The 55,586-nt window shown below is 71.8% G+C and carries 53 protein-coding genes and 2 pseudogenes (2 of these 55 only partly in view); 33 read left to right on the top strand and 22 right to left on the bottom strand.

The genetic code is table 11. The annotated features are described in order from the left end of the window. The 5 genes from AC4IJH_RS14785 to AC4IJH_RS14765 all read left to right on the top strand — a co-directional run. Positions 1 to 549 carry the 3' portion of an MFS transporter gene (locus AC4IJH_RS14785; protein WP_490852126.1) on the top strand. It extends 990 nt beyond the left edge of the window, so the window shows 549 of its 1,539 coding nt (coding positions 991–1,539); its start codon lies off the left edge, out of view; the stop codon is at positions 547 to 549. Positions 550 to 786: 237 nt separating this feature from the next. Then, complete coding sequence (locus AC4IJH_RS14780) at positions 787 to 2,079, top strand: cytochrome P450 family protein (RefSeq protein ID WP_490852125.1); 1,293 nt, start codon at positions 787 to 789, stop codon at positions 2,077 to 2,079. A gap of 58 nt (positions 2,080 to 2,137) precedes the next feature. Next, positions 2,138 to 3,448 carry a cytochrome P450 gene (locus AC4IJH_RS14775; RefSeq protein WP_490852124.1) on the top strand — a complete coding sequence of 437 codons (1,311 nt, stop codon included), beginning with the start codon at positions 2,138 to 2,140 and terminating at the stop codon, positions 3,446 to 3,448. Positions 3,449 to 3,722: 274 nt separating this feature from the next. Then, complete coding sequence (locus AC4IJH_RS14770) at positions 3,723 to 4,646, top strand: LysR family transcriptional regulator (protein WP_490852123.1); 924 nt, start codon at positions 3,723 to 3,725, stop codon at positions 4,644 to 4,646. A 109-nt stretch (positions 4,647 to 4,755) separates the two neighbouring features. Then, positions 4,756 to 5,931 carry an NAD-dependent formate dehydrogenase gene (locus AC4IJH_RS14765; RefSeq protein ID WP_490852122.1) on the top strand — a complete coding sequence of 392 codons (1,176 nt, stop codon included), beginning with the start codon at positions 4,756 to 4,758 and terminating at the stop codon, positions 5,929 to 5,931. 227 nt (positions 5,932 to 6,158) lie between these two features. On the opposite strand, the gene AC4IJH_RS14760 is transcribed toward AC4IJH_RS14765, so the two are convergent. Beyond that, on the bottom strand, positions 6,159 to 6,521 hold the full coding sequence (locus tag AC4IJH_RS14760) for a helix-turn-helix transcriptional regulator (protein ID WP_490852121.1): 363 nt from the start codon (positions 6,519 to 6,521) through the stop codon (positions 6,159 to 6,161). Between the two features lie 202 nt (positions 6,522 to 6,723). On the opposite strand from AC4IJH_RS14760, the gene AC4IJH_RS14755 reads away from it, so the two are divergent. Beyond that, on the top strand, positions 6,724 to 7,386 hold the full coding sequence (locus AC4IJH_RS14755) for an anti-sigma factor antagonist (RefSeq protein ID WP_490852120.1): 663 nt from the start codon (positions 6,724 to 6,726) through the stop codon (positions 7,384 to 7,386). A 486-nt stretch (positions 7,387 to 7,872) separates the two neighbouring features. Here the strand turns inward: AC4IJH_RS14755 and AC4IJH_RS14750 are convergent, their stop codons facing one another. Next, positions 7,873 to 8,433: a GNAT family N-acetyltransferase gene (locus AC4IJH_RS14750; protein ID WP_490852119.1), complete on the bottom strand. Its 561-nt coding sequence runs from the start codon at positions 8,431 to 8,433 to the stop codon at positions 7,873 to 7,875. A 638-nt stretch (positions 8,434 to 9,071) separates the two neighbouring features. Here AC4IJH_RS14750 and AC4IJH_RS14745 point away from each other — a divergent pair. After that, complete coding sequence (locus AC4IJH_RS14745; RefSeq protein ID WP_490852118.1) at positions 9,072 to 9,200, top strand: hypothetical protein; 129 nt, start codon at positions 9,072 to 9,074, stop codon at positions 9,198 to 9,200. A gap of 632 nt (positions 9,201 to 9,832) precedes the next feature. Here AC4IJH_RS14745 and AC4IJH_RS14740 read toward each other — a convergent pair. Next, positions 9,833 to 10,093, bottom strand: coding sequence for a hypothetical protein (locus tag AC4IJH_RS14740; RefSeq protein WP_490852117.1), 261 nt, complete (start codon positions 10,091 to 10,093; stop codon positions 9,833 to 9,835). A 665-nt stretch (positions 10,094 to 10,758) separates the two neighbouring features. On the opposite strand from AC4IJH_RS14740, the gene AC4IJH_RS14735 reads away from it, so the two are divergent. Next, on the top strand, positions 10,759 to 11,502 hold the full coding sequence (locus tag AC4IJH_RS14735) for a Clp protease N-terminal domain-containing protein (protein WP_490852116.1): 744 nt from the start codon (positions 10,759 to 10,761) through the stop codon (positions 11,500 to 11,502). A gap of 220 nt (positions 11,503 to 11,722) precedes the next feature. Next, positions 11,723 to 12,120, top strand: a pseudogene (locus AC4IJH_RS14730) (nitroreductase/quinone reductase family protein). Positions 12,121 to 12,595: 475 nt separating this feature from the next. Here AC4IJH_RS14730 and AC4IJH_RS14725 read toward each other — a convergent pair. Further along, positions 12,596 to 12,970: a hypothetical protein gene (locus tag AC4IJH_RS14725; protein WP_490852115.1), complete on the bottom strand. Its 375-nt coding sequence runs from the start codon at positions 12,968 to 12,970 to the stop codon at positions 12,596 to 12,598. A gap of 217 nt (positions 12,971 to 13,187) precedes the next feature. On the opposite strand from AC4IJH_RS14725, the gene AC4IJH_RS14720 reads away from it, so the two are divergent. The 5 genes from AC4IJH_RS14720 to AC4IJH_RS14700 all read left to right on the top strand — a co-directional run bounded on the left by AC4IJH_RS14720 (position 13,188) and on the right by AC4IJH_RS14700 (position 16,902). After that, complete coding sequence (locus AC4IJH_RS14720; protein WP_490852114.1) at positions 13,188 to 13,937, top strand: hypothetical protein; 750 nt, start codon at positions 13,188 to 13,190, stop codon at positions 13,935 to 13,937. Positions 13,938 to 14,192: 255 nt separating this feature from the next. Further along, positions 14,193 to 14,537 carry a hypothetical protein gene (locus AC4IJH_RS14715; RefSeq protein ID WP_490852113.1) on the top strand — a complete coding sequence of 115 codons (345 nt, stop codon included), beginning with the start codon at positions 14,193 to 14,195 and terminating at the stop codon, positions 14,535 to 14,537. Further along, positions 14,537 to 14,860 carry a hypothetical protein gene (locus tag AC4IJH_RS14710; RefSeq protein ID WP_490852112.1) on the top strand — a complete coding sequence of 108 codons (324 nt, stop codon included), beginning with the start codon at positions 14,537 to 14,539 and terminating at the stop codon, positions 14,858 to 14,860. Before AC4IJH_RS14715 ends, AC4IJH_RS14710 begins: the two co-directional genes overlap by 1 nt. A gap of 487 nt (positions 14,861 to 15,347) precedes the next feature. Then, positions 15,348 to 15,989 carry a histidine phosphatase family protein gene (locus AC4IJH_RS14705; RefSeq protein WP_490852111.1) on the top strand — a complete coding sequence of 214 codons (642 nt, stop codon included), beginning with the start codon at positions 15,348 to 15,350 and terminating at the stop codon, positions 15,987 to 15,989. A 403-nt stretch (positions 15,990 to 16,392) separates the two neighbouring features. Next, on the top strand, positions 16,393 to 16,902 hold the full coding sequence (locus AC4IJH_RS14700; protein WP_490852110.1) for a hypothetical protein: 510 nt from the start codon (positions 16,393 to 16,395) through the stop codon (positions 16,900 to 16,902). 763 nt (positions 16,903 to 17,665) lie between these two features. On the opposite strand, the pseudogene AC4IJH_RS14695 reads toward AC4IJH_RS14700, so the two are convergent. Further along, positions 17,666 to 18,038, bottom strand: a pseudogene (locus AC4IJH_RS14695) (hypothetical protein). 241 nt (positions 18,039 to 18,279) lie between these two features. Further along, positions 18,280 to 18,885: a TetR/AcrR family transcriptional regulator gene (locus AC4IJH_RS14690; protein ID WP_490852109.1), complete on the bottom strand. Its 606-nt coding sequence runs from the start codon at positions 18,883 to 18,885 to the stop codon at positions 18,280 to 18,282. Positions 18,886 to 19,014: 129 nt separating this feature from the next. On the opposite strand from AC4IJH_RS14690, the gene AC4IJH_RS14685 reads away from it, so the two are divergent. Then, entirely contained in the window at positions 19,015 to 19,662 is a 648-nt protein-coding gene (locus tag AC4IJH_RS14685; protein ID WP_490852108.1) for a peroxiredoxin-like family protein, read from the top strand. 482 nt (positions 19,663 to 20,144) lie between these two features. Here AC4IJH_RS14685 and AC4IJH_RS14680 read toward each other — a convergent pair whose 3' ends face one another. Then, positions 20,145 to 20,597, bottom strand: coding sequence for a hypothetical protein (locus tag AC4IJH_RS14680; RefSeq protein WP_490852107.1), 453 nt, complete (start codon positions 20,595 to 20,597; stop codon positions 20,145 to 20,147). A 109-nt stretch (positions 20,598 to 20,706) separates the two neighbouring features. Between AC4IJH_RS14680 and AC4IJH_RS14675 the strand changes: the two genes are divergently transcribed. After that, positions 20,707 to 21,201, top strand: a complete 495-nt coding sequence (locus tag AC4IJH_RS14675; protein WP_490852106.1) for a 2'-5' RNA ligase family protein — start codon at positions 20,707 to 20,709, stop codon at positions 21,199 to 21,201. A gap of 293 nt (positions 21,202 to 21,494) precedes the next feature. After that, positions 21,495 to 22,379, top strand: coding sequence for a GNAT family N-acetyltransferase (locus AC4IJH_RS14670; RefSeq protein WP_490852105.1), 885 nt, complete (start codon positions 21,495 to 21,497; stop codon positions 22,377 to 22,379). Positions 22,380 to 22,850: 471 nt separating this feature from the next. Here the strand turns inward: AC4IJH_RS14670 and AC4IJH_RS14665 are convergent, their stop codons facing one another. Beyond that, complete coding sequence (locus AC4IJH_RS14665; RefSeq protein ID WP_490852104.1) at positions 22,851 to 24,611, bottom strand: ankyrin repeat domain-containing protein; 1,761 nt, start codon at positions 24,609 to 24,611, stop codon at positions 22,851 to 22,853. A 253-nt stretch (positions 24,612 to 24,864) separates the two neighbouring features. Between AC4IJH_RS14665 and AC4IJH_RS14660 the strand changes: the two genes are divergently transcribed. Next, complete coding sequence (locus AC4IJH_RS14660; protein ID WP_490852103.1) at positions 24,865 to 25,938, top strand: IS110 family RNA-guided transposase; 1,074 nt, start codon at positions 24,865 to 24,867, stop codon at positions 25,936 to 25,938. Positions 25,939 to 26,385: 447 nt separating this feature from the next. On the opposite strand, the gene AC4IJH_RS14655 is transcribed toward AC4IJH_RS14660, so the two are convergent. After that, entirely contained in the window at positions 26,386 to 27,675 is a 1,290-nt protein-coding gene (locus AC4IJH_RS14655) for a hypothetical protein (protein WP_490852102.1), read from the bottom strand. Between the two features lie 255 nt (positions 27,676 to 27,930). After that, positions 27,931 to 28,245, bottom strand: coding sequence for a hypothetical protein (locus AC4IJH_RS14650; RefSeq protein WP_490852101.1), 315 nt, complete (start codon positions 28,243 to 28,245; stop codon positions 27,931 to 27,933). 184 nt (positions 28,246 to 28,429) lie between these two features. On the opposite strand from AC4IJH_RS14650, the gene AC4IJH_RS14645 reads away from it, so the two are divergent. The 8 genes from AC4IJH_RS14645 (at position 28,430) to AC4IJH_RS14610 (ending at position 35,454) form a co-directional block, all read left to right on the top strand. Further along, entirely contained in the window at positions 28,430 to 29,044 is a 615-nt protein-coding gene (locus AC4IJH_RS14645) for a hypothetical protein (protein WP_490852100.1), read from the top strand. Further along, a complete protein-coding gene (locus AC4IJH_RS14640; RefSeq protein ID WP_490852099.1) occupies positions 29,044 to 30,231 on the top strand; it encodes a hypothetical protein in 1,188 nt (395 codons plus the stop codon). Before AC4IJH_RS14645 ends, AC4IJH_RS14640 begins: the two co-directional genes overlap by 1 nt. A 178-nt stretch (positions 30,232 to 30,409) precedes the next feature. Then, complete coding sequence (locus tag AC4IJH_RS14635; protein WP_490852098.1) at positions 30,410 to 31,549, top strand: serine hydrolase domain-containing protein; 1,140 nt, start codon at positions 30,410 to 30,412, stop codon at positions 31,547 to 31,549. 87 nt (positions 31,550 to 31,636) lie between these two features. Continuing rightward, positions 31,637 to 31,897, top strand: a complete 261-nt coding sequence (locus AC4IJH_RS14630) for a hypothetical protein (protein WP_490852097.1) — start codon at positions 31,637 to 31,639, stop codon at positions 31,895 to 31,897. A 1,059-nt stretch (positions 31,898 to 32,956) separates the two neighbouring features. Next, entirely contained in the window at positions 32,957 to 33,319 is a 363-nt protein-coding gene (locus AC4IJH_RS14625) for an ArsR/SmtB family transcription factor (protein WP_490852096.1), read from the top strand. Beyond that, positions 33,316 to 33,768 (top strand): SRPBCC family protein, encoded by a 453-nt coding sequence (locus AC4IJH_RS14620; RefSeq protein WP_490852095.1) that lies wholly within the window; start codon positions 33,316 to 33,318, stop codon positions 33,766 to 33,768. Before AC4IJH_RS14625 ends, AC4IJH_RS14620 begins: the two co-directional genes overlap by 4 nt. Positions 33,769 to 33,959: 191 nt before the next feature. Continuing rightward, positions 33,960 to 34,547, top strand: coding sequence for a GNAT family N-acetyltransferase (locus tag AC4IJH_RS14615; RefSeq protein ID WP_490852094.1), 588 nt, complete (start codon positions 33,960 to 33,962; stop codon positions 34,545 to 34,547). Between the two features lie 196 nt (positions 34,548 to 34,743). Continuing rightward, entirely contained in the window at positions 34,744 to 35,454 is a 711-nt protein-coding gene (locus tag AC4IJH_RS14610) for a hypothetical protein (RefSeq protein WP_490852093.1), read from the top strand. A gap of 257 nt (positions 35,455 to 35,711) precedes the next feature. On the opposite strand, the gene AC4IJH_RS14605 is transcribed toward AC4IJH_RS14610, so the two are convergent. Continuing rightward, on the bottom strand, positions 35,712 to 36,584 hold the full coding sequence (locus AC4IJH_RS14605; RefSeq protein WP_490852092.1) for a polysaccharide deacetylase family protein: 873 nt from the start codon (positions 36,582 to 36,584) through the stop codon (positions 35,712 to 35,714). A gap of 22 nt (positions 36,585 to 36,606) precedes the next feature. Beyond that, positions 36,607 to 37,560: a PAS domain-containing protein gene (locus tag AC4IJH_RS14600; RefSeq protein WP_490852091.1), complete on the bottom strand. Its 954-nt coding sequence runs from the start codon at positions 37,558 to 37,560 to the stop codon at positions 36,607 to 36,609. A gap of 199 nt (positions 37,561 to 37,759) precedes the next feature. Between AC4IJH_RS14600 and AC4IJH_RS14595 the strand changes: the two genes are divergently transcribed. The 4 genes from AC4IJH_RS14595 to AC4IJH_RS14580 all read left to right on the top strand — a co-directional run bounded on the left by AC4IJH_RS14595 (position 37,760) and on the right by AC4IJH_RS14580 (position 41,602). Then, positions 37,760 to 38,593 carry an ANTAR domain-containing response regulator gene (locus tag AC4IJH_RS14595; RefSeq protein WP_490852090.1) on the top strand — a complete coding sequence of 278 codons (834 nt, stop codon included), beginning with the start codon at positions 37,760 to 37,762 and terminating at the stop codon, positions 38,591 to 38,593. A 108-nt stretch (positions 38,594 to 38,701) separates the two neighbouring features. Beyond that, positions 38,702 to 39,922: an aminotransferase class I/II-fold pyridoxal phosphate-dependent enzyme gene (locus tag AC4IJH_RS14590; protein ID WP_490852089.1), complete on the top strand. Its 1,221-nt coding sequence runs from the start codon at positions 38,702 to 38,704 to the stop codon at positions 39,920 to 39,922. A 152-nt stretch (positions 39,923 to 40,074) separates the two neighbouring features. Beyond that, entirely contained in the window at positions 40,075 to 41,133 is a 1,059-nt protein-coding gene (locus AC4IJH_RS14585; RefSeq protein ID WP_490852088.1) for an MBL fold metallo-hydrolase, read from the top strand. Positions 41,134 to 41,404: 271 nt separating this feature from the next. Next, complete coding sequence (locus AC4IJH_RS14580; RefSeq protein ID WP_490852087.1) at positions 41,405 to 41,602, top strand: hypothetical protein; 198 nt, start codon at positions 41,405 to 41,407, stop codon at positions 41,600 to 41,602. Positions 41,603 to 41,610: 8 nt separating this feature from the next. On the opposite strand, the gene AC4IJH_RS14575 is transcribed toward AC4IJH_RS14580, so the two are convergent. From AC4IJH_RS14575 to AC4IJH_RS14565, 3 genes are all read right to left on the bottom strand, one after another. Beyond that, entirely contained in the window at positions 41,611 to 42,240 is a 630-nt protein-coding gene (locus AC4IJH_RS14575; protein ID WP_490852086.1) for a DedA family protein, read from the bottom strand. Then, positions 42,237 to 43,019 carry an MBL fold metallo-hydrolase gene (locus AC4IJH_RS14570; RefSeq protein WP_490852085.1) on the bottom strand — a complete coding sequence of 261 codons (783 nt, stop codon included), beginning with the start codon at positions 43,017 to 43,019 and terminating at the stop codon, positions 42,237 to 42,239. Before AC4IJH_RS14570 ends, AC4IJH_RS14575 begins: the two co-directional genes overlap by 4 nt. Before the next feature lie 487 nt (positions 43,020 to 43,506). Continuing rightward, complete coding sequence (locus AC4IJH_RS14565) at positions 43,507 to 44,280, bottom strand: alpha/beta fold hydrolase (RefSeq protein WP_490852084.1); 774 nt, start codon at positions 44,278 to 44,280, stop codon at positions 43,507 to 43,509. Positions 44,281 to 44,546: 266 nt separating this feature from the next. Between AC4IJH_RS14565 and AC4IJH_RS14560 the strand changes: the two genes are divergently transcribed. Both AC4IJH_RS14560 and AC4IJH_RS14555 read left to right on the top strand, forming a co-directional pair. Next, the gene (locus AC4IJH_RS14560; protein WP_490852083.1) at positions 44,547 to 46,673 is read left to right on the top strand and encodes a phage holin family protein; all 2,127 of its coding nucleotides are present in this window, start codon (positions 44,547 to 44,549) and stop codon (positions 46,671 to 46,673) included. An 85-nt stretch (positions 46,674 to 46,758) separates the two neighbouring features. Next, positions 46,759 to 48,165, top strand: a complete 1,407-nt coding sequence (locus AC4IJH_RS14555; protein WP_490852082.1) for an amino acid permease — start codon at positions 46,759 to 46,761, stop codon at positions 48,163 to 48,165. On the opposite strand, the gene AC4IJH_RS14550 is transcribed toward AC4IJH_RS14555, so the two are convergent. The 4 genes from AC4IJH_RS14550 to AC4IJH_RS14535 all read right to left on the bottom strand — a co-directional run bounded on the left by AC4IJH_RS14550 (position 48,093) and on the right by AC4IJH_RS14535 (position 51,613). After that, positions 48,093 to 48,875 (bottom strand): SDR family NAD(P)-dependent oxidoreductase, encoded by a 783-nt coding sequence (locus AC4IJH_RS14550; RefSeq protein WP_490852081.1) that lies wholly within the window; start codon positions 48,873 to 48,875, stop codon positions 48,093 to 48,095. The genes AC4IJH_RS14555 and AC4IJH_RS14550 overlap by 73 nt on opposite strands. Positions 48,876 to 48,980: 105 nt before the next feature. Then, the gene (locus AC4IJH_RS14545) at positions 48,981 to 49,562 is read right to left on the bottom strand and encodes a TetR/AcrR family transcriptional regulator (RefSeq protein WP_490852080.1); all 582 of its coding nucleotides are present in this window, start codon (positions 49,560 to 49,562) and stop codon (positions 48,981 to 48,983) included. Between the two features lie 32 nt (positions 49,563 to 49,594). Then, a complete protein-coding gene (locus tag AC4IJH_RS14540; RefSeq protein ID WP_490852079.1) occupies positions 49,595 to 50,506 on the bottom strand; it encodes a DUF72 domain-containing protein in 912 nt (303 codons plus the stop codon). Between the two features lie 42 nt (positions 50,507 to 50,548). After that, positions 50,549 to 51,613, bottom strand: coding sequence for a fatty acid desaturase family protein (locus AC4IJH_RS14535; protein ID WP_490852078.1), 1,065 nt, complete (start codon positions 51,611 to 51,613; stop codon positions 50,549 to 50,551). A gap of 242 nt (positions 51,614 to 51,855) precedes the next feature. On the opposite strand from AC4IJH_RS14535, the gene AC4IJH_RS14530 reads away from it, so the two are divergent. After that, entirely contained in the window at positions 51,856 to 52,224 is a 369-nt protein-coding gene (locus tag AC4IJH_RS14530; protein ID WP_490852077.1) for a nuclear transport factor 2 family protein, read from the top strand. Between the two features lie 12 nt (positions 52,225 to 52,236). Here AC4IJH_RS14530 and AC4IJH_RS14525 read toward each other — a convergent pair whose 3' ends face one another. From AC4IJH_RS14525 to AC4IJH_RS14515, 3 genes are all read right to left on the bottom strand, one after another. After that, positions 52,237 to 53,061, bottom strand: a complete 825-nt coding sequence (locus AC4IJH_RS14525; RefSeq protein WP_490852076.1) for a helix-turn-helix domain-containing protein — start codon at positions 53,059 to 53,061, stop codon at positions 52,237 to 52,239. Positions 53,062 to 53,160: 99 nt separating this feature from the next. Beyond that, the gene (locus AC4IJH_RS14520) at positions 53,161 to 54,270 is read right to left on the bottom strand and encodes an alpha/beta hydrolase (protein WP_490852075.1); all 1,110 of its coding nucleotides are present in this window, start codon (positions 54,268 to 54,270) and stop codon (positions 53,161 to 53,163) included. A 145-nt stretch (positions 54,271 to 54,415) separates the two neighbouring features. Then, positions 54,416 to 55,586: the 3' portion of a hydroxysqualene dehydroxylase gene (locus AC4IJH_RS14515; protein ID WP_490852074.1), read on the bottom strand. It continues 644 nt past the right edge of the window; the window shows 1,171 of its 1,815 coding nt (coding positions 645–1,815); the start codon falls outside the window, past its right edge; its stop codon occupies positions 54,416 to 54,418.

Below are 55,586 nucleotides of genomic sequence, written 5' to 3'. Positions count from 1 at the left end.
CCGCTCGACGCGGGCCTGGCGATGCTGCCCTGGTCCGCCGGAACCGTCCTCGGCACGGTCCTCGTCCAGCTGCTGGAGCGGACCGTGGCCATCGGCCGGTACGGCCGCCGGCTGGTCCAGGCCGGGGTCGTGGTCATGGCGCTGGGCGTCGGCGGGTACGTCCTCGCCCTGCACCTGGCCGGTACGCGGATGACGGCAGGGCACGGCGCCTGGGCGCTGGTGGCCATCGGCACGGGGATGGGGCTGGTGATGGGCCCGTACTTCCGGACGGTCCTGGAAGCGATGGAGCCCCACGAGACGGGTTCGGCCGCGGGTGTGCTCACCGCCGTGCAGCAGTTCGGCAGCGCGCTGGGGGTCGCGGTCCTGGGCACGGTGTTCTTCTCGGCGCGCGCGTGCGCGCAGGGCTGCGCACCGGGCGGAGGGACCTGGGGCGGGGCAGCGGCCACCGGGGCCATGGAGAGCACACTCTGGGCCGCTGCCGCGATGCTCGCGTTGACGTTCCTGGCCGGTTTTCTGCTCCCCGGGCCCGGTCGGCCGCAGCGGGGCTGATCGTACGGCCCGCCGGGGCGCCGGTGGCGCAAGGGCCGCGTGCCAAGTCGTCTTGATCTGCATGTTCTGCGTGGCGCCGACTGCCGTGGCCGCAGTGCTGATCTTGACATCGGGCACGCGGAACGTTCAGTGTCGGCAGCCGAACACCCCGTAATTGCAGGACTGTTGATGATAAATCCCTCAACTAACGCTTTAGCAGGATCTTTACGCAGTGAGGGTTACCGAGAAGGAGAAGCCATGGCTTCTGTCGCGTCGACCGACGAGGGCGGACGCTCACCGCTGCCGGATGCCACGGCACCGGACACCCCCATACCGGTGCCCGCCGCCGATCCGGGCACCCCTGGCCCGCCCTGCGCCTACGCCGCCCTGCGGGCCGAACGTCCGGTCGTCAAAGCGCAGTTGCCCAACGGCGAAACCGGCTGGCTGCTCAGCCGCTACGAGGACGTACGCGCCGCCTTCGCCGACCCCCGGCTCATCCGGCCGCTGCTCTCCGCCTGGCCGCCGCGCGAGGGGGAGGACGCGCCCCCGCCGTGCCTGCCCACGTTCCTGGAGATGACCGGCGCCCACCACGAGCGTGTGCGCCGTACCGTACTGCCGCTCTTCGGCCGCAAGCGCCTGGAGTTCATGATCCCCCGCATCCGCACGATCACCGGGGAACTCATCGACGCCATGGTGGCCGCGGGCCCCACCGCGGACCTCATCCCCTCCCTCGTCGAACCGCTCCCGCTCAGAGTGCTGTGCGAAACCGTCGGACTGCCCTACGAGGACCGCGAGCGCTACCTGCCGCACACCCTCACCCTGCTCAGCGCCGCCGGCCTGACCATGGAGGAAGTGCTCACGGCGCTCTATGCCCTCCAGGACTACGCGGACGAACTGATCACCCGCAAGGAAAAGGAAGGCGAGGCGCCGCGCGAGGGCGGTCACGGCGGCGCCGCCCGCGAACGGGACTACATCGGCGTACTGCTCGCCGAGAGCCGCCGTCCGGGCAGCGAGCTGACCCGCGACGACGTCGTCAGCTTCGTCGTCACCATGCTCATGGCGGGCTACAAGACCAATGTGCAGCACACCGCCAACGCCCTGCTGGTGCTGCTCACCCACCCCGACCAGCTGGGCGCGCTGCGCGACGCCCCCGAGCGCATGGACGCCGCGGTGGACGAACTGCTGCGGTACGTCCCCCTGATGAACGCCATCAACATCCTCGTCGCCGAAGAGGACCTCACGCTGCACGGGCAGCACATCCGGGCCGGCGATGCGGTCGTACCGGTGGTCGCCTCGGCCAACCGGGACCCCGCAGCGTTCACCGACCCCGACACCCTCGACCTCACGCGGACCCCCAACGCGCACGTCGCCTTCGGGCACGGTCCGCACGCGTGCACCGGAGCCCAGCTGACCCGGCTCCAACTGGGCGTTGCCCTGCGGGTGCTGCTGGAGCGGCTCCCCGGTCTCGAACTTGCCGAACCGGCCCAGACCCTGCCCTGGGACGAGACCACGCCGCTGCGCGCCCCCGCCCGGCTGCCGGTCCGCTGGTAACCGGCACCTCCTGCCGCCATCGCACGCTTCCCCTCCCGTACGAGAAAGGCCCGGCCCCGTGTCGTCAGGCTCCCCGTCCCCCGCGCCCTCCGAATCCGCCGCAGCTCCTGGCTCCTGCCCCTTCTCTGCGGCATCCGAAGCGCCCGAGTCCGCCGCGCCTACCACGCCCTCGGGCGGCCAACAGGCCCTGCCGCACTACCCCTTCAGCGACCGTGGCGACCGGCTCGCCCCTGAGCTGCTCGACCTGCAGAGCCGCTGCCCGGTGGCCAGGGTCAGCACCAATTCGGGCGGGGAGGCCTGGCTGGTCACCAGCTACCGACTGGCCCAGCACGTGCTGCGGGACCGCAAGTACGCCCGATCCGACCTCGGAATCCCCAACCGGCCCATTCAGGACGCCCCGATCCTGGCCCCCGAGCTGCTGGACGCCATGAACCACCTCCAGCGCGCCGGGCTGCGCGACGAGTTCCTCAAAGCGCTCAGCCGCAACCAGCCCGACCTCCCCGCCGACTGGGTCGCCCAGATCACCCGCGAAGGCCTGGACGCCATGGTCGCGGAGGGACAGCCGGGCGACCTGGAGCGGCACTTCGCCGAGTGGGTCGCCGCCCGGTGCGTCTTCCGGCTGCTCGGGCTGCCCATGGAGGACTTCCGCTGGCTGGCCGACCGCTCCGCCCTCGACCTGACCATGAAGACGCCCACCGACGAGGAGCTCGCCCACAACTGGGAAGAGCTGCGCCTCTACATGCACAAGCACACCACCGAACGTCCCGCCGAGCCCCGTGGCCTGCTGGACCGCCTCGCCGACCTCAATGACCTCAACGACCCCCAACAGGGCCTGGACGAGCGACAGTTCTCCAACATCGCGGCCATGCTCTTCGTCACCTCCTACGAGGACTTCGCCAGCTTCCTGGGCACCGCGGCCGTCCACCTCCTCATGCGCCCCGACGTGATGCACGAGGTCCATGCGCATCCGGAGCGGATGTCCCGGTGCGTCGAGGAACTGCTGCGCTGCAGTGTGGTGCTGGGCAACGCCATTCCGCGCTTCGTCACCGAGGACGCCACCCTGGGTGACGTCGCCGTCAAGGAGGGCGACCTGATCCTGCTCTCCCTGGACGCGGTCAACTACGACCCGGACGCCTTCAGCGAACCCGGCTCCTTCGACCTGACCCGCGCCCCCAACCCCCATCTGCGCTTCGGCTACGGGCGCCACCACTGCCCGGGCGCACACCTGGTACGCCGCCAGTCCGAGACCGCCTTCACCACCCTGCTGGAGCACCTGCCCGGCCTGCGGCTGGCCGTTCCGGCGCAGGAGATCGCGTGGTGCCCCAACCGGATGGCCATCATTCCGGAGCGCGTTCCCGTTCTGTGGTGAACCGCGGTGGCGCCGTCGCGGACAGAGATTCCGCCGCGCTCCCCGCCCCCGGTTCGCGTTCGCTGTAGTTGACCGCGCCCACAAGTACGGAGCGGGCCCCGGCACCCTCCCGGGGCCCGCTTCGCGCGCACGGCCAGGTGAATTCCCTTCGTATCTGCCACCTATCATGCGTATTTCCTGCCGTATCTGACGGGAATCCGATGTGGCACCCGTGGCCCCACGGGGCACCGGAGGCCCATCGGCCGCCACCCGGCACCAACACCTCGGGGGAGCAGTGCTGCGACAACTGGAATACCTGGTCGCGCTCGCCCGCGAGCGGCACTTCGCCCGTGCCGCCGCCGCGTGCTTCGTGTCCCAGCCCTCACTGTCCGCCGGGATACGCAAGCTGGAGGCCGAGCTCGGCGTCCCCCTCGTCCGGCGGGGCAGCCGCTATCAGGGCCTGACGCCCGAAGGCGAGCATGTCCTCGCCTGGGCGCACCGCATGCTCTCCGAGCGCGACGCACTGAGTCAGGAACTGGCCGCGCTGAGCGGCGAGTTGACCGGAACCCTGCGCCTCGGCGCCATCCCCACCGCGCTCACCGTCGCCTCACTGCTCACCACCCCGTTCTGCGCCCGCCACCCGGCCGCGAAGGCGAACCTGGAATCGCTGTCCTCGCGCGACATCACCCGCCGCCTCGCCGACCTGGACATCGACGCGGCGCTGACGTACATGGACGACGACACCCTGCGGGACGTCCGCCGCCTTCCACTGTACGAGGAGCGCTACGTGCTGCTCACCCCGGTCGACGGGCCGCACGCCACGGACGGCGAAGTGGGCTGGGCACAGGCCGCGGCGCTCCCCTTGTGCCTGCTCTCGCCGCGCATGCGCAACCGCCGCATCCTGGACGACAGTTTCGCCGCCGAGGGCGCCAGGGCGCAGCCCGCCGTCGAGTCCGACACCGTCGCAGGCCTCTACGCCCACCTGGCGTCCGGCCCATGGTCCAGCGTCGTCTCGCACGCCTGGCTGCACATGTTCGGCATCCCCGCCGGCAAGCGCGCCGTACGACTGACCGGCCCTGCCCGCGGCCCGCGCGTCGGCCTCGTGGCCGCCGCACGGCAACCCGAATCACCCATGGTGCGGGCCCTGTTGGCCGTCGCGCGCGAGGCGGGGGTACGTGAGGCCCTGGACGCGCTGCTCCGCCGCCACCTGGGCTCATAGCCGATGCCTCGCACCGTATAGAAGAGTTCGCTTTGACCCCTCGGGGGCCGGGCCCGCAGCGTGGAGCACATACCGCGCATCCCGCCTCATCAGAGCGAGGAGTCCCACCATGGCCAAGGTCCTGTGCGTGCTCTACGACGACCCCGGCGACGGCTACCCGGCCACCTACGCCCGCGACGAACTGCCCCGCATCGAGCGCTACCCCGACGGCCAGTCGGCGCCCACGCCCCTGGGCAGCGACGTCACCCCCGGACACCTGCTGGGCAGCGTCTCCGGCGAACTCGGCCTGCGCGCCTTCCTGGAGAGCCGCGGCCACACCCTGGTGGTCACCTCCGACAAGGACCGCGACGGCTCCGTCTTCGACCGCGAACTGCCCGACGCGGACGTCGTGATCTCCCAGCCGTTCTGGCCCGCGTACCTCACCGCGGACCGCATCGCCGCGGCCAAGAACCTCAAGCTCGCCATCACCGCGGGCATCGGCTCCGACCACGTCGACCTGGACGCCGCCATCGCCCACGGCGTGACCGTCGCCGAAGTCACGTACAGCAACAGCATCAGCGTCGCCGAACACGTCGTGATGATGACGCTCTCGCTGGTCCGCAACTACCTCCCCGCCCACCAGGTGGCCGTGTCCGGCGGCTGGAACATCGCCGACTGCGTGGCGCGCTCCTACGACCTGGAGGGCATGCACGTCGGCACGGTCGCCGCAGGGCGCATCGGCCTCGCCGTACTCCGCCGCCTGGCCCCCTTCGACGTACGGCTGCACTACACCGACCGGCACCGGCTCCCGGCTGCCCTGGAAGACGAACTCGGCCTGGTCTTCCACGAGTCGGCCGCCGACATGGTCCCGCACTGCGACGTCGTCACCATCAACGCGCCGCTGCACCCTGAGACCGAGCACCTCTTCGACGCCGGCCTGCTCGCCACCATGAAGCGCGGCGCCTACCTCATCAACACCGCCCGCGCGAGGATCGTCGACCAGGACGCCGTCCGGCACGCACTGGAAAGCGGCCAACTGGCCGGATACGCGGGAGATGTCTGGTACCCGCAGCCCGCCCCCGCCGACCACCCCTGGCGCACCATGCCGCACAACGGGATGACCCCGCACATCTCCGGATCCACCCTCTCCGCACAGGCCCGCTACGCCGCCGGCACCCGCGAAATCCTCGAGTCCTGGCTGAACGGGACCCCCATCCGCGACGAGTACCTGATCGTCTCCGGCGGCGCCCTGGCCGGAACCGGCGCCCACTCGTACGCGGTGGCCCGCACGGCCACCGACGGCTGAGACGCACCTACGTCACGACGGGGGCCGCACCGCTGCGTCGACGGCGCGGCCACCCGCTGCGGTGGCGCGCCGCCGCGATGGAGTGTCAGGTCGAGTGTCAGGTCACCCCCGGCGAGCTGCCGACGCACCTCGATTTGCCGCTCGGACGTCAACCACCGTCAGGACCCTCGACATCATCATGGCCACCACTTCCCGCCAAATCTCCCGCCTCTTGCGGAGAGTTGACGTCACCGGGACCGCTCGGACTCCGCTGCCGGGCTGCCGGTGGCTCCCGAGGGTTGGCTGCGCGCGGCCTCGTCCTGGATGAGCAGGGACAGCAAGGAGGCCACGGTCAGCCCGGCTTCGGCCGGGTGGCGCAGCACCTTGCTGGGGTCGATCCGGTAGGTGTTGCTGCGCCCGGCCCGGATGTGGGAGAGGTAACCGTCCTGCTCCAGATCAGAGATGATCTTCTGGACGGCGCGCTCGGTGAGCCGGCAGTGCGCGGCGATGTCACGGATGCGGGCGTTGTGGTCATCGGCGATAGTGGCCAGCACACGGGCATGGTTCGTCAGGAACGTCCATCCCGTATGCGGCTCCGGCACTCCTCCCATGTCCCAAGGGTACGGCCGGGAGTTCGTGTGTACAAAAACATGCACAGCCTTTCGTGTATTGGTTGACGTGTTTCTCATCTGGGGTGAGCCTGGAGTCAGGAAACGGGGGAGCGTCGGCCGGAGAGAGGCGGTCATGCCGGAACCTGCATACGTTGCGCCCTGGGGTGCCGTAGGCACCGCGAGCCGGGACCAGGGTGTCCCCATGCCGACAGCGCAGTCGCGCGAACGGCTGTCACTTGACGTCCGCTCCGACGGCGACCGGGCGATCGTGACGGTGTCCGGGGAACTCGACCTTGGTACCAGTCGGCAGTTCCAGCAGGCCCTGCGGAACGCCCTCGACCGCGCGGTCAGCGGTATCGACCTGGACCTGGGCGGTGTCGACTTCTGCGACTGCTCCGCCCTCAACATCCTGCTCAGTCTGCGCAGTTGGGCCCTGGAGCGTTCGATGACAGTTGACCTCAGCGCCACCAGCGACGCGGTCGAGCGACTGCTGAGGCTGAGCGGCATGCGCCCCCTGTTCGCCTGCCCGGGCCCGGACGAGGCGCCCACCGACGACGTCACGCAGGAACTGCGCGACGAACTCGTCCAACTACGACGGGCCATGAGGACCCGCCCGGTCATCGACCTCGCCCGCGGCATCCTGATGGCGTCATTCGCCCTGAGCGCCGAAGGAGCCTGGAGGGCACTGGTGGCGACCTCACAGAACAGCAACACCAAACTCCACTACCTCGCCCGCGACCTGGTCGGCACGGTCAAAGGCGACCCGCTGCCCCCAGCTCTGCAAGAGCAACTGGCGGCGGCGGTGGCCCGGGTGGGAGCAGAATCGGAGGTCCGCCCGCTGAAGTCACCTCTGCGCAAGGGGTAGGGGGCGTAGGGGGTACTGCTCTTGGCCTTATAACTGCCCTGCCCTGCCCGCAGGGCTAACGGTGATCTCGGGCAGTGCACCGCGCTTCGGGGAGGTGGTCACGCGCACCTCGCCGTACCTGGCGTGATGCGCTGCGTCGCGCTGCGCCGGGTCAGGCTGCGCCGCGTCGCGCTGCGCATCCGCTGGTACGCCGGCCTCGCGCCGGGTGCAGGGGCCCGTACGCAGGGCCGCGTTCCGGAAGCCCTGGAAACGCCGGCCCGGGCACGGACACGGGCACGGATACGGATACGGCCCGGCCTCTGCCGCCGGACGGGCAAAGGACTGCCAACGCCCGCGCAGGGAACGCAAGGCCCGGGGGCCCGGGCCCGGCCGGGCCGATCCCGCCGCAACAGGAAGCCGCCCGGGGAGACCGCCTGGGGCGGCTGCCCGGGTCGGCTGCGGCCGTGGCCGGGAATCCCCGGCGTCCACGCCGCGGAGCGCGTCAGCTCAGCCCCGCCCGCCCGGCTCCCCGTGCACCGCTCCGGCCCGCAGCCGGTAGAGCACGTTCGGGCGCAGCGGCCCCTCGGGCGCGCTGGGGTCCTCGAAATCATCGGCGGGATCCCGGGTCATCCCGATCCGCCGCATCACCGCCTGCGAGCGCAGGTTGGTGGCGGTGGTGATGGCAAGGATCTGGTCCAGCCCCAGCGTGCCGAAGCCGAACTCCACACTGGCCCGCGCGGCTTCGGTGGCATAGCCGTGCCCCCAGGCGCTGCGGGCCAGCCGCCAGCCGATCTCCACCCCGGTGAACGGCAGCCCCTCCTCCACCGCGTCCAGCCCGGCGAAGCCGATGAACTCACCGCTCTCCTGCACTTCAACGGCCCACCACCCATACCCCCGCCGCTCGAACTCCTCCTGGAAACACGCCACCGACGCATCGCTCTGCTCCCGCGTCATCACATCCCCCAGATGTCGGCGGACCTCGGGATCGGCATTCATCGCCGCCCACGGCCCCAGATCGGAGTCCTGCCAGCGGCGCAGCAGCAGACGGTCGGTACGCAGTTCAGTCATGCGCCCACCCAACGCGAGCACGATCTTCCCGTCCAGCCGATTTCCCCGGACCCCACCCGCCGCCCCGCACGGTGCCCCTGCTACCAGTTCTGCACCGGCCTGGACCACTGCCGCCTCGGGCCGTGCGTGCTGCCCGTACGGTCCCGCGCTGGCCGTGCCCTGCCCGCGCTCCAGCGTCCGCCCCGCCCAGCGCTCCCACCGCTGCCCTGCACCGGCCCGAACAGCTTCCGGGCCACCGTCCACCTCCGGCCGGTGCGGCCTGCATCCAGCAGCCCCCACGGCCTCGGCTTCCGTACACCCCGCGCCCCATCCGTCCCCGGGACTTGACGAGGACCGCGGCGTTCCGCTTGACCGTCCTGCCCGGACGTTTGCTGTCACCCATGGCAACTCCGCTCTGCCCCGGACCGATTCAGCCTCCCGCCCGGGGCAGATCCCCCACCTCTTCGGCCGGGCCTTCAACGTCGGCGACTTCGCCGCGGTGGGCCGCCTCTTCGAACCGGGAGTCGTCCTCCGTCACCCGCCCGGGCGCGGCGGTGACGGAGGACGATCGGCGCGTGGCGCACAAGAAGTTCCTGGCCCTGGGCGTGCCCATCGACCTCACGCGGTGACACACCTACATCCGGGGTGACGTCGCCCTGTTGATTGGCGACCACCTCCTGGAGGGCCCCGGCCCCGACGGCGACCGGGTGCATATCCAGGGCTCGGCCACCGACGTCGCCCGCCGTGGCCCGGACGGCTATCGGCGCTACGCCATCGACAACCCCTAACCCCTCCGGCACCAGCCACTGGCCCACTCCTGACCCCACCACCGTCCCCCACCTGCCCGTTACCGCACCACCCGCCCCGACTCCCACGTCACGTCTGCCCCGGGCGCCGACGGAACGGGACAACCGTGCCCTACCAGGCCCCCGACACCCCCGACACCCCCGACGCCTCCTGGCACACCCCACGGCCCCGGTGTGCCCGAAGGGGCCGGGGCACCGGTGACATCCAACGCCCCCGGTGCCTGCGATGAGCTGTCGCCAGACGCATGCGCAAGCCCCCGCGCCGGAATCGCGCGGGGGCCCGTCTACGGAACGCCCTGAGGTGTGCTCGCGCGGCACCATCCGCCGCGCAAGGGCCGGAGCACGCACGCACGATCGCTGCGCTGCCGGGCCCGGCCGGGTACGCCCCGTATGCGGTCGGCCCCGCCGCGCGAGCGCACGCACCAGACGCCGCGCGCCCCGCCCGCGGAGGGCGGGCCCCCCAGGGCTACGGACCCGCCTCAGCGGCTCCTTCCTCAGGCTGTCGGCCTCGCCTAAGCGGGGGAGACGCCGGTGAGGGCACCCCGGCGCCGTACGTTCGCATTCACCAGACGATGCGCGCCGATCCGGCCGGGCTCAGCCCCCGGCCCGTACGGCTACGGCGTGGTGAACAGCCACCACTGCGGCGTGCCGTTCTGCGCACAGAAGAAGGACTGCCACTGCCCGGCCTGCTGCCCCTGGTTGCCTGCGACCCAGCAGACTTCGTAGCTGGCGTACGGCCCGTACACCGCGGCCGCTCCCGCCGGCCCGGCTACCTGTACGCCGGTACGCTCCTGGGCCGCGGCGCCGGCCGCCCCCGTCACCGCGAGCCCGGCAACGGCCAGCGCCACCACCGCAACAGCCCGAAGAAACCGCATCCACATACGCATCCGAAATCCCCCTTGACTTCCCTCACCCGCACGGAATCCCGCTGGATTCCTGCCCTCGAGTATCGAAGCCCCCCACCGGGCCAGCCATCCCCAGAACTGGGGATTGCCGCCACCTCCCTGACACCTCGTCACCGACCCCGCAACCCCCTGCGAACCACCCCCTCCCGGCCCCGCCCCGTACGGCAAACGCCCACGCCCCACCGCACTGTCGACGGGGCCGCACCACCGCGACCCCGCCCACCGCGCACCGCAGCCACCGCCCTGCTCCCAACACACCGCGGCCCCCGTACCCTGCGGCCCCTACGCCCCGCAGTTCCGCGGTCCGTGGCCCCGATCGGCCACCCGCCACCGCCACGCCCCCCCGGAACAACTTCGCCCCCACTGCCCCCACCGACCCCGCCACCCACCTCCGCCCCTGCCGACCACCAGCCAACCCCCAGACAACGCCAAGCCCTCCGCGGCAGCCCTGTCCATCCCGCCGCCAACTCCCAGCACCTGCCAGCACGTTGACGCCCTCCAGCCCCGGCCGATAGTGCCCGCCCCCACCCCCTCCGCAGGGCCGACGCCCGCACACCCCCGCCCAGCAAGCCGCACCCATCCCGCCCGTCAACCAAGGGTTGACGACCCCTCAATCGTCAACCTACGGTTGACGTATGACGAATCCTCTCCGCATGACCACCCCGGTCCGCCTGGACGACCTCATCGAAGCCATCAAGAAGGGCCATGCCGACGCCCTTCAGCAGCTCACCGACGCCGTCCTGGCCGCCGAGCACCTGGGGGACGTCGCCGACCATCTCATCGGCCACTTCGTCGACCAGGCCCGCCGCTCCGGCGCCTCGTGGACCGACATCGGCAAGAGCATGGGCGTCACCAAGCAGGCCGCCCAGAAGCGCTTCGTGGCCAAGAAGTCCGGCGAACCCTCCGACCTCGATCCCGGCCAGGGCTTCAGCCGCTTCACCGAACGCGCCCGCAACGCCGTCATGGCCTCCCAGAACGAGGCCCGGGCGGCCGGCAACGACGAGATCGGCCCCGTCCACCTGGTCCTGGGGCTGCTGGCCGACCCCGAGGCGATGGCCGCCCAGGCCATCACCGCACAAAAGGTCCTCCTCGACAGCGTCCGCCAGGCGGCCACCGCCGCCCTGCCCCCGGCCGCCGCCGGCCCCGTCCCCGACCTCATCCCCTACGACGCCCCGGCCCGCAAGGCCCTCGAACTCGCCTTCCGCCAAGCCCTGCGCCTGGGCCACCACTACGTCGGCACCGAACACCTCCTGCTGGCCCTCCTCGACCTCGAGGACGGCACCGGCCCCCTCGCCGCCGCAGGCCTGACCAAGGCCCCCACCGAATCCGCCATCACCCAGACCCTGGCCGCCCTGGCCGCCGCCCCGGACCACCCCTGACCCGCCTGCCCCACAGCCGGACCCGCACGCCACCCCGGGCCGGTGGGGCAAAGCCCCCACCGCCCCACCCCACATCGCGGCACCCGCAGCCGTCGCCGGGCACGCAACGCGATGAGCGCAACAGAGCACCCGCGCATGCAATGCCAGATCCCTTCGCGGGCGAGGATGGCCCACAGCATCAGTACGACCGGCCGCCCGACCCCGTAAAAGAGCCTTCCTACTGTTCGGCACCGAACACGTCCAGCGCTACCGCGAAACCGACAGCGCCGAGGGCCACGACCGGCAGGGCGCCACCGCCCTGATCATCACCACTACCGGCCGCAAGAGCGGCCAGCAGCGCAGCACCCCACTCATCTACCAATCCTACGGCGGCGCCCTCCTGCTCGTGGTCTCCAACGGCGGCTCCGACACCCCACCCGCCCGGTACCTCAACCTCCAGGCCCACCCGAGACCCAGGTCCAGGTCAAGGCCGACCGCTTCACCGTCCGTGCCCGCACCGCCACCCCCGCCGAAAAGCCCGCCATGCGGCGCACCATGACCGCCGCCTGGCCCGCCTACGACGACTACCAGCACAAGACCATCCGCGACATCCCCGTCGTCGTCCTGGAACGCACCTGATAGCCCGCCTCGCCGCCGCGCGCGGACGGCCGGATGCGACCGTCCCGTACCCGGCGAACTGCGCACGGACAACAGCGATGTGCCCTCCACTCCACGGAAACGACGGCCGCTGCGCCGCTGCCGGCCCCACAGCGGCGCCCAAGCATGGACCGGGCCGCTGCCCCGTACGCCGGGCCCGGCCCTGGGCCAGCCCGCCCGGACGTTGGTGCGCGACGCCGCTGCCCCGTACGCCGGGCCCGGCCCAGGCCCGTCGGGCACAGACCGGCCACCCACCCACCACACCAACTTTGCGCCACCGACGCACAGCGCAGCCCGGCGCGGCGCACCCATGGCAAACACCCACCCCAGCAGACGCACTGACACCGTCCCAGGCGGAGCCGACGGGCCGACAGCAGCAAACAGCCGCCCCCGACCGCCGCTCTGCCCGCCACCTCGCGGTTGCCCTCACCCGGGCCCGGCGACGGCACCGCCCGGCTCAGCGGTCGACCACCCAGCCCGCATCGCAGGGCGGGGCGCCCACGGCGACGATGTGCCCGACGATCCTGAACGCCTCCTGCACGGGCACGGTGTCCGCATCCGGGTACGCGTCATGCTGCCCGTTGGCCAGGACGAAGCCGTCGCTCCAGCCGTCGGCCCCCGGATCCACGGCGTGCCCGCCGGCGTCGTCGTCCCCCTCCGGCAACATCACCATCGCCCGCTCGCTGTTGGTCACCACGGCCAGCCGCCGCCCCGACGAACTGGTCAGCCACGCCTCCAACTGCCCTGCGGCGATTCTTTCGCCCAGCTGCTCCAGCACCGCATCCGGCGACATCGCCTCCGTACCGTCACCGAAGGCCCAGGAATCGATCATGCAGATGACCCTCTCACGCCCGGATCCGGGCGACGGACGCCGGCTTCCTGCCGCTCAGGCGCAGTCCGGCTCGTCCGGAACCGGCAGGCCGACGGCACCGACTACGATGCGGACCGCGCAACCAGGAACGAACAACGACATGCGCCGTACCAGCAGGACACCGGCCCTACGCATTCCTGCAATCAGTGCATAGCAATAACAGGGGAGGGAGGCCAACATGGATCTGACTGACCGCATTTCCAGTCTCCCCGGTGCCGCGCCGCTCGACGGCCTTGCTCATGCGTGGCACTGGTCACCAAACCCCCGGTTCAATTTCTTCGCAGCACTGACCGAAGACGGCGAGCACCTGTTCCAGGTGAACGTGATGGACCACTGCGACCCGGACCTGGTACGCGCACTACTTGAGTTCGCACGCCAGCACACCGCCGAGGCAACCGCCCCTGGGCGCAGTCTGGTGCCCATCGAAGGGTTCACCCACCCCGGGCAGCCTTTCGACACCGTCGCGGTCGCTCCTCCCGGCGTGCATGGATACCTGGCCAAGGGATTCCCGGACCTCCATGCCGCGTCCTATGCCGTCATTCCCGGCTACCGCTGCGAGTTCTCAGGAACCGAAACGCAAGAAGAGGCTCAGGAAAGACTCCGAACGATGCTGCGGCCCACCAAACTCGACCGCACCCCCGTGCCTTTCCTCAAAATGCGCTACGACAACACCAGGACGAAGAGCCGCAGCACAGGACCGGACCGCGGGTTTGCTACTCTGCCGGTCCTCCTGCAGGAACTGAAACTCCTGCAGGACGCGCCCGGAAGCTTTGTCGAATGGGAAAACCGCCACAAGGACGTCTGGCAGGCCCGATGGGACGGCGGACTCCAACTGCAGAACTACGGCGGAACCAGCCGTCCAATCAGCCTCGGCGAACTTCTCCAATGCGCTGAGAAGACGGTCATGGAGAACACCACCAGTTCCTGACGCCACCACTGGTTTCCTCCCGCCCAACGGTTAGGAGGAAACCGAGGAAACCAGCGGACCGGGCTTTGGCGGTGTGAAGCGAACGGAGCTGCACACCCCAGCCGGTCAGACGGCCGCTAGCTTTCGCCACGGCGGGAAGGGGCGGTCCTGAACAAGTCGGTCGGTACGTGACGTCCGCTCCGCTCCTCCCCGCACCGCCGGGAACGCACCACGCCCCTTGCGGCGCTTGTCAGTGGCGATGGCCATCATGGAGCCATGTCCACCCCGCACCTGACCGCCGGCAGCATCTGGCGGCTCCACCACGGCGACCAAGAAATCGCGTGGCTGACCGTGACCGGCGCCGGCATGCCCTGGATTCACGCCGACGTTGAGACCCTGCCCGGCTTCGCAGCGTTCCGCCCGGTCTTCGCCGCGCAGGAGCAGGCCCTCGACGCAGAGGACTGGGAGCGAGCCGATGCCTGCTACGCCCGGATCCGCAGTGCCCTGACCCTGACGTTCCCCGACGGCAGCCCGGTCGCCGAGTTCATGCTGCACCTCCACGGCGACGGCACCGCCGGCTGGCGCTGGCACGACGAGCCCTTCGACGAGGTGACCCCGTGATGCGCTGGGCTCGCTGCTGGTGGGACGAGGAGGACATTTGGTTCTACTTCGAGCTGGACGCCGAGGGACAGGTGATACGGCAGGTCGAGTTGCGAGAGCCCGGCAGTACGGTCCTGGCCGCCGCCTCGCTGGCCGAATGGCAGGAGGCCCAGCACATCGGCCGACTGGCCGAGTACGAGGAGGTCTACGGGTTGACCGCGGAAGTGCCCATTTCCGAGTGGGAGGGGCACGATCCGCAGTGGCTGTCGGCCGATTCGTTCGAGGAGGTCTGGTCGACTGCCCGTCGGCAGATCAGGGACCGGCAGCGGCAACGCCCTCGCTGAGCCTGCTCACCGCATTCCGTGCGCCGCGTACCCCGGGCACTGCGAGCGTCCCGCACCGCCGCGACCCTTGCCCGGACCTCATGCCACGTTCCGGCGCGGCACGCCGCTGAACCGAACCGGAACCCCAACTGGCTCCCGGTTGAAGGCAAGCACCACAGAGCGAGCACCGGCGGGCGCTCCGCCACGCCGGATCCGCGCGCTTTCCCACCAGCGACCCCGGACAGGACACCCGGGCGACCGGGCACAAGAACGTGAGAGGCGAAGCCGAGCCGGCGAGGCAAGGAGGGGTGGACAGCTCAACTCCTGCTTCTGTAGGTCCCAGAGGACCACGACGGGGGCGGCGTATCGGGGACAGCTCGATGGCCCGACGCTGTCACCCTCATCCTTATCCTCACCCTCGCCCGCTTCGGTGCCCGCCGGACCGACGGCGCCCGGGGCGAAGATGGTACGAGGCCAGGACGCGACCTACACGAAAGGCACATACCCCATGCGCACCGTTTACGTCGTCACACACCCGCAGGCGACGCACCACATCGAGGGAGTCGTCGGCGGATGGTACGACTCGCAGCTCACCCCCGCCGGCCTGCGCGCCGCCGTCTCCATCGCCCACGCCCTGCGAGCCCGCGTCCCGCAGGGCGCCTCGGTGGAACTGTTCTCCTCCGACCTGCAGCGCACCCGGCAGACGGCCCAAGCAGTGGCCGAGGCGTTCGGCGTGCAGCCCGTCCTGGACCGCAGACTCCGTGAGAAGTCCTTCGGGCAGGCGGAGGGCAAGCCGCAGCAGTGGCTGGACCAGCGTTTCATCCCGCCGCCGGCCACCGGGGACCGCAGCGGGCACGATGAAGGCGTGCCCGGCGCCGAGACCAACACGGCACTGGCACAGCGCATTTACGCGGCCATGGACGAGATCCTACAGCGCCCGTGCGAGCACCAGATCATCGTGACGCATGGCTTCGCCCTGACCTTCGTCGTCGCGTCCTGGATCAAAATGCCGATCGACTCACTCGACTACGTCATCTTCCAGGCGCGCTCCGGCAGCATCACCACGCTGCACGAGGACGACTACTACCGCAGCCGCCGGCTCGTCAGCCTCGGCGACACCGCTCACCTCGACCCCGCCCCAGCCGGCTGACCCCCAGCCTCCCCGCTACAACGGCCCACCGCCCCGCCGGCGACAAGCCGCCCCCCGAACCGGCATCACTTCTCGTACGCCTTCCCGGCGCCTCCACCCGCCAGATCGCCCAACGCTGCTGCTGGGAGTGCACGAAGCCATCTCGGACCGCCGCCTGCGCTGGGAAGTTGCGGGGGAGGGGAGCGCCGAGGAACGAGGGTGGCGGGGCGTCTTCCTCGTCCGACAGCGGTGTCCTGTACGCGCCGGGCCCGCCGCTCCCGGGGCAGGCAGCTGAGCCGGGCGATGCCCAGGCCCGAACCCGCCTCCCCGGGCGGGAGACGACGAAGACGCCCGGGCCCGGCGCGACGGCTGGCACAGTGGAAGCACCCAGCAAGCCCCGCTCCACCCGGCGGCAAGGAGGACCATGCCCGCCGACCACGACCCGCCATCGCCCTCCGCCCAGCCGCAGCCGGGTCCCCGTACCGGCATCTTCCAGCCCGCCACGGGAGCCGTCCCGCTGCCCGCCCTGCCGCCGCAAGAACGGGCCGCCCAGCTCGCGACGGCCCTCTCCGGCCTGCGCGAGGCCCGCCGCCTCACCTACTTAGGCGCGGCCGACGCGACGGCCCGCCCCACACCGTGGGAACGGGCCCAGCCCGTCCGTACCATCGCCCTGATCCTGGAAGCAGCCGGCATCCCGCCTTCCCAGATCACCCCGGACGGATCACGAACCACCACCGGCTACTGCGTCACCCCCGGCCAGCAGCCGCACACCGCGCACATCCACTGGCTCGGCCCACCCGGCAGCGGCGCCCAGTACGACGAGCACCCGGCGCTCAAACGCTGCGCCGCAGCTCTGCGCACAATGGGCTGGCAGACACTCGAAGTGACCGGCCCGCGGCGCCGCCGCTACCTGGAGGCCGAACCCGCCCCCTGACGCACCGACAGGGCCGCCCCGCCCTGCGCGCCAGCGCCCCGGCCTCATGCAACGCCGTCCCCTACGACGGGCATCCGCGCGCGTAACGGCCGCTGCCCTGTTCACCATCACCGCCCCGGCAGACGCCGCGCAACGCGCCCGCCCCCGGCCCCTGCCGAACTCCACAGCAAAGGCCCCGTACTCGAACCGAGTACAGGGCCTTTTGCCATGCGGAGCGCCCGGCAGGCCTTGCACCTGCATTTCCCACCGGCTGGCGGGCGTCTTGCCTTGGACCACAGACGCGTGACTCCCGTGTCGTGCACCGGAGTTACGTAGACGATCATACAGGATCCGCAGCATGACTTTCCCCGCTCCGGGCCACTCCGCATTGCGCCGGATAGCTCCCGGGCGGGAATCGCCACTGCCCCACGGCCGGCGCCCCGTTACCGCAGCCGCCCTGCTGGCGGCCCCGGAAACCCGCCCGTGTGGACGATCACGCAATTCCCCTCGGGCAGACGTTCCCGCCACCGGGACCGGGTGATGGAGGGCGTCATGGCCACCGAGCCGGTCTACCTGGAGGGACGACGCAGCTATGACGACGCCCTGGCCGTGCTCCGGGCCCGCATGCGCGAGGACCTGCGCATCAGCCACGACACCCCTGCGGCCTGAAGGAGGGGGCACGCAGCGTGGCGGTGCCCAACTTGCCCAACTGCACTTCCGGGAAGGGCTTGAGTGCAGTCACCGGGGCCGGGGGAGCGCTGACTGTATGGTCCTGGCGGACCGGTCAGGTTCCTGCAGCCTCCGCGGTCCAGGCAGCGGTGAGCTCGGGGAAGCGGGCCTCTCGCACGTCACGGATCACACGGCTGATCAGGGTGCGGAGTACGGGCCACTGGCTGATCAGCAGCTTCCGGTCGAGGAGTCGAGGAGCTGCTCCAGGCCCTGGCGCGGTTTCCCGGCCAGGACCGTGCGGTTCAGGCTCATCAGTGTCTTGGGGCGGCTCACATCGAAGGAACGCAGCCCCGACCACACCACATGCAGGGGCAGGTCGACCGTGCCGTTGACGGGGGCCGGTCAGGTTTGCCAGCTGGGCGGGCAACTGGTCGGTGTACTGCGCGCAGGACGCCGGCGGCGTTCGGCACCGGGGCGGGAGACGACATCGCGGCCGTGCCCCGATTGTCGTTCGCCGCCACGCGCGATCACCACAGATGTCGCGACAGGCTCCTGCTGTCCCGGCAGCCAATCGCTATGCCTGCGTACGTACGAGCCGTACGCAGGCCCAAGTCGGCTTCTGGCGCTCCGTACGCACGCACATGTTACGCAGACACACGTGCGGCATACCCGCGCCACCGGACTCGGCACGGTCCGACACCGGCTGCGGAGGCCGGCACCCGCGGCCGCTCACCCCAAGCGCCGGCCCTCCGCCCTCAGCGGCGCGAGGGCCGCGGTCACGGTGCGCAGCAGTACACCGGCCTCGGCGCCTGCGCGCGAGCGCAGGTTGACGCCGTAGGCGAGCAGCACCAGTGCCTCGGCGGCGGCCTCGGTCGAGACGTGTGCGGACAGCTGTCCGCGGGCGCGGGCGGTTTCCAGTGCCGCGCACAGTGCGTCGCGCAGCTGCTGGTGGTGCTCGTCCAGCAGGGCGCGGACCGCGGGGGCGGTGTGTTCGGAGCCGCTGTGGGCGTTGACGACCATGCAGCCCAGGCCCGCGTACTCGCCCGAGCAGCGCAGGGTGATCAGCCCGGTGAAGAAGTCGTGGACGGCGGGCAGGCCCCGCTCGTCCGCGGCGAGTTGGCGGAAGGCGGGCTGGGCGCGCAGGCGAAGGTAGCGGCGCAGCGCTGCGAGGTAGAGGTCGTGTTTGCCGCCGAAGGTGGCGTACAGGCTGGAGCGGTTGAGGCCTGTCGTGGTGGCGACGGCCTGGATCGATGTCTGGTCCGCGCCGTGCTGCCAGAACAGCCGCTCGATGCGTTCCAGCGCCGTATCCGGGTCGAAATGCTTGATGTCGGGCACGGTGCACCACCCCCGGTTTCTTGGAATGACGATTTCAAGATAGCCCTTGCCCCGTGGGCCGTTCACCTGTCATCTTGAAACAAGCGTTCCAAGATCTGGCGTTCCCAACACAGGGAAAGGACAGCGGCCGTGAGCCTCAAGGACGAACTGCGCGACCTCTACGACAACGGGCACCGCAAACTCCCCCCGGACATCCTCGACATCATGGACCGCGGCGCCCGCGACCTCGCCGCCTCCGGCCTGGCACACCACGCCCCCGGCGTCGGCGCGCAGGCCCCGCACTTCACCCTCCCCGCCGCCGACGGGAAGCAGATCACCCTTCAGGACCTGCTCGCCGAGGGGCCCGTGGTCCTGACCTTCTACCGCGGCGCCTGGTGCCCGTACTGCAACCTCGCCCTGCGCGCCCTCCAGCAGCACCACGACGCCATCACCGCCCGCGGCGCCCGCCTGGTCGCCGTCTCACCCCAGATCCCCGACGAATCCCTCACCCTGACCGAGAAGGAACAGCTCGCCTTCGACGTCCTCAGCGACCTCGGCTCCCGCACCGCTCACGAGTACGGCATCGCCTTCGACCTCTCCGACGAACTCGGCGCCCTCTACGACCGCCTGGGCTTCGACCTCGAACATGTCAACGCCGGACACGCCCGCACCCTCCCGCTGCCCGCCACCTACGTCATCGACCGCGCCGGCACCATCCGCTGGGCCTTCATCGAAACCGACTACACCGTCCGTGCCGAACCGGCCGACATCCTGGCCGCACTCGACACCCTGGACTGACCTCGACCTGCCCACCCCTCGCGCCCCCTCAACTCCCCGTCCGCACCCGCCCCTTGCGCTGCCAAGCCGTACGCACAACGGTCCCGCACGCGACGCAGCGGCAGCCGGGCCCCGGCCGCAGCTTCACCGCCGCTCCCGGCCAGGGCCAAGCTCATCCGTACGACGGGAGCAGGCCCGGACGACAGCGATCCGGGCCTGCGGGCCTTTGCCTGCAACGGACTGGCCTTCCAGCGGCGGACCTGACCGCGCCCCAGCGCATCCCTCACGCGGCTCCAGCACACCGGCCCGGCGAGACAACGGCGCTCGTCCCAGAAGCCCGATGGCGCTCGCCCCAGAGCCCGACGGCGAACCCGGGGACCGCGCCGGAGTCCCCAAGCGCGTCCAGCAGGGCACCACTGCGCGGGGGTGCAGCTCTCCCCGAGTGAGATCGTCGTGGTGGGTTGTCGCTGCCGGGGGTTGTTTCTGCGGTCGCCGATGCCAGGTCAGTGCTGCCGTTCAGTCGCCTGCTCCAGGCCATTCCTGATCAGTTGCCCGTACTCGTCGTTGCCCAGCGCGCCGATCGTTTCCCGTGCGTGCTGAAGGTGCTCACGAGCACGGTCGAGATCGCCCAGCTTGCGATAGCACTCGCTCAGATTCAGGTGTAGCGAGGGGTACAGCCCGGCCACCGGAAGCGACATCCCGGCCTGCGCGGCCCGCGCATCGGTGATCAGGTCGGCGGCCGCCAGCGCTCGCCGGTCCCAGAGCAGTTCCTCCACCGCGTCGTCCTGCACATCGGCCATCGCGTGCGCCAGCGTGCAACGCTGTAGGGCGTCCCCTTGCTCGCCGCCGATCTCGTCCCACATCTCCGCGAACTGACGGCGAGCGGCCCCCCGCTCGCCGCTGTGGCCGAGCTGTACGACCTGGCCAATCCGGATGATCGTCGGATCCGTGATCAATCGGGACTCCTTCCCGGTGCCATCTCGCGACGGCGGCCGTATCGCCGCTTCTGCGACGCTCCCTACAGAGACGCTCCCTACAGAAGAGCCACCCCCCTACGCTGCGGCCATGAGGCGGCATCTGTGCGTGGTCCTGACCGGGCCGCAGGCCGAGCGGATCGAACGGTGGCGGTACGCCTGGGACCCCGTGACGGCCCGCACCGTTCCGGCGCACGTGACCGTCGCCTATCCCGAGGAGACGGCCGATGAAGCGCTCCTTGTGCGGCGGGCCGAACGCTGCTGCGCCACGACAGCACCCTTCCCGCTGGTCCTGGGCGAGGTCTTCGCCCAGGACGCGGGCCACGGCGGGGTGTTCGTCGCGGTGCACGACACGCACGGAGGATGGGCGCAACTGCGCCGCAAACTGCTGTCCCCGCCCATGACATCCTTGGGTTTCCCCGCCCACGTCACCGTCGCACATCCCCGCACCTGCGGGAACGGCCCGCAGTGCGCTGCCGCGCTGGCGGGACACCGCGCCCAAGGAACCTTCTGGGTACGGGAGCTTCTGTTCACCGAGACCGGCAACGACTCCTTCACCGTCCTCCGGTGCTTCCCGTTCGCATAGCGCAGAGGGGAACGGCTGACCAACTCCGCGACTTACCCATGTCCCCACCCCAGCCGAGGGACCCAACGAACCTGTCCGCGGGCGGACTACCTGGCCCCGTCAGGCAGCCCAACGTTCAGTCCGGCCAGACCGTCATCCCAGCACCAGGCGGCCCGCCCGCCCTCAACAGCCGCCGCACTCGCCCCCCAGCTAGTGGACCGCTCCGTCCACTCCACCACCCCCACTCGGCACGGCAGCCCACACCCCCCGCCGCGCGCAATACCCCGTTGCCCAGCCGACAACCGTTCGACACCATGACGCTCATGCAACGCCATCACCACCCCGGCCCCATCGGGCTGCGTGCCATGCAGGACCTGGCCACTCGCACCTACCCGGCCACCGGCTACCGGCACATAGGCGACCTCACCTGGAACTGGTGCCTGGCCCTGGATCGTGCCGACGACTGCCCGACGGCCGTCTGGACCCAAGGCGAACGGACGCTGGCCTGGGGTTGGTTGGACCTGCCCGGCACGCTCATGCTCCAGGTCGACCCGGACCACCCCGACCTGGCCCACGAGGTCCTCGACTGGGCCGAGCACACCGCATCCGGCCCGCTCACGATCGACGTGGCCGACACCGAACCCCACCTGGTCAAAGCGCTGCGGCAGCGGGGATACACCCCTGCTGACGGCGGTCCGTTCATGACCTGCCTCGACCGCCCCCTCGACGCTCTGCCCGACATTCCCCACCTTTCCGACGGCTACACGATCCGGGCTCAGCAGAGCGCCGCCGACGTGGCCGGCCGCGCGGCCGCACACCGCGCCGCCTTCGGCTCCACCCGTATCACCACCGACCGCCACGCCCGCATGAGAGACACCTGGCCGTACCGTCCCGAGTTCGACCTCATCGTGACCTCACCCGCCGACGAGGCCGTCGCCTACTGCCAGGGCTGGTACGACCCGGCCACCCAGACCGGCACGTTCGAACCCGTCGGCACCCACCCCGACCACCGCCGCCTGGGTCTGGCCCGCGCCGTGTGCACCGCGGTCCTGCACGCCTTCGCCCACGCCGGCGGCCATCGCGCCACCGTCGCCGCCCGCGGCGACGCCGCCTACCCCGCCCCCAAACGCCTCTACGAGTCCCTGGGGTTCACCCCCTACGCCCGCACCCACACCTTCACCCTCAGCTCCGCGAACTGAACACCGCCCTGCATCCCCGGCACGAGCGCCACGAGAGAGCTGCGGCGGCACGACCGGCACAGCCGGGGCGGGGCAACACACCGCGGTACGGGGAGCACCGGCACACCCTCTATACAGCCCACCCACCACACCCCGGCAACAGCACACGAGCCCCCTTTCGCGCAGAGCGCCCAACGCAACAACAACCGGTAGTAGATGGGCCCAACAGCCCGGGACCCGCAGCCGGGCTCTATACCAGCTGCCTCCGCAGCAAGGGGGCGGCGCAGGTATACATCAGAGCTGCGCCTCAACACCGGCCGGATCAGCGCACGTCGTCTGACGCGTGCGATGGCAAGGTGCTGGGGTGCCCTCGTAACTCCGCTATGAGGGCCACCCAGCACCGCGGATAGGTCCCCCGCGCCGTTCCGTTCAGCAGGCATGGGGAGCACGTGGCAGACAATGCGCGTCCGGCCGGGGGCGAGACACGGACCCTTACTGCCAGCACCGCAGCCCCGGGGGCAACTCCACCCACCGACGCGCCGTGCGACGGTCAACCGCCGTCCGCCCGTCACCGATCCGCAGCCCGGCCGCCGCGCAGGCGTAGGCGAGGCTGTTCGCGTCGTAGGGGATGCGGGCCCCTCGCTGCCAGAAGCGGAAATGCCAGTGCGCGGGCGGGGCCGCCTCATCTGGCCGCAGACCGATCTCTTCATGCTCGACGAGCTCGCCGTCGCGGGCCAGGGTGCCCTGCGTGCCGCCCGCGGCGTTGAAGTACACCCCGTAGGCGGCGGTCCCCGCCGATATCGCACGAAGGACGGCGGCATCGCCGGGCATGAACCCTTCTTGCGTGATCACGCAGCCGCCGGGGCTGCCGGGCACACCGGCTACCCCCACGAAGCGCAGGGACGCTTCCACGTCCGTCACGTCGAACGGGACATCCTCCACCGCGGTCTGCCGACACCGCGCCGGGTCCGCGCCGAGCCGCCGGATGACCTCGTCCTCCTCCAGGCCGCGGACGAAAGCGATGCCCAGGCCTTCGGTCCACAACTCCTGCTCGCCGAACGCCCTGATGAGCGCATCCGCCGCACCAAAAGCGGCCCGCTCCTCCTGCGGCAGTGCTACCGCACCCGGCAGGTCGGCCACGAGCGCCGCCAGCGGAGTCGTGAGCAGCAGCCGGCCCGGCGACCACGGACCGGTCTGCGGCATCCAGAGATCGGCCCCGGCGCCGATCAGCGCGCGGATGCTGCCCTCCTCCACGTTGCAGACGGCGTGCCACAGCGGCGTGTGCCCCTCGTCGTCGAGCGCATCGACCCGCGTGACGTGCGGGAGCAGGGCGGCGACGGCCTCCCCGCTGCCCTGCTCCGCCGCCAGATGCAGCGGAGCGGCGTCCTGCCGCGAACAGACCTCGGCCGGTGCACCGCCCGCCAGGCGGGCACGGATCAGTGCCGCATCGCCCCAGTCCCCGTACCGCATCCCCTCCCAGTCGCCCCGCGGCACATAGCGCTGCCGGGCCTGTTCCTGCTCGCGCAGCATCCTGCGCTGGTGCCAGGACAACGGCGGGGCAAGGAAGCCCGCCGGCCCGCCCACCTGGATCGTCGCGAACCGACGTGGCTGGGTGGACGGGTCCGGCGGCTCAAGGCCCGGCCACACCTCCACGGCCCGCGCAGCCGCCGCCCGCAGGGCACCGGCGTCGACGGGCGTACGGGTCTCGGGGACGGACTCGTCCGGCCACTCCACCACCAGCTGCGCCTGACCGGGCGGCGGCAACTGCGCCCAGTACAGGTCGACATCGGTCTTGAACAGCGAGCGCCGGCTCTCGTCCATGCCGGGATCCAGCGGGACCAGCCCGGCCGGCTGCCCCCGCGCCGCGACCGCGTCCTGCACTTCCGCAGGACCGGTCACGGCGACGGGCAGATCCTGCGCCCCGTCCAGCGACGTCACCCGGCGGCCGTCGGCCAGCAACAGCCCCACCCGCAGACCGGACTGCCGGCCTCCCTCGCCGCCCCGCCAGCGGACCGGCCGGTAGACAGCCAGATGCAGCGTGAGCGACCGGGGCCACACCGACCAGCCGACCAGCATCACCTTGGCCGCCGGCCCCGCACCGGCCGACGTGAGCTGCGAGACCAGCACCGGCACGAACCAGTCGACGGGCGGCCGCTGCCCGCCCGCATCCTGTCCGGGCGGGCCCAGCCGGACCAACTCCTCCCGCGACCCGGCCGGTTCCTCCGGTAACACCAGATCATCGAAGAACCCCATGCCCTCAGCGTGGCAGCGGGGTCTGACAGTGAGGATGTAGGCGGCATCGCTCGGGGGTCTGACTCTGGGTCTGACTGGCGCTTCGGCTGCCTGTGCGTTGAATCGTCGGCCCCCGAGGGATGCCACCGCGTGTGCGCGCGGGTGTCCGTGACCTCATAGGAGCTTGGCCACCAGCCTCTTCACTGTCTTGTCCGTCCGCCCGGGCAGCACGCGCCGTTCGCAGGCCTCAGACGGAAGGACGGCAGAGCCGAGCATGACAGCGCCCGAGATAGCGGTGATCGGCGGAATCGACACCCATACGGACGTCCACCAGGCCGCAGTGATCGACTCGGTCGGCCGTCACTTGGACACCCAGTCCTTCGCGACGAACTCGGCCGGATACGAGCAACTGCTGGCCTGGCTCCATTCCCAGGGCGAGGTCGTCGCGGTCGGGATGGAGGGCACCGGAGCCTACGGCGCCGAACTCGCCCGGTTCCTGACCACGAACGGCATCACGGTCGTGGAGGTCGACCGCCCAGACCGCAGGGCCAGGCGGGCTCACGGCAAGTCCGATCCGATCGACGCCTACGCCGCGGCCACCGCGGTCCTGTCCGGCCGGGCGAGCGGAACTCCGAAGAGCCGGGACGGGATCGTGGAAGCGATCCGTGCTCTGCGCGTGGTCCGCAAGAGCGCGGTCAAGGCCAGGACGCAGACCATCAACCAGATCCGCGCTCTGATGGTCACCGCTCCCTCCGCCCTGCGAGACAAGCTGCGTGGACTGTCCACCGGCCTGCTGATCGACACCCTCGCCCGGACCCGGCCGACCGGTGATCTCGCGGACCCGTCCTGCGCGGCCAAGACGGCACTTCGCCGCCTGGCCAGGCGCTACCAGACCCTTCAGCAGGAGATCAAGGAGGCCGACGCGGACCTCGCTCCCCTGGTGACACGGGCGGCACCCAGTCTCGTCGCCCTGCCCGGAGTGGGGACCGAGACTGCCGGCCAACTGCTGATCACCGCAGGAGACAACCCCGACCGGCTCAGATCCGAAGCGTCCTTCGCCCACCTGTGCGCCGCGGCCCCGGTCCCGGCCTCGTCGGGCCGCACCAATCGCCACCGCATCAACCGCGGCGGAGACCGACACGCCAACAGCGCCCTCTACACCATCGTCCTGGTCCGCATGCGGTACGACCAGCGGACACGGGACTACGTGGCCCGACGCACTGCCGAGGGCATGTCCACCAAGGACATCATGCGGTGTCTCAAGAGGTTCGTCGCCCGCGAGATCTACAGGCACCTTGTGAGCACCGGCACCCTGAACGCGACAGGCTTGGCCAGAACCGGATCATGACGCCGACCGGATACCGTCCGAGTCGTGATGGACCCCGCCCACGGGCTTGACGATCTATAGGAGCTTCAACGGGCGGTATCGAAGGCGCCCTTGCACGTGGAAAGCCCCGGTCATCGGCCGCCCGCCTGCGTGAATTGCGCTCATGGTGCGGTCCGTCTGCACCACCCTCGGCTTCGCTCTGCCCCTCGTCGGGGACCGTGTGTCCACCACCGCAACCGACGCGAAGGCCTACCTGGCACTGCCGCGACCGTCAAAGCCCCCGCCCCGGCCTGGGCCATGGCTTGTTCGCGGCGGGGAGGTGTTCGCGGTGGCGAGCTCTCGTGTGGGAAGGGGCGGTGGGCCTGGCCGGTGTCGGGTCAGGGCAGAGTGCGGACCCGGGAGCCTGGCGGCTGCCCGGATGCTGTGCGGCATCCGGACAGCCAGGCGCTGCACGTACCTCTGCCCGGGTCAGGCGAAGCGGGAGCTGGGTACCGGGCCCGGTGAGGACGGGGCCCTGCGGTCGCCGGTGAGCCAGCCGGCCGAGGTGGCCGTGACGAATGCGGCCAGGGCCTGGTCGGAGTCGGGCGGTGTGGCGCCGTCGCCCGGATCGGGGTCCGGGAGGGCGCGGACGATATCGGCGGCGATCTCGGCCTCCGGGCGGGGGTCGGCGGGCTCGGTCCGCGTTCCGTCGTCCGTGACCGCCCAGCGTTCGCCCCAGGGCTCGACCACGGTCTGGCAGAGCAGCGCGCTGACGTCGGCGCTCAACGGCGGGGTGTCCGTCCAGCAGGTGGCGTGCTCGTAGAGGATCTGTCCCTCGGTCCGCTCCAGCAGCGAGCCGGCCAGCTCCTTATCAAGGTCGGCCAGGTCGCCGAGGTCGTACGCCACCACCATCGTCTCGCCGCGGCCCGCGGTGTACGGCTCGGCGGGCAGCCCGAGTACCTCGGCGGCGGCCAGGCCCAGGATCGTGTTGGCGCGGCCGGGCAGCAGGGACACCGAGCGGGGCGCACGCCCGGTCGCGTTCAGTGCCAGCGCGAGCCGGTCCAGGCCGGTGCGGCACAGTGCGAAGCTGTCCTGGAGGTAGGCGTAGCGGCCCGTCATCCCGGCGTCGAAGCCGTACGGGGAGAGGGTGGTCAGGTAGCCGCCGGTCAGCGCGTAGTGCCAGCCCCGCAGGTCGTGGCCGTCCAGCGCACTGCTTTTGGCCGCGAGGTCGGCCCGCCGCACCAGGGTGTTGATCCGGGCGTGTGCCGGGGCCCACCGGTGGTCGTCCGGTGCGGGCAGCCGGGCGACGTGCTCGCGGGCGGTCGCGAGGTCACCGGCGAACAGCGCGTTGTGGACCAGGAGGTAGCGCTCGGGCCATGGGGCCAGCCCGGCGGAGGCGTCCCGTGCGGCGAGCGCGGCCACGGCCTCGGCGTGCCGGTGTTCGTCCTCCAGGGCGGTGACCAGTTCCAGCAGGGGCATCTGCTCGCTGGGGGCCAGCCGCACCGCCTCACGCAGCGGGGCGATGGCGAGGAAGGACAGCCCCTGCTCGATGCACGCGTAGCCGAAGCCGAACAGCGCCCGCAGGTCGGAGGGCTTCTTCGTGAGGGCCTTGGCCGCCTTCTCCAGGTCCTTCACACCCGCCGCCCGGGCGAGTTCGCGCACGACCTGCGCGAGTTCGTCCAGCGGGGCGGTCTCGGCGAGCGGGCGCAGGGACCGCGCGGCGCCCGGTATGTCACGAGCATCCAGCATCCGCCGGGTTTCTTCAAAAGTGTTCTTCATCGGGGGGATCTTCACCCACGGTGTGGGCCGGGTGCAAAAGGGTTTCCGCAGGGCTGGGCCCTCGTACCCGTCGCGGATCGGACGGGGTGACCGGGTTGCGACCGAAGCGAGGTTGCGCAGCGGGCGCAGCGGTACGGAACGCTCCCGCGCCGACTCGGCCCTCTCGCGGGGCGCAGTCCCAGGGATCCCCGGCCTGCCCCGACGGCTCACGGTGCCGCGCCGATCGGCGTCCGCCGTGTCAATGCTGTGCGACCGTCACTGCATATGGGTCACCGCAGCGTGCTCGTGGGATGTGGTGCAGCGGTAGACCTGGAGGGTGTATCCGCGGCCGATGCTGATGGGTGTCGGACAGTTCGGCGAAGGAGAGAGCGGTCGGTCGGAGTCGTCCGTGCCCTCCAGGGGCCGCCAGCTGCCCGAACCGCCGTCCCATTCGGCGCCGTCGATGGTGAGCAGGGGCTGGACGACCGCACCGTGCGAGCAGTCAGGGGGAGGGGGGTCGGGCTGACCGTCTGCTGGGGCAGTGCGCAGACCGGGCTCTGTCGCCGAGGGAAATCGGCAGACGATCACCATCGCTTTCGTTCCTGGCCGGATGGAGCTGGGGGAGGGGCGGCAATTACCTATGCGGCAGATAAGGGACAATGGGGTTCTTGGGGTTTGGAACGGACAGTCCCATGTCCTGGTGGTCCAAGGAGCCGCTCGTCGGCCAGGGCGCCGTCAGTGCCGGCGTCGGCATGTACCAGACCGCTACCGAGGGATGACCGTGGACCACCGACAGGACATGGGCGGTGGGGGACCGGAACACCTTTCCCGGGCCTGGCTCCTCATATGGTTTGTACTGCAATGGCTCGTGCTCCTTGTGGCCCTCGTGCTCACGGTGCTGTGGTACCTCTGCCTGGTCATCGCGAACGCTTTTGTCACGGGCAAGCCCCGTATTGACGTTCTCGGCTGGCTCTATATCGGTCCCCGGCGTCTCGCACGCGAATGGAGCCGGGATCCGAGCCGCTGGGAACAGCATTTCCGGGCTCTGCTGCCCCGGCTGAGGGAAGAGGCGGCCCGGGTGACGTACTCCCCTGGGCGGAAGGTCCGCTACACGCTCCGGGCCCGGCTCAACTATCGGGTGGCCCATACGTGCGCGGACGACGGGAACATACCCGACATCGCCTTCATCGTCCCCGCTCAGCACTATCGCGGATGCGGAGCGGAAGCCGCTCGGCGCATGGCTCAGGCCGACGGCTGGCGGGTCATCTCCCCCGGGGAACGCCTCATGGGCGATATGGCCCCGCCCGATCGCTACGGACTCACGATGGCCACCCCGGATCGGCGGACGAATCCGGCGTCGGCCAACAGCGCAACCCCCGGAAGGTCCTGATGAAATCCACCCAGCTCCTCATCGAGATACCGGACGGATTTCATACCCTCGGTCTCGAAGGCGACGACGCATACCGCTCGGAAAGCATCCGGGAGATGGCGGATCTCGTCTGGTCCGAGGGGACCGACCTGCAGCGCGAGACCATGGCCGCCGTCTACGGAGAAATGGCCCAGACGGCCGCGGAGGACGGCGCGTTCTTCGCCGGTGTCTGTTGCGTAGGCATGGACGACGGACGCATCAGCACGGCATCCGTGATCGCCAGACTCGACGATGCCGAGATAACCGACCCCGACACCGTCGCCGCAGGCCTTGCCGAGGCCCTGTCGCACACGACGACGGAAGTGAATGTGACACGTGTGCCCGCCGGGCCGTGTGTGGTCTCGTTCCATGCCTCGGAATGGACACCTGTCGAGGGCGCCGTGCCACTCAACATCGCCCGGGTGGACACGCAGATACCCGTCAAGGGCCTCGCCCAACTGCTGACGCTCTCCCTCAGTACCCCCTCGCTGCCCGAACTCCCCGTCTACATCAATGTGCTGGCCCTCATCGCCGAATCCGTGACCGTCGTGGAATCCGCATCACGTCCCCCGTGGCCCGCGGGCGGGTTGCATGGGGAGGTAAAGATGACTCTCGTGTTCAGCCATGGAGTCATCCCGCTGATCGCGGTGTCGGCAGGTCATCCGCAGAAGTACTCCTGTGTGACGGTCGTCTTCGTACGTCCCTCTGGCCAGGTACGCATCGGGAACGGTGACCTGTCGGCCAGCGGGCCTGGCTCCGGCGAAGACCGACGGGGACCGGGTCGTCGTGAAAGCCGTCCGCGACGCCGTCGCGGCCAAGCTCACCCATGGGGAACGGCCCTACGCCGCCGTACTGGCTCTGGCGGACCGTCCGGAACTTGCCCCGGACGAAACGAGAGCGCTCGGGGCGCTGCGCGGGGCATCCGCCCGCCTGCGCCGCGGGCTCACCCGGCGCCTGGCCACCCGCGGTTGAGCCACCGGCCCTGGCACTGCCCGCGGACGAGACGCCCCGCCGCGGCCGACGTGATCAAGGCGCTGGCCCTGCCGCAACAGCTCGTTCTCCGGGCCCAGCCCGTGCTGTTGGGGCGTGCCCGGCGGCCGCGCTGCGGGCTCGGTAGACCATGCATCGGCAGCGCCAGGCCCGGGAAGGCGGCCGGGCTGATCGCGTGAGGCATCCCGGATGCTGTGGGTAAGTCGAGCATCCGGGCCATCCCTTAGGGGCGATCCCCGTCCAGAGCCGGGGCCGGGGCTCCTCAGCGCAGAGGATCCGCCGCAACGATGTGACCGCCAGGATGAGTGCCGCTCGGGAACACGCCCGACGCACTCTCCACCACGGGAGTCCGCCCGCATGAAGCCCCGCACCCGCGTCGCTACCGCCGCCCTGCTCGCCGCGCTCAGCACCGCGCCGCTCGCCACCCCGGCCCTCGCCTCGCCCGCCCACAGGCCGACGCTGGTGCAGCAGTCGGCCACCGGACCCGACACCGAGGCCCTGGCCAAGGCCATCGCGGGCCTGCCGGACGCGGACACCTCGGCGGCGCTGATCCGCGTGGGCGGGCACGGCAGTTGGAGGGGGACCGCCGGAGTCCGGGACCTGCGCACCAACGCCCCCGCCCTGGAGCACGCCCGCTTCCGCGCGGGTTCGACCACCAAGGTAGTGACCGCGGCCATCGTCCTCCAGCTCGCCGCCGAGAAGAAGATCGACCTCGATGCGCCCATCTCCCGCTACCTGCCCCGCCTGCTGCCGGCCTCGTTCACCGAGCCGCCCACCGTGCGGCACCTGCTGAACTTCACCAGCGGTCTGCAGCCGGGCGCGAACCTGGGCAACACCACCGAGGAGATGTACGCCAACCGCTTCCGCACACTCACCCCGCAACGGGTCGTCGCCACCGCACTCGCCAAGGGCCCTGCCTTCACACCGGGGAAGCGGCAGGTCTACCAGAACATCGACTACACCGTCCTCGGCCTGCTGATCGAGAAGATGACGGGTGACGACTACGCGCACCAGGCCGCGGTACGGATCTTCCGGCCCACCGGCATGCGGCACACCTATTTCCCGACCGGCCCGGACCCGCGCATCCACGGCCCGCACAACCGCGGCTACGCCGTCCTCGACGGTCGCACCGTCGACGTCACCGAGTGGAACATGTCCGACCGGTGGGCGGCCGGCGACATGATCTCCACCACTGCCGACCTGGAGCGCCTTCTCCTCGCCCTCTTCTCCGGCCGCCTTGTGCCCCAGCCGCAGCTTGCAGAGATGTTCACCGTCCCCGACATCAAGGGGGCGACCTACGGTGCGGCGCTCCAGCGGTTCGTCGTCAACGGCCAGGAGATCTGGGGCAAGACGGGCTCCCGCCCCGGCTACCACACGGTGATCGCCGCCACCCGCTCTTTGACCCGCACCGTGGTCTACTCGGTGAACAGCAAGAGCGCCCGCGAGGACGGCTTCGCCTTGGTGCAGCGCTTCGCCCTGCCGGCCTTCAACCGCTAAGACCCCTCCCCGGACGCCCCCCGGGTGCGGCGCCGGCGCAGCCGCGCACGGAGGCCACGGCCGTCTGCACCACCGTAGACTCGCCCCATGACGGTGATCATCGCAATCCTGTTCGTGGTAATCGGTCTCGTGGTGCTCCTGGACCTCGGCGGCGTCATCCGGCGCCGCTGCGAGAAGGGGCAGCAGGCAGCAGCCCGGTTACACGATGACCTGCACTTCAGTCGTGGCGCGCTGGGGCTGGAACGCCCGTACACGCCCGGCCCGTTCGTCCGCCCGGAATTCTTGCGCGCGCTCGGCCTGCCCATCCTGCTGATCGGCGGCCTGCTGCTCCTGGTGCGTCTCGGCTGAGGGCGCAGCGCACGCGAGGTGCAGCGCCGTTGGCCAAGGGCGTGGATCCGGCCGGAACCGGCTTGCTCCGGGCACCTGGGGTGCCCGCCTGCCGGTTCTGGGCTGACGCTCGTGCCAGGGAGCCTGCCCACCGTCCTGTCGCTGCCGCTTGCCGGGTTGGCCGGCGACTGCCCGCACTGGCCCGCTGTGCCAGTCGGCGTGGCAGCGATGCAGGGGGAGCGGGGGGAAGTTTCGCACGGCTCGGCAGGCTCTCCCACGCCGGTGACTCGGGATACGGCCACGACTTCGGGCGGGCAAGTGTGGGGACAACCGCCCTTCTGCACACCGCTGTTGTGCCGGGGTGCCTTCTGCACCACTACCGATACGTGGCGCTGGTAGCGCCGGAGTTCGCCTGTGGTGGCACCGCCTGGCTCGCCGCGCACTGACATCTGCCGGACAGGCGCCCGCGCGCCGGCGCCGCCCCACGGCCGTGGGCGATGAGGCGGCCAAGGGCTTCGAGCGGTGCCCGGAGCGGCGGGCAGCAACTGAGCCTGTGCTTCGCGGTTCCGCAGTGATGTCAGACCCCGCACATACAGTCCTGGTGATGGGGCTGGTTCCGGGGCCGCCAGCACGGGAGAGCAGCAGCCTCCCTGGTCTGCGCGAGGGTGGTTACGGCCCAATCGGGCGTCCAGGCATCAGCTGAGGGCCAACAGTGCAGCCCGCCAGCCCGGCCCCATCCTGCGGTGCGGCACCGCCTCAGGCAGATTCCGGCATGTTCCACAAGCGGCCGGGATGCTGTCGTGGGGGTGGGGCGAGCACCTGCTCGAAGGCCGCAACGTGGATTCCCCGGGATGCGCCCCCGTGCAGCAACTTCACGGCCGTGCACGGTCTGCCACGGTCCGATCCGCCCGGACAGTAAAGGTGCGATCGCCCCCTCCCTGCGCCGTACCAGAGGTCTCCGGAACATCCCTGACAACCGGACCAACGAGCGTCTCCATCCGGCGCTGCAGGACCCGTTGCGGGCATCAGGCAGGGGACTGGCCCTTGCCCGAGGTGCCAGCACCCTCTAAACTGAACCATATGGTTCAGTGTCTGCTCGATCGCACCTTCTCGGCGCTGGCCGATCCGACACGACGGGAGATTCTGGTCCGCCTCACCCGGGGACCGGCGTCCGTCAGCGAACTGGCCGAGCCCTTCGGCATTACCCTCACCGGCCTGAAGAAGCACGTGCAAGTCCTTGAGGACGCGCGGCTGGTGACGAGCGAGAAGGTCGGACGGACCCGCTACTGCCGCCTCGGGCCGAAGCGCCTGGAGGACGCGGTGCAGTGGATCCAGATGTACCGGCAGGAGTGGGAGCGGCGCCTCGACGGACTCGAGGTGTACCTGGAACGCAACCGGCATCCGAAGCAGAACCAGGAGCAGGAGAAGGGGGCAGGACCATGAGTTACGCACTGCGGGTGGAGCGGGTGTTCCATGCCACCGCCGAGGAGGTCTTCGACGCGTACACCGATGCCGAGGCACAGAAGGTGTGGTTCACCCTCGGGCCGGACGGGCCCGACGGCACCATCGTCGAGATCACCAACGATCTTCGGGTGGGCGGCGAATGGAACGCCGTCTGGGGATCGGACCGCGACCAGCTGTTCCGTGAGCACGGCGTCTATCAAGTGATCGACCGGCCGCGCCGTCTGGTGATGGCCAGCACGGCCTGGTCGCCGCAGGGCGAGGCCATCGAGACGACGGTCGAGGTGACGTTCGAGGATCTGGGCGACAAGACCCTGATGGTCGTGGCACAGAGCGGCTTCCCCACCGAGGAGATCCGCGACTTCCTCGCCGGGCACGCATGGAAGGGCGCCTTCGACCGCATCGAGCGCTACCTCGCCCTGCGCGACTAACTCTCCGCCGTGGCCCTGGCCCCGCCGCCGCGGCACTGGGCGCCCCGGCCCCGAGGCGCAGGCGCCGCCTGAGGCTGCCCTGTGAGCGATCTTCGGGGTCGGGCCGCGGAGACGCCGGCCGGGCAGGGGGTTCCGCACGGCACCGGGGGGAGGGTTGGTGTCCTGCTCCTGGCGCGGTGATCATGTTGGACATGAGTCTTTCGATTGCGCCTGTCATCCCGGCAGGGAGCCTGTCCGCTTCCGTCCAGCCCTCGCTTCTGTCGTCCGATGGCGGGCTGCTGCTGCGGCCCTGGGCGGCGGATGACGTCGCGGTCCTGCTGGGCGCCTTCGAGGACGCGACCATCCGGCGCTGGCACATTCGCCGTATCACCTCGCGGGCGCAAGCCCAGGAGTGGATCGCAGCGGCCGGTCGGCAGTGGCAGGAGGAGCGCGCCGCCCAGTGGGCGATCGTCCACGCAGCCGACGGTGAGATCCTCGGCCGCGTGGCGTTGCGCTGGATGGACCTGTCCCAGGGGCTCGCTGAATGTGCGTACTGGGTGCTGCCCCACGCCCGCGGGCAGGGCGTCGCCCCGCGCTCCCTCATCACGCTGTCCCACTGGGCCTTGAACGAGGCGGGCTTCCACCGCCTGGAACTCGCGCACTCCGACCTGAATGAGGCGTCCTGCCGGGTGGCAGCCAAGGCCGGCTTCGCGCAGGAGGGCGTGCGGCGCAGCGCGCTTCTGCATGCGGACGGCTGGCACGACATGCATCTGCACGCCCGTATTCAGGGCGAGGTCTGAGCCACGGCCCAAGGCTTCAACCCGGCGTGCACGTGACTGCCGCCGCGGCCATCGTTCACTGTTCGAACAGTGCGTTGGGGTGCACGTCCCTCGCTATCAGTGGATTCGGGCGGAACCGGCGCTGTGATCACACCAGTCACCTCAAGGTCATCTCACCCATGACCAGCAGGCATAGGAAAACCCATAGGGTGAGTGAATGTCCGTACGTGAAGTGAGGAAGATGCAGATGGCTCTACCTGCCCATGCGATCGAGGTCGGGACCGAGTCACTGGAGGGGCCGGCACGTAACTCGGTGGGCGGCTGGCCATTCCTCGCCGATGGCCAGGAATGGCCCACGTGTTTTTGCGGCGAGCGCATGGCCCTGTTCTTCCAATTCGACATACCCGCGGACGTGGAGATATTCGGAGGTGACCATCTGCTGGTCTTCCACTGTCGTGTGCACAATGACGCCTCCGAGCCCGAGCTGGCCGATGGCCGCCTCGTACCCGGCTACTGGGACGCTCCTCAGCCGCCCTACCCGCGTCCGTTCTGGCGCGTGCTGCTCCAGCGCGATGTCGCATTGCCGACGACGGAGCCGGAACCGTCCCTGTGCGCTGTGCCGCTGACGCTGCAGCCCTTTGTGGACGCGCCGGACCCGCAAGGGCTCGGAGCCCGGGAGTTCAAGGTGGGCGGTGCACCGTCCTGGGCGCAGGATCCTGAGTCCTACAGGTGCTCGTGCGGCGCCGAGATGGTGTACATCTGCCAGGTGCCGGAAGACATGGAATTCGCCGTTCACCCCGGTCAGCCGGAGCAGCCTTACAGCGTCGATGCCGACACCTATGGGCTGTTTCTCGGCAACGAGGTCTACCTGCTGGCGTGCCCGGCCCACTGCGACCCGGCGGCGGTCTGGCCGGTGAACCAGAACTAACCCCTCTGCATTCATGACCAGGTCCGCCAATGATCCGTGGAGTGATTACGGGACAGGACCAGATAAGGCTGAGCACCTTTTTCCTTGGCGGTGGTCTCTGCCGAGCCGGGAGGGCAATGCGGTGAGACGAATCGCCGTCTGGCCGCCCGCCCGCAGAACGCCCGACCGAAGCCCCAGGCATCCGCCCGGACGCCTGGGGCCTCACGTCACTTCGGCGCCGGGCCGTGGTCAGGGGCCGAACTTCCCGCTCCACCCGCTCACTTCAGTGGCGTCGCCGCGGCGTAGTGTGCGGCGATCTCGTCTGCCGTCGTCAGCCACACGCCAGGGTGCTGGGCAACGTACTCCAGGGCCTGGTGAAGGTACTTGGCGCGGAAGGGCTGGCCGATGACGAAGGGGTGCAGGGCCAGGGCCATCACGCGGCCGCTGCCCGCGGCCTGCGCGTCCGCGTGCAGCTGGTCGAGTTGGTCCTTGACGATCTGGACGAAGTCGGGCCCGGTGAGGCCCTTGCTGACGAACAGGCCGATGTCGTTGAGCTCGACCGAGTACGGGACGCTGAGCAGGCCGGGCTCGTTCAGCCGGTAGGGCTGGTCGTCGTTCGTCCAGTCCAGGACGTACTCGAGGCCGAGTTCCCTGATCAGGCGCGGGGTGTTGTAGGTCTCGGTGAGGGCCGGGCCCATCCAGCCGCGCGGGTGTGTTCCGGTGGTGCGCTCGATGGTGGTGACGACGTCGGTGAGGTAGGCGCGTTCCTCGTCCTCGGTCATGTCCGCCTGGAAGATGGAGTTGTTCTTGCCGTGTGCCAGCCATGCCCAGTTGCGGTCCCGGCCCGCCTGGATGATCTGCGGGTAGCGGTCGCCGACATCGGAGTTGAGGAGCACGCTGGCGCGTATGTCATGGCGGTCCAGGGCATCGAGGGCCCGCCAGAAGCCGACGCGCGGGCCGTAGTCGCGCCAGCCGTAGTTGAGGGGATCGGGGCTCAGGTGAGCCGTGCCCGGGAAGGTGCTGGTGGACGGCTTGTCGACCTCGTAGTGCTCGAGGTTGAGGCCGACGTAGAAGGCGACCTTGGCATCGCCGGGCCACCGGAGGGGCTCGCGCTCGACGATGGGGCTGTAGTCGTAGAGCTGGTTGTCCATGGGGCTTCCTCGTTACGTCGCTTCAGTGTTCCGGTCCCGGGTGGTGCCGGTGGCTACGGGAAGACCTTGCCGGGATCTGCTTCGGGAACACTGATGGTTTGCTGACGGGCGCCCGGGTACGGCCGCAGGGGCCGAGCGCCACGGCTCTGCGCAGCACGGGACCGCCGCCGCCGTCGGGGCCGCTGCCCTCGGTCGTATCGATCACCACCCAGTCCGCGAAGCGGTCCTGCAGCACCCGCGCCGCCCGTGCCGGCACCCCGGCGGGCTTCCGCCGTCCCTCCAGCAGCGCCGTCGTCATCGCGTCGAGCAGGTCCATCAGCTCGGCGTTGAGGGTGACTTCGGCCAGGTCGGGGCGGTGCCGGGGCGTTGTGGGGCCCGCGTCGGCGGGGCGCTCGGGCGCGCGCACGTCGGCGCCGGTGTGGAAGACGGCGAGCACGGAGGTGCCCGGCTCGCTGGGCGGCCGCAGCGCCGTCATCGTCACCCGCAGCGGCTCGCCCGCCCGCTGCGAGCCGTCCGGCGCCGGCAGCAGTCGCACCACCAGGCTGCGGTCGCCCTCCTTGCGCGCCACCGCCGCGACCTGCGAGCGGAAGGCCGCCCGGTCCTCGGGGGCCAGCGAAGCGGTCAGCGGGCGGCCCGCGGCGTACCCCGCGCGCATCCCGAACAGCCGGGTGCCCGCGAAGTTCAGCCGCCGCACCGCCCCGTCGGGGTCCAGCAGCGCCACCGCGAAGGGCATCCGCTGGAACAGCGCCCGCAGCAGCCGCTGTTCCTCCGTCGCCGAGCGGGAACCGGCGCCGTTGCTCCGCTCCCGCCGCTCGTACAGCGGCAGCAACACGTCCACGACATGCTGGAGTTCGAACAGAGCGGCGTCCAAAACGGTCAGCCGCTCGTCAGTGGGCAGTGCGCGCGCCGCGCGCAGCTCCTCGACGCGTTTGCGGAAGTCGGAGAGATCCGACGGTACGAACTCGGCCCCGGGCATGCCCACACGCTATCCGGCCGGACCCCGGCGCGTACCCCCGAGGGAGCGGGCAGCAGGGGCAGTCGGAGCGCGCCACGGGCGCCAGGCGACGGAAAACCGTCGTTTCCCCGCCGACCTGCGGGGAAGCCGAACCAGTACCCGGCCATGAAGGACTGGATCAGGACGACCCGAAGAAGGCCCGAAGGGACTGAACGTACCGATGTCGACCCTGACCCCTTTCACCGACGCCACCCCGGCCGCGTCGGAGAGCTCCTCCGCCCGCAGCCTGACCCACCTCGCCGAACAGGCCGCCTGGTGCACCCCCGACAGCTGCGGCGCCGCGGCGACGGTGACCGTCGATCCCGCGGAGCCGGGAGAGCCCGCACCGGGCGTGGCCGACACCCCGGCCGCGGTCACCCACCCCGACCTCTCGGAGCTGGTCAGCGTCCAGTGGGAGTCGGGCGAGGGACCCATCCCCGCCGCCCTGGACAGCGGCTGCACCACCGCCGCCGCCGACCTGCTCCACGAGGACCGCTGGCCGGCCTTCCGCGCCAAGGCCCTGGAGGCGGGCGTGCGTTCGTGCACCACCCTGCCCTACCGCAGGGACGGCATCGCGCTCACCATCACCGTCTACGGGTTCCGCCCCGGCCTGACGGTGGAGAAGGGCTGCACCACCACCGACGTGCTGGGCGAGCTGGCCGCCACGGGCCTGGCCCGCGAGCGCCGCTACCGCGAGGCGCTGGTCGAGATGGACCATCTGGACACCGCCCTGCGCACCCGCCCCGTCGTCGACCAGGCCTGCGGCATCCTCATGTACGTCCTGGGCTGCGACGCGGACAGCGCCTTCGACGCGCTGCGCCGCCTGTCCCAGCGCAGCAACCGCAAGCTCTCCGAGCTGGCCGCCGCCCTGGTACGCACCCGCGGCCACGGCCTGGAGGCGGAGCTGCGCAGCCTGGGCACCGGCGGCGACGACGCACGGCGGGCCCCCGCAGGGCCCGGGCAGGAGGGCACCGCGCCCGGCTGCGGCAAACGCCGCAGCCTCGGCGAGAGGTGACGTGTCGCCCCGCCCCCGCACCCCCGCGATCTGCAAAGGTGGTCGCGGCCCGCACTCATGTGATGGGCCCACGATTGCCCTGCCGTGGCGCGGAGTGTGGAGGTACGGATGCAGCGGACCGCCCCGGACCCGGACCCCGCCCTGGAACCGGACCCGCCGGCCGGGCTGCCGGTCCTCGCCGAACTCGCCGCGCAGCTGACGGCCGCCGCCGGGCGCACCGACCCCGAGCCGCCCGGCGGCGCGCCCGCGCTGCGCACCGCCGCCTGTACGTACTGGGAGCGCCGGGGCCTGTGGACCTCCCCGGACCGGGTGCTGGCCGCGCCCGGAGCACCGGCCCTGCTGCTGGCCCTGATCGCCGCGACCGGCGGCGACGTGGTGCTGCCCCGCCCCTGCTCGCAGTGGTACGCGCCGCAGGCGCGCCTGCTGGGGCGCACCGTGCACCACGCGCCCGTATCCGCCGAATCGGGCGGTGCGCCGGACGCGTTCGCGCTGCTGGAGACCGTGCGCCGGGCCCGGATCAACGGCGGTGAGCCGCGGGTGCTGGTGCTGTCGGTGGCCGACGACCCCACCGGGACCTGCCCGCCGCCCGAGCAACTGCACGAGGTGTGCGAGGCGGCGGCGGGGGAGGGATTGTGGGTCATCAGCGACGAGACCCGGCGCGACCTGCTGCACGACCCGCACGACACCGTCGTCCTCAGCCCCGCCGAGATGCTGCCCGGCAGCGTCGTGGTCCTCACCGATCTGCGGGCCACCCTCGTGCCCGCCTCCTGGCCCGCCGCCCTGGCCCGCTTTCCCGCGACCGGCGACGGCGCCCGGCTGCGCGAGGCGGTCCTGTCCGTACTGGCCGCGCTGCGCACCCCGCTGCCCGGGCCGCTGTCCGCCGCCGTCACCCACGCCCTGGGCGAACCCGAGCCCGTCCGCAGACGCACGGCGGCGGCCGCCCGGGTGCACGGCGCGCTCGCCGCGGGCCTCTACCGCACCCTCGCCGCGGCCGGCGCCTTCTGCCGGCCGCCGCACGCGGGCAGCCACCTGTACGCCGACCTCGACCCGCTGCGCCGCCCGCTGGCCGCCCGCGGCATCACCGATTCCGCCGCCCTGGAGCGCGAGTTGACGCCCTGGGCGGCGCGCGGCGGCCACCGCTTCGGCGACGGCGGGTCCACCCTGCGCGTGCGGCTGAGCACCGAGGCGCTGCTCGGCGCGGACACCGCCCAGCGCCAGGCGGTGCTGGACGCCCCCGACCCGCTGGGCCTGCCGCACGTCGCGGGCGCGCTGGCCGGGCTGTCCGCCGCGCTGACCGCGCTCGCCGACGGACCCGCGCCCCCCTCCTGACACCCCGAACCGCTGCCCTGCCGCCCGTCCTCCCGTCACCTCCCGGCTGGATGAGCCCTCTTGAGGCTCTGTCACGCCGCCGCATCCGCCGAACCGGCGCCGGTCCCGCCTGGCGCTGCCGCCTCGCCGTGTCCACCGAATGGAGCCCCTCGATGACCGAACAGACCGAGCGTTCCCTCACCGAGTCACTCCCGTACGCCGAGAACCGCCCGCTGCCCGAGCCGCACCTGCTCCCCCCGCCCCGCCCCCTGGGGGAAACGCGCACCTGGCCACGGGACTTCACCGACCGCCTCACCGCCCCGCTCCCCGGCGTGCGCGCGCTGGCCCGGATCGCCCGCGAGGGCAAGCTGCGCCCGGCCCCCGAGGCGCTCCTGGAGATCCCGCAGCTGCCCTTCGAGCCGGGCCCGCTGCCCGTCGCCGACGCCACCACCCTCGCCATCACCTGGGCGGGGCACGCCAGTTGGGTGATCCGCATCGGCGGACTGACCGTGCTGACCGACCCCGTGTGGTCCCGCAAGATCCTGGGCACCCCGCCCCGGGTCACGCCGGTGGGGGTGCGCTGGGAGGACCTGCCCGCCATCGACGCCGTCGTCATCAGCCACAACCACTACGACCACCTGGACGCCCCCACCCTCAAGCGGCTGCCCCGCGACACCCCGCTCTTCCTCCCGGCGGGCCTGGCGCGCTGGGCCCGGCGCCGCCGCTTCACCCGCGTCACGGACCTGGACTGGTGGGAGGCGGCCGAACTGCCCGGCCCCGGCGGCCCGGTCCGCTTCGACTTCGTCCCCGCCCACCACTGGAGCAAGCGCACCCTGACCGACACCTGCCGTTCCCTGTGGGGCGGTTGGGTGATCGGCGCGCCCGACGGCCGCCGGGTGTACTTCGCGGGCGACACCGGTTACGGCCACTGGTTCGAGGAGATCGGCCACCGCTTCCCCGGCCTCGACCTGGCCCTGCTGCCCATCGGTGCCTACGACCCCCGCTGGATGCTGCGCCCGGTGCACACCGACCCCGAAGAGGCCGTACGCGCCTGCCAGGACCTGGGCGCCCGCGCCATGGCGCCCATGCACTTCTCGACCTTCCTGCTCTCCGCCGAGCCCCCCCTGGACCCGCTGCGCCGGGTCCGCGCCGCCTGGGAGGCCACCGGGCGCCCGCGCGCGGAGCTGTGGGACCTGCCGGTGGGATCCTCGCGGGTGCTCGCCCCGGCCTGAGGGCCTGCGTCTGAGCCTCCGTCAGCCGAAAGTTCTCCGGCGCCGGCCCTTCGGGGCCGGCGCTTGTGCTGTCGAAAACATGCGGTCGGTGCGGAGTGTCCGTTCTCGTACCACATGGGCCAATTCCCCCGCAGGGCAACGGAATTGAACCCCCACGATGGGTGACTCAGTGTGACGTCGCGTTACTCCACGTGTCCGGCTGGAAAGCCTCCGAGCGGATCCGCTCCACCGCGCGCGCTCACCCGACTCACCACTGCCGGAAGGGCCTGCCATGCAGCGCACTCACCGTATCCTCGCCGCCCTCGCCACCTGCGCCCTGCTCATCGTGGGCGCCCTCGTCCTGGCCGCACCCGCCGAGGCCGCGGGCACCGGTGTCGGGGTGGGGGCCGGCGCCGGGGGAGGCGTCGGCCTCGACCTCTCCGTCGGCTTGAATCTCGTCCTCGGCCTGGCCGCGGGTATCGGGCTGTAGCGGGCGCGTCACTCCGCCGGCCCCGGGCGAGGCCGCCGCGCCCACCGCCAGACGGTGGGCGCGGCGCTGACGAGCAGCGTCAGCGCGACCACGGCCGCCACGCCCTCCCACGGCCTGCGGAACAGCGAGCCGCCCGCGATCCCGATGAGCTGGTACGTCGCCGCCCACGCCAGGCAGGCCGGTACGTCCCCACGGGCGAACTGCCGCATCGGCATCCGCGCGAGCAGACACGCCAGCATCACCGGGATCCGCCCGGCCGGCACCAGCCGGGACAGCACCAGGACCAGCACACCGTGCTCGCGCAGCCGGGTCTGCGCCTGCTCCAGGCGCTCCGGCGCCGCCCGGTCCCGCAGCCGGGTCAGCCAGCGCGAGCCGTTCCTGGAGCGCACCCCGCGCCGCCCGAGCCAGTACAGCCCGATGTCGCCGAGGAAGGCAGCCGCCGCCGCGACGCCGAAGACCGCCACCAGCGCCCAGGGCGCGGTCTGGTGAAAGGCCACCACCGCTGCCGAGCCGACCACCGCCCCCGTCGGCACCACCGGCACCAAAGACCCCAGCACCACCAGCAGGAACAGCGACGGATAGCCGACCGCCTGCTGGGTGGACTCCGGAGGGACGCTGCGGGCCAGCTCCGCGATCACCGCGCGGTCTCCAGCCGTACGGACTCGCCGTGGCCCAGCCGGTGCACCCGCACCCGCGGCGCCAGCAGCCCGGCCTGGCGTACGAACTCCTCACCCGGGGCGTGGAATTCGTGCGGCCGCACCGCGTCCATGCCGATCGGCCAGTACGTCCCGTAGTGCACCGGCACCGCGCAGCGCGGTGCCAGCCGGGCGGCGGCCTCGGCGGCCCGGTGCGCGTCCAGATGCCCGCGCCCGAGGAAGGGCCCCCAGCCGCCCACCGGCAGCAGCGCCACATCGCACGGGCCGACCTCCCGGGCCATCGCGTCGAACAGGCCGGTGTCCCCGGCGAAGTACGTGGTGGCCCGGCCGCGCACCACATAGCCCAGCGCGGGCGAGCGCTGCGGCCCGTACGGCAGCCGCCGCCCGTCGTGCGCGGCGCGCACCGCCCGTACGGTCACCTCGCCCACCGCCACTTCCTCACCGGGCCCGACCTCCGTGACGCGCAGCGCGCGGGCCGCGGCCACCCGCCGCAGCCCCGGCACCGCGGCCCCGGCGCCGCGCGGCACCACCAGCCGGGTCCCCGGCGCGAGCCGCGCCAGGGAGGCCGGGTGCAGATGGTCGGCGTGCAGATGCGAGACCAGGACGGCGTCGGCGCGGGCGGCGAGCGGCGGCGGCAGGGCGCCACGGCGCCGCCGCAGATGCGCCAGGCGCCCCACGAACAGCGGATCGGTCAGGATGCGCACCCCCGAGTCCTGGACCGTGACGGTGGCGTGCCCCCACCAGGTGACCTCCACCGACACCGGGGACCTCCGTCGTGCGCGCTCGTGCGGGACGTACGCCTTCGAGCGTAGTTCACGGGGACAGAGCGCGGACGAGCGACAAAACGGCGGCCCCGGACCGCAGCCCACCCGACCCGTCCGGCGGAGCCGCCGCCCGTCCGACCCGTCCGGCGGAGCCGAAAAGGGGCGCGGGACCGTGTCGCTATGCGGCTTCGCCGCGTGGGCGCGACCGGCCCCCACCGGCCCGCGGATGCAGGACCGCCCCCCCGGCAGGCCGCCGGACCTGTCAATGCCCGCCGCTCGCCCGAAAGCCCCGCGGCACAAGCCGCACAGCCAACACGGTCGCCGCGGCGATGATCGCCGCGGTGACAATCGCCGCGGTGACGAAGGCCGTCGTGGTCAGCGCCTCGTCGAACGCGGATGGTGGCGTCCATGGCCACCAGCAGCAGGCCGCCTCGTGCCCGGTTCGGCCAGGGTCGTCCCCCGTAACGCACCTCGGATGGCCAGATCACAGGCGGGACAGCACCTTCCGCAGCGTCGCGTTGAACTCCTCGGGGACCTCCTGGTGCGGCATATGGCCCGAGGCCGGGAAGTCGTGGAACTCGCCGCGCGGGGCCAGCCCGGCCAGGGTGCGGGAGACCTCGACGGGGACCGCGGTGTCCAGGCGGCCGTGCAGGAAGACGGCGGGGACGGCCAGTTCGCCGATGAAGGCGCGCGGGTCCCGGGCCATGGCGTCGGGGTGCAGCGCGTCGATGAAGACGCCGGAGTCGAGGATCTGACGCACGGTCCAGGCGGGCAGCGCGGGGCCCACGGCGGGTCCGAACCAGTCGGCGACCCACTCGGTGACGGCCGTGGCGCGGTCCGTACGCAGCGCCTTGAGCAGGCCGGTCAGCACCTCCGCCATGCCCTCGCACGGCCAGTACCCGGGCCCGTCCACGGACACCACCGCGCCGATGCGCTCCGGAGCGCGCCGGGCGGCCTCCAGGGAGAAGACGGCGCCCATCGAACTGCCCACCAGAACGGGGGAGTTCAGCTCCAGGGTGTCGACGAGGGCGAGCAGGTCGGCGACGTTGTCGGGGATGGTGTTGCCGGTGGCGGGGTGGTCCGAGCGCCCGCAGCCGCGGGTGTCCACGGTGATCACGCGGTGGTCCCGGGCGAACTCCGCCTGCTGGGCGCCCCATACGCGCCCGCTGGTGCCGAAGCCGTGCAGCAGGACCAGCGGCCGGCCGCTGCCGTGGTCCTCGTAGAACAGCCGGGTGCCGTTGACGGTCGCGTAGGCCATGGGGGTCTCCCAACTCATGAAGGGCGCAGCGTGCCTTGTGGGCTCTGCGGGGTGCGGACCCAGTCCATCGCGTGGTGCGGCCGCGACCAAGAAGCGGTCGGCGAAGGCGTCGATCACGATCGGTGATGGACGGCGGCGAGCACCGCCCGCGCCGCGTGCGGGTGGGACACGGGCGATGTCAGTGGCCTGTGTCAGGCTGGACGACATGCCCGAAGAGGGCGGAAACGCGAGGTGCAAGCGGAGTGCGGCGGCCCGGCTGGAAGAGCGTGAGCAAGGCCCTGCTGCGGGTCATCGCGGTCTGGGCGGTCTCCTCCCTGACGCTGCTCGCGCTCGCCGCGGTGCTGCCCGACGTCAGCCTCCAGTCCCAGGACGGCGAGAGCCTGACGCGCACGGCGATCACCGCCGCGTCCGGCGCCGGCGCCTTCGGGCTGCTCAGCGCCCTGGTCTGGCCGCTGCTGGTGCGCGCCCTGCTGCTGGTGCCCGCCCTGGTCCTGGGCCTGCTGGTGTTCTTCCTCAACGGCTCGCTGCTGCTGATCGCCCTGGACCTGATCCCCGAAGGGGGCGGCAGGGCCGCCCCGGAGACCGCCGTGATCGTGGCGGCCGTGATGTCGGCGACCTCCTCGGCCACCTCCGCCTTCCTGGCCGTACGCGACGACGAGGCCTACCAACGACGGCTGGTGCGGCTGGCGGGCCGCCGCGCGGGCGCCGCCCGGCCCGCCGCGGGATCGCCCGGCACCCTCTTCCTCCAGCTGGACGGCCTGGGCCACGACGTGCTGCGCGAGGCCACCAGCGGTGAGAATCCCCTGATGGCGACCCTCGCGCGGTGGCTGCGCGAGACCCACCGGCTCAGCCCGTGGCGCACCGACTGGTCCAGCCAGACCGGCGCCAGCCAGCTGGGCATCCTGCACGGCACCAACCACGACCTGCCCGCCTTCCGGTGGTACGAGAAGGAGACCGGGCGGCTGATCGTCAGCAACCACCCCACCGGCGCCGCCGAGCTGGAGCGCCGCGCCGTCGCGCGCACCGGGCACGGCGGGCTGCTCGCCGCCGACGGCGCCAGCCGCGGCAACCTCTTCAGCGGCGGCGCCGACCAGCTCGCGCTGGTGATGTCGGTGGCCGCCCGGCGCGGCCGCCACAACCGCTCCAGGGCCGGCTACTTCGCGTACTTCTCCGACCCGGCCAACGCCACCCGCACCGCCGTCTCCTTCGCCGCCGAAGTGCTGCGGGAGATGGGCCAGTCGCTGCGCGCGCGGCTGCGGCGGGAGAGACCGCGGGTCAAGCGGGGCGGTCTGTACCCCCTGCTGCGCGCCTTCGCGACGGTGGTCGAGCGGGACGTGGTGGCCGCCGCCGTCATCGGCGACCTCCTGGCGGGCCGCGGCGCCGTTTACGCCGACCTGGTCGCCTACGACGAGGTGGCGCACCACTCCGGGCCGCGGCACCGCGACACCCACCAGGTGCTGCGCCGCCTGGACCGGGCCATCGGGATGATCGCCAGAGCCGCCGCGTACGCCCCGCGCCCGTACCGCATCGTGCTGCTGTCCGACCACGGCCAGAGCCCGGGCGCGACGTTCCGCGACCGCTTCGGCCTGACCCTGGGGGATCTCGTGCGCGCCGGCTGCGGGCTGCCCGTGCCGCGCCGCGCCGGGCGCAGCCCCAGCGGAGCCGAGGCCCGCGAGGCGGCCCGCGCCGCGCTGCACCGCCCCGAGGGGGGCGACGGCTGCGGCCCCTCGGAGCCGGTCGTGCTGGCCTCGGGGAATCTGGGGCTGGTGTCCTTCCCGGACCTGCCGGGACGCAGCACGCGTGAGCAGATCGAGCACCGCCATCCCGCGCTGCTGCGCACCCTGGCCGACCACCAGGGCATCGGGTTCCTGCTGGTGCGCTCGCGCGAGCACGGCGCGGTGGTGCTGGGGGCGGGCGGCGCCGAGCGCCACCTGGACACCGGCCGGATTCTCGGCGAGGACCCGCTGGCGCCCTTCGGCCCGGGCGCCGCCGACGCCGTCCGCCGCAGCGACGGCTTCCCGCACGCCGCCGACATCATGGTCAACTCCCGCTACGACCCGGCGACGGGCGAGGTGCACGCCTTCGAGGAGCAGATCGGCTCGCACGGCGGGCTGGGCGGCGAGCAGAGCCGCCCGTTCCTGATGTGGCCCGCCCGGCTCACACCCCCGGCCGCCGACGGCGAGGTGCTCACCGGCGCCGAGGCGGTGCACGGCGTGCTGCGGCGCTGGCTGGAGCAGGCGGACGGGCCGCAGATACCGCTCGGCGGGAACGAGCGGGCCCCGGCGACAGCCGAGAGGGCTCCGGCGACAGCTAAGGACGAACTACGGCAGGTAGCGGGCAACTCCGAAGCATTTTCGATCACGGACCGCGCCGGGCAGGACAAAAACCTTTGATTTGGTGCAGCGTGCCGGGTCGAAGAGCATATGCAGTCGCTCGGCACCACCGAGTGGTCAGCACGACGAGAGGCCCAACCGCGCCATGCACGACCGGCACACCCGCCGTTTTGGTCTGGGGACCGCAACCTGCCTAGTGATGGGCAACATCATCGGCGGCGGAATCTTCCTGCTGCCGGCCTCGGTCGCCCCCTACGGGACCGTCAGCCTGGTCGCCTTCGGCGTCCTGACCATCGGCGCCATCGCGCTGGCCCTGGTCTTCGGACGGCTCGCCGAGCGCCACCCGGACACCGGCGGCCCCTATGTCTACGCCCGCGAGGCCTTCGGCGACTTCGCCGGATTCCTCTCGGCCTGGTCGTACTGGACCATGAGCTGGGTCAGCAACGCCGCGCTGGCGGTGGCCGCCGTGGGCTACTTCCACGTGCTCTTCCCCGGTACGGAGACCAAGGGCATCGAACTGGCCGTGGCGCTGGCCGCGCTGTGGCTCCCGGCCGTCGCCAACTTCGCCGGCACCCGCTACGTCGGCGCCGTCCAGCTCATCGCCACGGTCCTGAAGTTCGTACCGCTGCTCTTCATCGCGATCGTCGGCCTGTTCTTCTTCGACCCCGACAACCTCGGCTCCTTCGACGCGGGCGGCAACGGCTCGCTCGGCGGGCTCTCGGCCGCCGCGGCCATCCTGCTCTACAGCTACGTCGGCGTGGAGTCCGCGGCGATGAGCGCGGGCGAGGTCCGCAACCCCGAGCGCAACGTCGGCCGGGCCACCCTCCTCGGCGTCATCGGCGCCGCCGTGGTCTACCTGCTGGGCACCCTCTCGGTGTTCGGCACCGTCCCCCACGACAAGCTCGTCGACTCCAAGGCGCCCTTCTCCGACGCGGTCAACGCCATGTTCGGCGGCCAGTGGGGCGGCACCCTGATCGCCGCCGCCGCGGTGATCTCCATCCTCGGCGCGCTCAACGGCTGGACGCTGATGAGCGCCCAGGCCCCGTACGCCGCCGCCAAGGACGGCCTGTTCCCCGCCGCCTTCCTCAAGAAGCAGCGCGGTGTGCCGACCTTCGGCGTGCTGGCGGCAGCGGTCCTGGCCAGCGCCCTGACGCTGATCAACTACCTGATCGGCGCGGGCGGCGTCTTCGAGATCCTGGTCCTGATCACGACCTTCTCCGCCACCGTCCCCTACCTCCTCGCGGCCGGCGCGCAGGTCTACTTCCTGCTCACCGGGCAGCGCGACAAGGTCCGCCCGGGCCGCTTCGTACGGGACCTGGTGCTCGCCCTGGTCGCCTTCGGCTTCACCTTCTGGCTGGTCGCGGGCGCCGGTTACGCCGCCATCTACCAGGGCGTGCTGTTCCTCTTCGCGGGCATCCTGGTCTACGCCTGGATGGCGGCCCGGCGCACGGGCCGCCAGGGCGCGGCGGGGTCCGGCGATCAGGCGGTGACGCCGCCGTCCACCACCAGCTCGGTGCCGACGGCGAACGCCGCCGCGTCGGACGCCAAGTAGAGCACCGCCGCCGCGATCTCCGCGGGCTGCGCCGAGCGGCCCGCGGGGACCTCCCGCTTCATCCGCTCGGCCTTTTCCTGCTCGCTCTCGCCCGGCAGCGTCGACATCGGGGTGTCGACCTTGCCGGGCGAGACCGCGTTGATGCGCACGCCGTCCTCGATGTGGTCCAGCGCGGCGTTACGGGTCAGGGCGCTCAGACCGGCCTTGGCGGCGATGTACGCGCTGATGCCGGGGCGGCGCAGATGCGCGCCCAGGTTGGCCACGATGTTGACGATGGCGCCGCCGCCGTTGGCGCGCATGTGGGCGATCTCGTGCTTCATCGAGAGGAACGCGCCGGTCAGGTTGGAGTCCAGGGCCCGCCGCCAGTTCTCCTCGCTGATGTCCGCGGTCGGCGCGGGCGGTACGAACACCCCGACGTTGTTGACCGCCACGTCCAGAGCGCCGAACCGCCGTACCGTCTCCTGCACCAGATGCGCCACGTCCTCGTCGCGGGTCACATCGGCGGTGACGGCCGCGCCCCGGCCGCCCTGCTTCTCGATCAGGGCGACGGTCTCCTCCAGCGGTCGCGACGTGCGGCCCGCCACCACGACGGCGGCGCCCTCGGCGGCGAAGGCCAGGGCTATGGCCCGGCCGATGCCGGTGCCGCCGCCGGTGACCAGCACGGTCCGGCCGGTGAAGCGGGCGGCGGAGTGGAAGGTGTCTGCAGTCATGAGGAAACCCCTTATTGAGAACGAACGGTCTTGAATAAAGGCATGGGTATGGACGCGGGCCGGGGTGCCTCGTGGACCCGGGGTGTGCGGGGCGCGTCCGCGGGCTCAGTCCAGCAGGGTCAGTGCCTGCTCCGCCGCCTCGCGCAGCCGCCCCGGCTCCTGCCCGGACTTGCCCATCAGGCGCAGCCCCTGCATCAGTACCAGCAGCATCCGCGCCAGCGCCCGCGGATCGCGGTCGGCGGCCAGCTCGCCCTGGGCGCGCGCCCGGGTCAGCGCGGAGGTCAGCCCCGTCTCCAGGACGGCCCAGCTCGCCTCGACCCGGACGGCCGCCGCGCGGTCGTGCGCGGCCAGCTCCGCCGCCGTATTGGTGATGAAGCAGCCGCGCCCCAGGTCGTCCGCGGCCGCCTCCTCGGCGAACCGCCTGACCAGCCCCCGTACGGCGGGCAGCGCGGGCCCCGGCTGGGACAGCTCCTCGATCAGCCCCGGGTCCGACAGGCGGCTGTAGCGCTCCAGCGCCTTGAGGTACAGCTCGTGCTTGCTGCCGAAGGTGGCGTAGATGCTGGCCCTGGCGATCCCGAGGTGCTCGACGAGATCGGCCATCGACGTCGCCTCGTAGCCGCGCCGCCAGAACAGCTCGAGAGCCGCCTGCAGGGCGGCCTCCGGATCGAATCCCTTGGTCCGTGCCATGCCCCGACCCTAGGCTTTTCGAGACCGATCGGTCAATAACTTTCGGCGGTGCCGGACTCCCGCACCGCCAGACCGTCCTGGCGCAGCAGCCCCACCAGCAGCTCCGCGGCGCACACCGCCGCGTCACCGCAGCAGTTGTTCAGCAGCACATGGACCTCGGCGCTGTGCCGGGCCAGCGCCCGGATGCGGGGGACCCAGCCCGCCAGCTCCGCCGCCCGGTAGCGGTGCCGGAAGCGGTCCTCCTTGCTGCCCGAGCCCCAGGACCGGCTGCGGCCGTGCAGCCGTACGTACGCGAGCTGTGGCGAGGTGGCGACGGCGACCGGCGGCAGCGCGCCGGGCACGTCCTGCGCGGTGTCGACGGCCGTCAGCGGCAGCCGGCAGGACCGCAGCAGGTCCAGGGTCCGCCCCAGCCGCGGCTCAAGGAGCCAGGACGGATGCCGGAACTCCACGGCCACCGGCAGTCCCGCCACCAGCGCGCGGCAGCGCGCGACCCGCTCCTCGGCCCACGCGCCCGCGGCGAACCACGGCGGGAACTGGAAGAGCACCGCGCCCAGCCGCCCGGCCTCGGCCAGCGGCCGGACCCCCTGCGCGAAGCGCCGCCCCAACTCCCGCACCACACCCGGGTCCAGGGCGTGCCCGGACCGCCGCGCCCCGTCCGCCGGCCGCAGATCGGCCGGCAGTGCCTTGGCCGCCACGCTGTGGCCGGTCAGCGCCGCGAACGCCTTGACGTCGAAGACGAAGCCGTCGGGGGTGCGCCGGGCCCACTGCCGCGCCCGGTCCGCGCTCGGCAGCCCGTAGTACGTCGAGTCGACCTCCACGAGGAAAAAGCGCGAGGCGTAGTGCCGCAGCAGCCCCTCCGCGCTCCGCGCCCCGGGCGGGTACCAGCCGCTGGTCACCAGCGCGCGGTCCGTCCATGAGCAGGTGCCCACCAGGATGTCTCCCATGGCGCGCTGCTACCCGCCGCCGCCGTCCCCACGCGGCGCCGCTCAGCGCTCCCGCCCGCCCCGGCCCCGGTGGCGCAGCGGTTCGCCGGCCTCGTGGAGGTGGCGCAGCGCCTCGCCCCAGGACGCCGCGAGGCTCGTCTCGTGGTACGGGATGCCGAGCCGGGCGCAGTGGTCGCGCACGATCGGCCGCGCGCGGCGCAGGTGCGGGGTGGGCATGTTCGGGAACAGGTGGTGCTCGATCTGGTAGTTGAGGCCGCCCAGCGCCAGATCGGTGAACCGGCCGCCGCGCACATTGCGGGAGGTGAGCACCTGGCGCCGCAGGAAGTCCGGGCGCTCGGTGCCGGTCAGCGTCGGCATGCCCTTGTGGTTGGGGGCGAAGATGGAGCCCAGATAGACGCCGAACAGGGCCTGGTGGACGAAGAGGAACGCCAGCGCCTTGCCGGGCGGCAGGACCACGAACAGCGCGCCCAGGTAGAGGGCGAAGTGCGCCAGCAGCAGGCCGCCTTCCAGGCCCTTGCGCTTGAGGGTGGGGGAGCGCAGCGCCCGTACGCCCGAGACATGGAGGTTGAAGCCCTCCAGGGTCAGCAGCGGGAAGAAGAGCCACGCCTGATGGCGGCCGATGAAGGCGGGTACACCGCGGGCCGCGCGGGCCTGCTGCCGCGACCAGACCAGGATGTCCGGCGCGACGTCCGGGTCGAGCTCCTCGTGGTTGGGGTTGGCGTGGTGGCGGGTGTGCTTGGTCATCCACCAGCCGTACGACATGCCGATGCCCAGATTGCCGTACAGCCGGCCGCCGATCTCGCTGGGACGGCGCGCCGAGAACACCTGACGGTGCGCCAGATCATGGGCCACCAGCGCCACTTGGCCGAAGACCACGGCCAGGAACGCGGCCACCGCCAGCTGCCACCAGGAGTCGCCCAGCGCCGCGAACGCCCACCAGCCACCGGCGAAGGCGCCCGCCACCAGGGAGAGCCGCACCGCGTAGTAGCCCGGTCTGCGGGCCAGCAGCCCCTCCTGGGAGATGCGGCGCGAGAGCCGCGCGAAGTCGCTGCCGGGTCCGCCGTCCGGGGCGGCGGTGGCAGGGGGCGGCTGGATGCTGGTTGTCATACCCGAGAGTCTTCTGGCGCGCTCGGTGCGCCGACAGCCGGTGAACCCCCGTCCTCCCCGGGGGCTGTCCTCCCCGTACGCAGGGGGGCTGGATACACCTGCCGCCCCCGGCCAACGCCATTACCTGCGGCGTAATCGACGCCCCCGCTCCGCCCCGGCAGGGTGGAGCCACCGGCGCTCGGGCCGGCGCACTCCGGCCCGAGCCTCGGCCCTGACCAGCAGTTGCCCGACCGGAGGCCGCCATGAACCCGTACGAGTCCGCCGTCGCCCGCTACTTCGAGGCCTGGAACACCACCGACTCCCCGGCGCTGGCCAAGGTCGTCGCCGCGGCCTTCACCGAGGACGCCACCTACACCGACCCGCTCGCCGACGTCGCCGGGCACCTGCGGCTCGCGGCCGCGATCGAAGGGGCCCAACGGCAGTTCCCCGGCCACGAGTTCACCGCTTCGGGCTCCGTCGACGGGCACCATCGCACCGCCCGCTTCTCCTGGGAGCTGGTCTGCGCCGCCGACGGCTCGGCGCCGGTCGCCGGATTCGACGTCATCACCCTGGCCGAGGACGGCCGCATCTCCTCCGTACTGGGCTTCCTGGACCGGCTGCCCGCCGCCTAGCCGGCCCCGCCCTCAGGCGCCCGGCCCGCGCAGGAAGGCGGCCGTCTCCGCGTCGGCCGGCAGGAAGGTCTCCAGGGCCAGTTCGGAGACGGTCACGTCCATGGGGGTGTTGAAGGTGGCGATGGTGGAGGTGAAGGACAGCACCCGCCCGCGGTGCTCGATCATCATCGGCAGCGCGAACGGCACCGGCCCGCCCGAGTCGGCCGCCACCTCCCGCCCGCCCTCGGGCAGCGGATAGGCGGCCAGCTCCTCGCACAGCGCCCGCAGCGGCGCCGAGCGCAACGTCGCCAACTGCCGCTCGGCCTGGGCGAGGAGGTGCCCGCGCCACTCCAGGAAGTTACGGATGCGCGGCGCCAGGCCCTGCGGGTGGAAGGTGATGCGCAGGGCGTTCATCGGCGGCCGCAATAGCTCCTCGGCGACGCCCTCCAGCAGCATCTCGATCCCGGCGTTGGCGGCCAGCACGGTGTACGTCGCGTCCATCACCAGCGCGGGGAAGGGCTCGTACGCCGTCAGCAGGCGCTGCATCCCGGCCCGCAGCGTCTCCATGGCCGGGTCGTCCAGCGGCGTCTCGGGGTACTGCGGCGCGTAACCGGCCGCGATCAGCAGGGCGTTGCGCTCCCGTACGGGCACCTGGAGGTGATCGGCCAGCCGCAGCAGCATGTCCTGGCTGGGCCGCGCCCGGCCGGTCTCGATGAAGCTGATGTGCCGGGCGGAGGACTCGGCGCGCAGCGCCAGTTCCAGCTGGCTGATGCGGCGCCGGTCCCGCCACTCGCGCAGCAGCGCCCCCACGCCCGCCGTCCGTTGCCCCGTCTCCGGTATGGCCGCAGCACTCGTCATGCGCCGACGGTAACCGACGCCCCCTCGCACCCGGATACCGACCGCGGCCGGCCACGGCCGCGCGGCCGGCCGCCGGGCGCTTCTGACGGATCTCCGCGCCTAGGGCCGCTGCACCGGAAAGTCCTTCGCCAGCTCGGGCGTGCGCAGCTTCGTCCAGGCCCAGTTGAACAGGTCGGGCAGGGCCTTGCGCCAGGCGCGGTAGTCGTGCCGCCCCTCGGGCTGCACCACCAGCTCCACGTCCGCGCCCGCCTCCAGCAGCGCGCGCTGGAAGAGCGGGCTCTGCTTCCAGGTGTAGTCGTCCTTCGAACCGGCCACCAGGTAGAAGGCGGTGTCCTTGGGCACGGGCTTGTTGCGGGCCCACCACAGCGGGGAGTTCTCGCGCTTGGCGCGCTCGTCGCCCTTGAAGAGGTCGCCGGTGTACTTGTCCTCCACGGCGGTGAAATAGCCGCTCAGGGAGGCCGCGGCCCCGTATTTGCCGGGGTGGCGCAGGGCCAGGTTGACCGCGGCGTAGCCGCCGACCGAGAAGCCGGCCAGCCCCCAGTGCCTGCCGCGCGGCTGGACGCGGAACAGCCGCTCCACGGTCGCCGCGACATCGTCGGCAAGATACGTTTCCGCACGCTCCCCGCGCACCGCGTCCACGCCCTCCGTGGAGCGCCAGCGCGAGCCGTTGCCGTCCGGGAAGACCAGCACCATCGGCCCGGTTCCCCCGGCGGTGAGCGCGCGGTCGTAGCGCCGGTCGGTCTTGAGCGTCTCCAGGAAGTCCTCGGGCTCGCCCGGCATGCCGTGCACCAGCTCCAGTACGGGGAAGCGGGTGCCGGCATAGGCGGGGTCGAAGTACTGGGGCGGGAGGTAGACGTAGGCGGTGCGGTCCTTGACGCCGCTGCGCGTGCCGGGCACCGGCAGCTGGGCCAGCACCCCTTCCTGCGCCGAGCCCCGCGCGGCCCGCTCCAGGGCGGTGCGCACCTGGTCGGGGCCGTCGGCCGCGCGCAGTGCGACGGGGTCGCGCAGCCCGGAGCCGACCAGGTCGCCGAAGGTCTCGGCGTAGCCGAAGTGCCGGTTGACGAAGCCGGCCGTCACCAGCAGCACCCCGCACAGCGCCAGCACGCCGCACAGCAGCCGCCACCTGCCCTTCGTACGGAAGAGCGCGATCAGCGGCAGCAGGGCCAGGGCGCAGAGCACGACGAGGAAGGGCACGCCTGTGATGTGCACCGCCCCGTCTCCTTCAGACCTCGCTGCCCCATCGGCATCGTTGGCCTCCATCGTCACACAGGGTGTCCCCCGAGGGGCAGGCAATGGTGGGCAGGAAAACGGGCCGGGCGGCCGCACGGGGGCCGGGCGGTCTCGTGCCCGCAGGTCAGCCCACGTCGAAGGCGTTGCGCAGGCCCAGCCGGTGCCGTATCGCGTCGTCCTTCTTGAGCAGCTCGAACTCGGGCGCCCGGTAGGGCTTGAGCACCGCGCAGCGCCCGGCGCCCGAGCCGGTCTCCTCCAGCAGGGCGTTCACCGCCTGCCGGGCGGAGGCGTTGGCGCCCTCCATCGTCGCCAGGTCGATGTCGACGGCGACGTAGTCCCCGGCCAGGAAGAGGTTGGGGATCGCGGTACGGGCGGCGGGCCGGTCGTACCAGGTGCCGGTGGGGTGGATCAGCAGCTGCTCGTCGTTGGTGGGGCGGGGGGTGCCCAGGCCGTCCACGGCCGGGTCCAGGAACCACGAGTGCAGCGTGGAGTCCCGCAGTACCGCGGCGCCGGTGTCGTTGAGCCCGGCCTTCAGCTGCGCCCACACCTCGCGTGCGACCTGCTCGCGGGTGCACTGCTTGGCGGTCTTCCCGTACAGGATGCCCGGCTTGTCCCATTCGGAGATGTCCACGGACAGGCAGTCGGCCACCGTCCCGTCGCCGTAGTCCGCCGGGAAGCTGCGGTTCTTCCAGTACTGGGCCTGCCCGACCGCGGTCAGTGACCAGGGGGAGTCGATGTGGTTGACGTGCCCGTGGATGACCGGTGTCGGCTCGGTCAGATAGAACTGGATGCCGGTCATCCAGTCCGTCGCCAGCCGGTCGCAGCGCGCCAGCTGGGGGTCGGCGGCCCGCAGCGCCGCGTTCCAGGTCCTGCGGGCGTGCTCCACCGGCATCGCCTGGACGAAGTGGTCCGCGGTGATCGCGGCCCGCTCGCCGCGCGGCCCGTCGGCCAGCGCCTCGGTGATCCGGCCGCCGGCCAGCTTCAGCTCCCGTACCGACCAGCCGATCTCGAAGCGCACGCCCAGGGAGCGCAGATACGCCACCCACGGGTCGATCCAGGCCTCGTTGGTCGGCAGGTTCAGCACCCGGTCCGGCTCGCCGTCCGCGCCCCGCCCCAGCAGGTTGAAGATGAACGCCTCGGCACAGCTGCCGACTGTCCGGGTGGAGGCGATCTCCGCCTTGGTGGCGACGATGTTGCGGGTCAGCCCGATGGCCAGCAGCCGCTGGTAGTTGGGCGACATCCGCTCGGCCCTGAGGTACTCCCACCACGGCGTGCGCTCCCACACCTGAAGGCGG

This window comes from Streptomyces sp. UF-297, assembly GCF_058245575.1.
This window is presented reverse-complemented; position numbering and strand designations above follow the sequence as displayed.

What these genes read in the sequence shown, in the direction of transcription:
- AC4IJH_RS14595 (WP_490852090.1), top strand. Translation starts at nt 37,760, where the DNA reads ATGTCGACCCTGACCCCTTTCACCGACGCCACCCCGGCCGCGTCGGAG.
- AC4IJH_RS14715 (WP_490852113.1), top strand. Translation starts at nt 14,193, where the DNA reads ATGTCCACCCCGCACCTGACCGCCGGCAGCATCTGGCGGCTCCACCAC.
- AC4IJH_RS14665 (WP_490852104.1), bottom strand. Translation starts at nt 24,611, where the DNA reads ATGGGGTTCTTCGATGATCTGGTGTTACCGGAGGAACCGGCCGGGTCG.
- AC4IJH_RS14670 (WP_490852105.1), top strand. Translation starts at nt 21,495, where the DNA reads ATGACGCTCATGCAACGCCATCACCACCCCGGCCCCATCGGGCTGCGT.
- AC4IJH_RS14600 (WP_490852091.1), bottom strand. Translation starts at nt 37,560, where the DNA reads ATGCCCGGGGCCGAGTTCGTACCGTCGGATCTCTCCGACTTCCGCAAA.
- AC4IJH_RS14590 (WP_490852089.1), top strand. Translation starts at nt 38,702, where the DNA reads ATGCAGCGGACCGCCCCGGACCCGGACCCCGCCCTGGAACCGGACCCG.
- AC4IJH_RS14725 (WP_490852115.1), bottom strand. Translation starts at nt 12,970, where the DNA reads ATGATCGATTCCTGGGCCTTCGGTGACGGTACGGAGGCGATGTCGCCG.
- AC4IJH_RS14720 (WP_490852114.1), top strand. Translation starts at nt 13,188, where the DNA reads ATGGATCTGACTGACCGCATTTCCAGTCTCCCCGGTGCCGCGCCGCTC.
- AC4IJH_RS14540 (WP_490852079.1), bottom strand. Translation starts at nt 50,506, where the DNA reads ATGGGAGACATCCTGGTGGGCACCTGCTCATGGACGGACCGCGCGCTG.
- AC4IJH_RS14530 (WP_490852077.1), top strand. Translation starts at nt 51,856, where the DNA reads ATGAACCCGTACGAGTCCGCCGTCGCCCGCTACTTCGAGGCCTGGAAC.
- AC4IJH_RS14565 (WP_490852084.1), bottom strand. Translation starts at nt 44,280, where the DNA reads ATGGCCTACGCGACCGTCAACGGCACCCGGCTGTTCTACGAGGACCAC.
- AC4IJH_RS14635 (WP_490852098.1), top strand. Translation starts at nt 30,410, where the DNA reads ATGAAGCCCCGCACCCGCGTCGCTACCGCCGCCCTGCTCGCCGCGCTC.
- AC4IJH_RS14740 (WP_490852117.1), bottom strand. Translation starts at nt 10,093, where the DNA reads ATGCGGTTTCTTCGGGCTGTTGCGGTGGTGGCGCTGGCCGTTGCCGGG.
- AC4IJH_RS14780 (WP_490852125.1), top strand. Translation starts at nt 787, where the DNA reads ATGGCTTCTGTCGCGTCGACCGACGAGGGCGGACGCTCACCGCTGCCG.
- AC4IJH_RS14650 (WP_490852101.1), bottom strand. Translation starts at nt 28,245, where the DNA reads ATGGTGATCGTCTGCCGATTTCCCTCGGCGACAGAGCCCGGTCTGCGC.
- AC4IJH_RS14675 (WP_490852106.1), top strand. Translation starts at nt 20,707, where the DNA reads ATGAGGCGGCATCTGTGCGTGGTCCTGACCGGGCCGCAGGCCGAGCGG.
- AC4IJH_RS14705 (WP_490852111.1), top strand. Translation starts at nt 15,348, where the DNA reads ATGCGCACCGTTTACGTCGTCACACACCCGCAGGCGACGCACCACATC.
- AC4IJH_RS14630 (WP_490852097.1), top strand. Translation starts at nt 31,637, where the DNA reads ATGACGGTGATCATCGCAATCCTGTTCGTGGTAATCGGTCTCGTGGTG.
- AC4IJH_RS14755 (WP_490852120.1), top strand. Translation starts at nt 6,724, where the DNA reads ATGCCGACAGCGCAGTCGCGCGAACGGCTGTCACTTGACGTCCGCTCC.
- AC4IJH_RS14535 (WP_490852078.1), bottom strand. Translation starts at nt 51,613, where the DNA reads ATGACAACCAGCATCCAGCCGCCCCCTGCCACCGCCGCCCCGGACGGC.
- AC4IJH_RS14765 (WP_490852122.1), top strand. Translation starts at nt 4,756, where the DNA reads ATGGCCAAGGTCCTGTGCGTGCTCTACGACGACCCCGGCGACGGCTAC.
- AC4IJH_RS14605 (WP_490852092.1), bottom strand. Translation starts at nt 36,584, where the DNA reads ATGGACAACCAGCTCTACGACTACAGCCCCATCGTCGAGCGCGAGCCC.
- AC4IJH_RS14655 (WP_490852102.1), bottom strand. Translation starts at nt 27,675, where the DNA reads ATGAAGAACACTTTTGAAGAAACCCGGCGGATGCTGGATGCTCGTGAC.
- AC4IJH_RS14525 (WP_490852076.1), bottom strand. Translation starts at nt 53,061, where the DNA reads ATGACGAGTGCTGCGGCCATACCGGAGACGGGGCAACGGACGGCGGGC.
- AC4IJH_RS14735 (WP_490852116.1), top strand. Translation starts at nt 10,759, where the DNA reads ATGACGAATCCTCTCCGCATGACCACCCCGGTCCGCCTGGACGACCTC.
- AC4IJH_RS14610 (WP_490852093.1), top strand. Translation starts at nt 34,744, where the DNA reads ATGTCCGTACGTGAAGTGAGGAAGATGCAGATGGCTCTACCTGCCCAT.
- AC4IJH_RS14660 (WP_490852103.1), top strand. Translation starts at nt 24,865, where the DNA reads ATGACAGCGCCCGAGATAGCGGTGATCGGCGGAATCGACACCCATACG.
- AC4IJH_RS14625 (WP_490852096.1), top strand. Translation starts at nt 32,957, where the DNA reads ATGGTTCAGTGTCTGCTCGATCGCACCTTCTCGGCGCTGGCCGATCCG.
- AC4IJH_RS14750 (WP_490852119.1), bottom strand. Translation starts at nt 8,433, where the DNA reads ATGACTGAACTGCGTACCGACCGTCTGCTGCTGCGCCGCTGGCAGGAC.
- AC4IJH_RS14760 (WP_490852121.1), bottom strand. Translation starts at nt 6,521, where the DNA reads ATGGGAGGAGTGCCGGAGCCGCATACGGGATGGACGTTCCTGACGAAC.
- AC4IJH_RS14550 (WP_490852081.1), bottom strand. Translation starts at nt 48,875, where the DNA reads ATGACTGCAGACACCTTCCACTCCGCCGCCCGCTTCACCGGCCGGACC.
- AC4IJH_RS14615 (WP_490852094.1), top strand. Translation starts at nt 33,960, where the DNA reads ATGAGTCTTTCGATTGCGCCTGTCATCCCGGCAGGGAGCCTGTCCGCT.
- AC4IJH_RS14555 (WP_490852082.1), top strand. Translation starts at nt 46,759, where the DNA reads ATGCACGACCGGCACACCCGCCGTTTTGGTCTGGGGACCGCAACCTGC.
- AC4IJH_RS14710 (WP_490852112.1), top strand. Translation starts at nt 14,537, where the DNA reads ATGCGCTGGGCTCGCTGCTGGTGGGACGAGGAGGACATTTGGTTCTAC.
- AC4IJH_RS14640 (WP_490852099.1), top strand. Translation starts at nt 29,044, where the DNA reads ATGAAATCCACCCAGCTCCTCATCGAGATACCGGACGGATTTCATACC.
- AC4IJH_RS14700 (WP_490852110.1), top strand. Translation starts at nt 16,393, where the DNA reads ATGCCCGCCGACCACGACCCGCCATCGCCCTCCGCCCAGCCGCAGCCG.
- AC4IJH_RS14585 (WP_490852088.1), top strand. Translation starts at nt 40,075, where the DNA reads ATGACCGAACAGACCGAGCGTTCCCTCACCGAGTCACTCCCGTACGCC.
- AC4IJH_RS14620 (WP_490852095.1), top strand. Translation starts at nt 33,316, where the DNA reads ATGAGTTACGCACTGCGGGTGGAGCGGGTGTTCCATGCCACCGCCGAG.
- AC4IJH_RS14580 (WP_490852087.1), top strand. Translation starts at nt 41,405, where the DNA reads ATGCAGCGCACTCACCGTATCCTCGCCGCCCTCGCCACCTGCGCCCTG.
- AC4IJH_RS14545 (WP_490852080.1), bottom strand. Translation starts at nt 49,562, where the DNA reads ATGGCACGGACCAAGGGATTCGATCCGGAGGCCGCCCTGCAGGCGGCT.
- AC4IJH_RS14645 (WP_490852100.1), top strand. Translation starts at nt 28,430, where the DNA reads ATGACCGTGGACCACCGACAGGACATGGGCGGTGGGGGACCGGAACAC.